This is a genomic window from Vibrio neptunius, from assembly GCF_000967495.1.
GTDB lineage: Bacteria > Pseudomonadota > Gammaproteobacteria > Enterobacterales > Vibrionaceae > Vibrio > Vibrio neptunius.
The window spans coordinates 1-57,671 of sequence record NZ_JXXU01000011.1; the positions used below are offsets into that span (position 1 = coordinate 1).

At 45.4% G+C, this 57,671-nt stretch carries 48 protein-coding genes (1 of these 48 running past the window's edge); 23 read left to right on the plus strand and 25 right to left on the minus strand.

Annotation, left to right across the window (positions count from 1 at the left end; genetic code table 11):
- Positions 1 to 180: 180 nt before the first annotated feature.
- Entirely contained in the window at positions 181 to 477 is a 297-nt protein-coding gene (locus tag TW84_RS04180; protein WP_045974421.1) for a hypothetical protein, read from the minus strand.
- Positions 478 to 678: 201 nt separating this feature from the next.
- Entirely contained in the window at positions 679 to 2,646 is a 1,968-nt protein-coding gene (locus TW84_RS04185) for a methyl-accepting chemotaxis protein (RefSeq protein WP_045974422.1), read from the minus strand.
- A gap of 256 nt (positions 2,647 to 2,902) precedes the next feature.
- Between TW84_RS04185 and TW84_RS04190 the strand changes: the two genes are divergently transcribed.
- Complete coding sequence (locus TW84_RS04190; protein ID WP_045974423.1) at positions 2,903 to 3,322, plus strand: BLUF domain-containing protein; 420 nt, start codon at positions 2,903 to 2,905, stop codon at positions 3,320 to 3,322.
- A 40-nt stretch (positions 3,323 to 3,362) separates the two neighbouring features.
- On the opposite strand, the gene TW84_RS04195 is transcribed toward TW84_RS04190, so the two are convergent.
- The 8 genes from TW84_RS04195 to TW84_RS04230 form a co-directional block, all read right to left on the minus strand.
- On the minus strand, positions 3,363 to 3,836 hold the full coding sequence (locus tag TW84_RS04195) for a DUF2947 domain-containing protein (RefSeq protein ID WP_045974424.1): 474 nt from the start codon (positions 3,834 to 3,836) through the stop codon (positions 3,363 to 3,365).
- Positions 3,837 to 3,861: 25 nt separating this feature from the next.
- Positions 3,862 to 4,449, minus strand: coding sequence for an HD domain-containing protein (locus tag TW84_RS04200; protein WP_045974425.1), 588 nt, complete (start codon positions 4,447 to 4,449; stop codon positions 3,862 to 3,864).
- Between the two features lie 2 nt (positions 4,450 to 4,451).
- The gene (gene rimJ, locus TW84_RS04205; protein WP_045974426.1) at positions 4,452 to 5,030 is read right to left on the minus strand and encodes a ribosomal protein S5-alanine N-acetyltransferase; all 579 of its coding nucleotides are present in this window, start codon (positions 5,028 to 5,030) and stop codon (positions 4,452 to 4,454) included.
- Complete coding sequence (gene tyrR, locus TW84_RS04210; protein ID WP_045974427.1) at positions 5,031 to 6,575, minus strand: transcriptional regulator TyrR; 1,545 nt, start codon at positions 6,573 to 6,575, stop codon at positions 5,031 to 5,033.
- Between the two features lie 102 nt (positions 6,576 to 6,677).
- Positions 6,678 to 7,727 (minus strand): YcjF family protein, encoded by a 1,050-nt coding sequence (locus TW84_RS04215; RefSeq protein WP_045974428.1) that lies wholly within the window; start codon positions 7,725 to 7,727, stop codon positions 6,678 to 6,680.
- A complete protein-coding gene (locus tag TW84_RS04220) occupies positions 7,724 to 9,100 on the minus strand; it encodes a YcjX family GTP-binding protein (RefSeq protein ID WP_045974429.1) in 1,377 nt (458 codons plus the stop codon). Before TW84_RS04220 ends, TW84_RS04215 begins: the two co-directional genes overlap by 4 nt.
- Positions 9,101 to 9,230: 130 nt before the next feature.
- Positions 9,231 to 9,416, minus strand: a complete 186-nt coding sequence (locus tag TW84_RS04225) for a hypothetical protein (protein WP_045974430.1) — start codon at positions 9,414 to 9,416, stop codon at positions 9,231 to 9,233.
- Positions 9,417 to 9,520: 104 nt separating this feature from the next.
- A complete protein-coding gene (locus TW84_RS04230; protein ID WP_045974431.1) occupies positions 9,521 to 11,044 on the minus strand; it encodes a fumarate hydratase in 1,524 nt (507 codons plus the stop codon).
- A gap of 204 nt (positions 11,045 to 11,248) precedes the next feature.
- On the opposite strand from TW84_RS04230, the gene pabB reads away from it, so the two are divergent.
- On the plus strand, positions 11,249 to 12,616 hold the full coding sequence (pabB, locus tag TW84_RS04235; RefSeq protein WP_045974432.1) for an aminodeoxychorismate synthase component I: 1,368 nt from the start codon (positions 11,249 to 11,251) through the stop codon (positions 12,614 to 12,616).
- On the opposite strand, the gene TW84_RS04240 is transcribed toward pabB, so the two are convergent.
- Together TW84_RS04240 and TW84_RS04245 are read right to left on the minus strand one after the other, a co-directional pair.
- The gene (locus TW84_RS04240) at positions 12,613 to 14,304 is read right to left on the minus strand and encodes an ATP-binding protein (protein WP_045974433.1); all 1,692 of its coding nucleotides are present in this window, start codon (positions 14,302 to 14,304) and stop codon (positions 12,613 to 12,615) included. The two genes, pabB and TW84_RS04240, sit on opposite strands and share 4 nt — an antisense overlap.
- Positions 14,305 to 14,308: 4 nt before the next feature.
- Positions 14,309 to 14,851, minus strand: coding sequence for a heme NO-binding domain-containing protein (locus TW84_RS04245; protein WP_045974434.1), 543 nt, complete (start codon positions 14,849 to 14,851; stop codon positions 14,309 to 14,311).
- 83 nt (positions 14,852 to 14,934) lie between these two features.
- Between TW84_RS04245 and TW84_RS04250 the strand changes: the two genes are divergently transcribed.
- The 4 genes from TW84_RS04250 (at position 14,935) to tpdA (ending at position 20,487) form a co-directional block, all read left to right on the plus strand.
- Positions 14,935 to 15,543, plus strand: a complete 609-nt coding sequence (locus tag TW84_RS04250) for a CoA pyrophosphatase (protein ID WP_045974435.1) — start codon at positions 14,935 to 14,937, stop codon at positions 15,541 to 15,543.
- A gap of 290 nt (positions 15,544 to 15,833) precedes the next feature.
- The gene (locus TW84_RS04255; RefSeq protein ID WP_045974436.1) at positions 15,834 to 17,087 is read left to right on the plus strand and encodes an aromatic amino acid transport family protein; all 1,254 of its coding nucleotides are present in this window, start codon (positions 15,834 to 15,836) and stop codon (positions 17,085 to 17,087) included.
- 94 nt (positions 17,088 to 17,181) lie between these two features.
- Entirely contained in the window at positions 17,182 to 18,543 is a 1,362-nt protein-coding gene (locus TW84_RS04260; RefSeq protein ID WP_045974437.1) for an L-serine ammonia-lyase, read from the plus strand.
- Between the two features lie 231 nt (positions 18,544 to 18,774).
- Positions 18,775 to 20,487: a cyclic di-GMP phosphodiesterase TpdA gene (gene tpdA / locus TW84_RS04265; RefSeq protein WP_045974438.1), complete on the plus strand. Its 1,713-nt coding sequence runs from the start codon at positions 18,775 to 18,777 to the stop codon at positions 20,485 to 20,487.
- 25 nt (positions 20,488 to 20,512) lie between these two features.
- Here the strand turns inward: tpdA and TW84_RS04270 are convergent, their stop codons facing one another.
- Both TW84_RS04270 and queD read right to left on the minus strand, forming a co-directional pair.
- Complete coding sequence (locus TW84_RS04270; RefSeq protein WP_045974439.1) at positions 20,513 to 21,667, minus strand: amino acid permease; 1,155 nt, start codon at positions 21,665 to 21,667, stop codon at positions 20,513 to 20,515.
- A gap of 466 nt (positions 21,668 to 22,133) precedes the next feature.
- A complete protein-coding gene (queD, locus tag TW84_RS04275) occupies positions 22,134 to 22,496 on the minus strand; it encodes a 6-carboxytetrahydropterin synthase QueD (RefSeq protein WP_045974440.1) in 363 nt (120 codons plus the stop codon).
- 293 nt (positions 22,497 to 22,789) lie between these two features.
- Here queD and TW84_RS04280 point away from each other — a divergent pair, with 293 nt between their 5' ends.
- Together TW84_RS04280 and asnS are read left to right on the plus strand one after the other, a co-directional pair.
- A complete protein-coding gene (locus TW84_RS04280; protein WP_045974441.1) occupies positions 22,790 to 24,403 on the plus strand; it encodes a methyl-accepting chemotaxis protein in 1,614 nt (537 codons plus the stop codon).
- 183 nt (positions 24,404 to 24,586) lie between these two features.
- Positions 24,587 to 25,987: an asparagine--tRNA ligase gene (gene asnS, locus TW84_RS04285; RefSeq protein WP_045974442.1), complete on the plus strand. Its 1,401-nt coding sequence runs from the start codon at positions 24,587 to 24,589 to the stop codon at positions 25,985 to 25,987.
- Positions 25,988 to 26,310: 323 nt separating this feature from the next.
- Here the strand turns inward: asnS and TW84_RS04290 are convergent, their stop codons facing one another.
- Positions 26,311 to 26,517: a hypothetical protein gene (locus tag TW84_RS04290; protein WP_045974443.1), complete on the minus strand. Its 207-nt coding sequence runs from the start codon at positions 26,515 to 26,517 to the stop codon at positions 26,311 to 26,313.
- A gap of 96 nt (positions 26,518 to 26,613) precedes the next feature.
- Positions 26,614 to 28,005 (minus strand): aminotransferase-like domain-containing protein, encoded by a 1,392-nt coding sequence (locus tag TW84_RS04295; RefSeq protein ID WP_045974444.1) that lies wholly within the window; start codon positions 28,003 to 28,005, stop codon positions 26,614 to 26,616.
- A 195-nt stretch (positions 28,006 to 28,200) separates the two neighbouring features.
- On the opposite strand from TW84_RS04295, the gene TW84_RS04300 reads away from it, so the two are divergent.
- From TW84_RS04300 to TW84_RS04310, 3 genes are all read left to right on the plus strand, one after another.
- Positions 28,201 to 28,446 (plus strand): hypothetical protein, encoded by a 246-nt coding sequence (locus tag TW84_RS04300; protein ID WP_045974445.1) that lies wholly within the window; start codon positions 28,201 to 28,203, stop codon positions 28,444 to 28,446.
- A 245-nt stretch (positions 28,447 to 28,691) separates the two neighbouring features.
- Positions 28,692 to 30,197 (plus strand): HD domain-containing phosphohydrolase, encoded by a 1,506-nt coding sequence (locus TW84_RS04305; RefSeq protein ID WP_045974446.1) that lies wholly within the window; start codon positions 28,692 to 28,694, stop codon positions 30,195 to 30,197.
- 208 nt (positions 30,198 to 30,405) lie between these two features.
- Complete coding sequence (locus TW84_RS04310; protein WP_045974447.1) at positions 30,406 to 31,596, plus strand: amino acid aminotransferase; 1,191 nt, start codon at positions 30,406 to 30,408, stop codon at positions 31,594 to 31,596.
- 59 nt (positions 31,597 to 31,655) lie between these two features.
- Here the strand turns inward: TW84_RS04310 and TW84_RS04315 are convergent, their stop codons facing one another.
- From TW84_RS04315 to TW84_RS04325, 3 genes are all read right to left on the minus strand, one after another.
- On the minus strand, positions 31,656 to 32,285 hold the full coding sequence (locus TW84_RS04315) for a membrane protein (protein ID WP_045974448.1): 630 nt from the start codon (positions 32,283 to 32,285) through the stop codon (positions 31,656 to 31,658).
- Between the two features lie 165 nt (positions 32,286 to 32,450).
- Positions 32,451 to 32,828 carry a hypothetical protein gene (locus tag TW84_RS04320; RefSeq protein WP_045974449.1) on the minus strand — a complete coding sequence of 126 codons (378 nt, stop codon included), beginning with the start codon at positions 32,826 to 32,828 and terminating at the stop codon, positions 32,451 to 32,453.
- A 211-nt stretch (positions 32,829 to 33,039) separates the two neighbouring features.
- Complete coding sequence (locus TW84_RS04325) at positions 33,040 to 35,385, minus strand: DEAD/DEAH box helicase (protein ID WP_045974450.1); 2,346 nt, start codon at positions 35,383 to 35,385, stop codon at positions 33,040 to 33,042.
- 142 nt (positions 35,386 to 35,527) lie between these two features.
- On the opposite strand from TW84_RS04325, the gene TW84_RS04330 reads away from it, so the two are divergent.
- The 4 genes from TW84_RS04330 to TW84_RS04345 all read left to right on the plus strand — a co-directional run bounded on the left by TW84_RS04330 (position 35,528) and on the right by TW84_RS04345 (position 39,570).
- Entirely contained in the window at positions 35,528 to 37,216 is a 1,689-nt protein-coding gene (locus TW84_RS04330) for an NAD-dependent malic enzyme (protein ID WP_045974451.1), read from the plus strand.
- A gap of 42 nt (positions 37,217 to 37,258) precedes the next feature.
- The gene (locus TW84_RS04335; protein WP_045974452.1) at positions 37,259 to 37,588 is read left to right on the plus strand and encodes a DUF3392 domain-containing protein; all 330 of its coding nucleotides are present in this window, start codon (positions 37,259 to 37,261) and stop codon (positions 37,586 to 37,588) included.
- Positions 37,588 to 38,343 carry a SanA/YdcF family protein gene (locus TW84_RS04340; protein WP_045974453.1) on the plus strand — a complete coding sequence of 252 codons (756 nt, stop codon included), beginning with the start codon at positions 37,588 to 37,590 and terminating at the stop codon, positions 38,341 to 38,343. The genes TW84_RS04335 and TW84_RS04340 overlap by 1 nt, the downstream gene beginning before the upstream one ends.
- Before the next feature lie 402 nt (positions 38,344 to 38,745).
- Positions 38,746 to 39,570, plus strand: coding sequence for a DUF2797 domain-containing protein (locus TW84_RS04345; protein ID WP_045974454.1), 825 nt, complete (start codon positions 38,746 to 38,748; stop codon positions 39,568 to 39,570).
- Positions 39,571 to 39,642: 72 nt separating this feature from the next.
- Here the strand turns inward: TW84_RS04345 and TW84_RS04350 are convergent, their stop codons facing one another.
- Positions 39,643 to 42,390, minus strand: a complete 2,748-nt coding sequence (locus TW84_RS04350; protein WP_045974455.1) for a M16 family metallopeptidase — start codon at positions 42,388 to 42,390, stop codon at positions 39,643 to 39,645.
- 279 nt (positions 42,391 to 42,669) lie between these two features.
- On the opposite strand from TW84_RS04350, the gene TW84_RS04355 reads away from it, so the two are divergent.
- Both TW84_RS04355 and TW84_RS04360 read left to right on the plus strand, forming a co-directional pair.
- Complete coding sequence (locus TW84_RS04355; protein WP_052707881.1) at positions 42,670 to 43,413, plus strand: SGNH/GDSL hydrolase family protein; 744 nt, start codon at positions 42,670 to 42,672, stop codon at positions 43,411 to 43,413.
- A gap of 66 nt (positions 43,414 to 43,479) precedes the next feature.
- Positions 43,480 to 44,505 carry a hypothetical protein gene (locus tag TW84_RS04360; RefSeq protein WP_045974456.1) on the plus strand — a complete coding sequence of 342 codons (1,026 nt, stop codon included), beginning with the start codon at positions 43,480 to 43,482 and terminating at the stop codon, positions 44,503 to 44,505.
- A 22-nt stretch (positions 44,506 to 44,527) separates the two neighbouring features.
- On the opposite strand, the gene TW84_RS04365 is transcribed toward TW84_RS04360, so the two are convergent.
- The 3 genes from TW84_RS04365 to TW84_RS04375 all read right to left on the minus strand — a co-directional run bounded on the left by TW84_RS04365 (position 44,528) and on the right by TW84_RS04375 (position 47,373).
- On the minus strand, positions 44,528 to 45,361 hold the full coding sequence (locus TW84_RS04365) for a TauD/TfdA family dioxygenase (protein WP_045974457.1): 834 nt from the start codon (positions 45,359 to 45,361) through the stop codon (positions 44,528 to 44,530).
- Between the two features lie 133 nt (positions 45,362 to 45,494).
- Positions 45,495 to 46,730 (minus strand): cysteine desulfurase-like protein, encoded by a 1,236-nt coding sequence (locus TW84_RS04370; RefSeq protein ID WP_045974458.1) that lies wholly within the window; start codon positions 46,728 to 46,730, stop codon positions 45,495 to 45,497.
- A complete protein-coding gene (locus TW84_RS04375; protein ID WP_205622460.1) occupies positions 46,714 to 47,373 on the minus strand; it encodes a 2OG-Fe dioxygenase family protein in 660 nt (219 codons plus the stop codon). Before TW84_RS04375 ends, TW84_RS04370 begins: the two co-directional genes overlap by 17 nt.
- 397 nt (positions 47,374 to 47,770) lie before the next feature.
- Between TW84_RS04375 and trxB the strand changes: the two genes are divergently transcribed.
- From trxB to TW84_RS04405, 6 genes are all read left to right on the plus strand, one after another.
- On the plus strand, positions 47,771 to 48,733 hold the full coding sequence (gene trxB / locus TW84_RS04380; protein WP_045974460.1) for a thioredoxin-disulfide reductase: 963 nt from the start codon (positions 47,771 to 47,773) through the stop codon (positions 48,731 to 48,733).
- Positions 48,734 to 48,845: 112 nt separating this feature from the next.
- Positions 48,846 to 50,633 (plus strand): heme ABC transporter permease/ATP-binding protein CydD, encoded by a 1,788-nt coding sequence (gene cydD, locus TW84_RS04385; RefSeq protein WP_045974461.1) that lies wholly within the window; start codon positions 48,846 to 48,848, stop codon positions 50,631 to 50,633.
- Positions 50,626 to 52,347: a heme ABC transporter ATP-binding protein/permease CydC gene (gene cydC, locus TW84_RS04390; protein WP_045974462.1), complete on the plus strand. Its 1,722-nt coding sequence runs from the start codon at positions 50,626 to 50,628 to the stop codon at positions 52,345 to 52,347. The genes cydD and cydC overlap by 8 nt, the downstream gene beginning before the upstream one ends.
- Before the next feature lie 159 nt (positions 52,348 to 52,506).
- Positions 52,507 to 53,700, plus strand: coding sequence for an MFS transporter (locus TW84_RS04395; RefSeq protein WP_045974463.1), 1,194 nt, complete (start codon positions 52,507 to 52,509; stop codon positions 53,698 to 53,700).
- Positions 53,675 to 54,637, plus strand: coding sequence for an HTH-type transcriptional regulator YidZ (yidZ, locus tag TW84_RS04400; protein WP_045974464.1), 963 nt, complete (start codon positions 53,675 to 53,677; stop codon positions 54,635 to 54,637). The genes TW84_RS04395 and yidZ overlap by 26 nt, the downstream gene beginning before the upstream one ends.
- Before the next feature lie 19 nt (positions 54,638 to 54,656).
- Positions 54,657 to 55,457, plus strand: a complete 801-nt coding sequence (locus TW84_RS04405; protein ID WP_045974465.1) for a PhzF family phenazine biosynthesis protein — start codon at positions 54,657 to 54,659, stop codon at positions 55,455 to 55,457.
- 49 nt (positions 55,458 to 55,506) lie between these two features.
- Here the strand turns inward: TW84_RS04405 and rluB are convergent, their stop codons facing one another.
- On the minus strand, positions 55,507 to 56,451 hold the full coding sequence (gene rluB, locus TW84_RS04410) for a 23S rRNA pseudouridine(2605) synthase RluB (protein ID WP_045974466.1): 945 nt from the start codon (positions 56,449 to 56,451) through the stop codon (positions 55,507 to 55,509).
- Between the two features lie 188 nt (positions 56,452 to 56,639).
- Positions 56,640 to 57,671, minus strand: the 3' portion of a protein-coding gene (locus TW84_RS04415; RefSeq protein ID WP_045974467.1) for a putative bifunctional diguanylate cyclase/phosphodiesterase. The gene runs 1,335 nt beyond the window's last position; only the last 1,032 of its 2,367 coding nucleotides appear in the window; the start codon falls outside the window, past its right edge; its stop codon occupies positions 56,640 to 56,642.

The window sequence follows — 57,671 nt, forward strand, 5'->3', positions numbered from 1 at the left end:
GCTCAGCAGCAAGCAGTACAAGAGGCCAAGGTGGTCTATCAATTTGAGCTCGTAAGACAGCGTCCCAACGATTACGTAACAATCTTGTTGTGGCTAAGCTGGTGTTTGGAATCAATAAACGCAAACTCAATACTTCACGGCCTCAGTGTTCCATGGCACCAGAGCCGAAGCGAAAAGCGCTTAAACACGTGGTGAGTTTTGGACGACTTCGGAGATAACATAAACATACAGTGTAAGTATCAGCGGACCTACCAAGAGATTCCAAATTTCGGTACCGACAAAAATACTCGGCTCAGGGAACTCAGAAGCGATGACACCAATCACTATAAGCCAGCCCACTGATAGCTCCAAAATAAGCACGATAAAAGACGTCACTAAAACCACCAGCGCGAAGGTAGACGAAATCACTTTTTCATCCCCAGCAAAATAAACCGTGATGGGGACCACAATTAAAACTAACTCCAAAAATGTTATCATCTTCTTACCTCGATCACCGAAAACGAGTCATGCCTGAGAGATTTCATGGATAGAAAGGCTGTAGACTCTGGTCTCTAGATTTAAGAAAAGAGGACATACCCACAACAAGCTCTTGGCACTAATGCTCAATGCATTTTTCTCCCAACAGAGCCGACTCTCGTCGGTACTCCCCTTTTCTCTTTTAATTGGCTCAGTGCGGCGTCACCGCGACATTTTCTGATTAATCGCTCGCTCAAGATCGGAAATTTTACGCACAACCTCCTTAGATATTGGCTCTATTTGTTCAAACGCTCTATTGGCGTCTTCGTGTTGACCTTGGTCTATCAATTCGAGTACATCCTTAATCACACCATGGAGTTTCGCGTGAGGTGGCTCTAGAGCTTTGAATGTGGCCTCAGTACCATAAAGGCTTTTTCCTTCTCCGTAGTACCATTTGCCCAATGCACAGAAATGATGGTCACAGGCGACTTTTTTGTCTAATGCTTGATGATCACCATTCAAATAAGAACGAACCTTGGTTTTCCAAGCTAAATGGGCGTTTTTAATATCAGTGAAATCAATCCGTTTAACACCACTCAGTTTGAAGTCTGCTAACTGCTCTCTTAGTTCTAAGGCTTGCTGGCTCAAAGCTTTGGCTTTGTTCTGCAGATGGAGGGCACTCTCTTCAGTGTCGACACTTTTTTCGCTGATGACTTCTACCGACTTGTTCATATCTTGAACGACTGTAGATTGCTCTTCCGAGGCCGCCGCTATTTGCGTGCTCATATCATTGACATGGCTGACTTGATGAATAATCTCGGAGAAGGTTTCTCTGGCTTTAGAAACACCTTCGTAGGCATTCTGAGCAAGAGTGTTGTTTTCGGAAATTCTTGTCGATGAGGCCTGAACGCCTTTCTGTAGGCTCTCTAGCATCGAATTAATGTCCTCTGTCGCGGTTTGTGTTCTCTGTGCCAAACTGCGCACCTCATCCGCCACGACAGCAAAACCACGACCTTGCTCACCCGCACGAGCTGCCTCTATTGCAGCATTCAATGCCAGTAGGTTGGTTTGCTCTGCAATCTCACTTATCGTTTTGGTTACTTGCCCTATACTTTGGCTCTGTTCTGACACGTGTGCTATCTGAGTAATGGTTGCATCTAGCTCAACCAAGAAGTTGGAAAGCTTCTCTAAACCTTGCTCTATAAGTTCGTCACCAGCCTGAACATTTTTTTGCGTTTCGAGTGCAGTGTGCGAGGTTTGGATCGTATTTTCCGTTACTTGTTGCACGGTGGCCGCCATTTGTGTCATTGCACTGGCGATTTGAGAAGTGTGGGATGACTGTGAGGCCATCATCTGCTGCATGTGGAAACTGTCCGACGACACCTTATCTGAGTCTTCGACAACTTTTTGTGACGCCCCAACGACTTGGCTAAGAATCGCTTTATAGCGTGCTTGCAGCATTTTGACTGATTGGTTTAGACTGCCGATCTCGTCTTGTCTGGACAGGTTGATTTTCGTAGACAGATCGCCTTGAGACATCTTTTTGATCAGCGCTTCGGTCTCTTTCACTGACGTTAAGATGCGTTGTCGTACAACAAACCAATTGAGGCCAGCAATAACCGTTAAAATCACCGCGGCCAAAGCGTTGGTCAGCTGGTCAGAGAAGAAAGATTGGCCCGCAAAAATTGCCCCACCGAGCATCAAAATCAGATGAGTAAGTGAGAAAAACTGGTTGAATGTCACTCGCTCTAGCAGTGTTGGCCCAGGAAGTTCAAGAGAGGCGTTACTGCGCATTTTTTTGTATAAGGCTTCCGCATCAGCCACCTGTTGTTTGGATGGTTGTGAACGGACCGACTGTATGCCGACCAACTGACCATTTTTCATTATCGGGGAAACGAAAGCATCGACCCAGTAATGATCCCCATTTTTACAACGATTTTTGACGGTGCCCCGCCAAATTTTACCCGCTCGGATTGTGCTCCATAAGCTTTTAAACGCGGCTGGCGGCATATCTGGATGCCTGACAATATTATGGTCTTTCCCTGTCAGCTCTTCTCGTGAAAAACCACTAATGGACACAAAGTCATCATTGACAAACTTTATTTTTCCCTGAATATCGGTGACCGAAACCAAATCGTTTTTGTCATCAAAGAACACTTCCCTCTGAGTAACGGGTCCATTGTCTTTCATAGTGCTTTCTCCAACGCCTCTACTGTTGAAAGCCAACGACAATATTTTTAATAATTTTTTATCAGAATAGCTCAAATACTATGCATGGGGTAGATGGACTTTAGTATAAGAAAAACCCATTATTTGCAGCGTCAGGCTGGTTGTCACACAGCATAAACCCGTCGGCTTAGTCAAGTACAAGTTAACATCACAAGGTGTGTTTTATTGCATATACTGTTAGTGGGAACGAAAGCACGAGGCGAGCAAGGAGAACACTATGTACTTAGTCAGGTTGGTTTACGCAAGCACAATAACAAAAGGGATTACCGAATCGGATATTCAAAATATTCTAGATGTAGCGAGAAAAAACAACGCGCTAGTCGATGTGACGGGTTTACTGTTATTTAATCGCAATTACTTTTTGCAGTGCCTCGAGGGTTCAAGAGCTCAGGTAAACAAGATTTATCATCAAATTCTTAATGATCAGCGACATGAAGATATTTTGTTGCTCGATTACAGCGAGATCTTCGAGCGAGAATTCGGTGACTGGAGTATGGGCTATATTCCCGAAATGAACCTGACCACACCGATCAACCTTAAATACTCGGTTCAAGCGAAATTTGACCCTTACGGTATGTCTGGTGGTAGTGCGCATAAGTTACTACTCAGCCTGCGCAATGTAGTGACCCTTGTTTAGCCAATAAACAGCAAAAAGCAGCCTTAAATGGCTGCTTTTTTTAGCCTCGATAACCGAGTTTAACCTTGCCATCGGAATCAAACCATAAAGATTCTTTGCGTCGACGACCGATTAAAATCGGGCCATCATCGTAGAACAAGAAATTTTTCCAATGTTTCTTAAAAATACTCCATTTAGTCTCGATGACGTTGTATTTTTCGTAGCAAAAATAGACCGTGACGTCGTCCTGCCAATCAATAAACTCGGCAACGCCTTCTGGCAACACGTCTTCGTCGGCTTCCCAAGCCGCCATCCAATCAAGACTTTCTTTCCAGTTGGATTCTTTCATTGGCCAGTCACTTGAACTCAGGCGTTCTGCATCTGGGCTTTGAGTACTGATGTTCTCTTTCCATAACTGAGCAGCACGCGCCTGTGTCATCGGCTTGATCTGCTCAAGATCTTGCTCTGGTACGGGCATAGATTGGTGAGTGAAAATCCATTTTCTTTGGTATTCATCCAAAGTGAGATACGACATTCATTTTCCTCGTAGTATGGCCTGTTCAGGCTTTAAGCCATCCTTTTTGAGTGGCTTCTTCAATGACTTGCTGAGCCTTCCCCCATAAAGCTTGCGAGCCATATTCTATTTTCTGGTTTACCGTCAGCGCTTGCTCACGAGTCACGCCATGCTCTAGCCAACTCTGACCGTTATTGTGATAATTAAGTAACATTGGGATTATCCTGTCCAGAGCTTTACCAAACTTAGCATCAGCTGACTCAGCTCGCTCAAACTCAAGCCATAGTTCAAGAAGCTCCTGCCCTTGATCATTAGGAAGCAAAGCAAACAATCGCTGTGCAGCGACAAGCTCTTTCTCCGCCTGTACTTTTGAGGCCGCTGTGTCGTACACGAATGTATCGCCAGCATCAATTTCAACAATATCGTGCAGCAGTAGCATCTTCACAACACGAGCAATATTAACAGGCTCGTTAGCGTGTTCTTCCATTAATATCGCCATTAGAGCAACATGCCAGCTGTGTTCTGCGCTATTTTCAAGACGACCTTGAGCACTTTTGACACGGGTTCTTCGCAAAACGGATTTCAGTTGGTCTAGCTCCATCACCAAAGCCAGTTGTTTCTCTAATCTATCCATGGTCAGTTTTTTATCCAGTTGGGGTTAAGCAATGACGTCAGGTTGTGGTCTTCCCACTTCCCATCAATCAGCAGATAATCTTTGGCGAATCCTTCCCTTTGGAATCCAAGACGCTCAAGCACGGCTTCACTGCGATGATTTCGTGGCATGTAGCCCGCCATAATTCGATGGATGTTTTGGATAGTAAACATATAGCGAACGGCCATCTTCAAAGCTCGCGTCATCACACCCCGCCCCTGTGCAGTTTTACCAAGTGAATAGCCAAGGTTACAGGCGTGAAAAGGGAATCGAGAAATATTGCTAAACGAAACCGTACCCAACATTTCGTTCGTTTCACTATCAATGATGAGCAAGTAGTAACCTAAACCCATACGGTGAAGCTCGTTCAACTTAATCAAACGCTGTGTCCAGCCAAACTCTGAGAAGAAAGCCTCTTCCCGTCTGGGTTCCCACTGCTTGAGGTGTTCTCGATTAGCAATAAAGTAATCAGAGATCAACTGACCGTCGGTAGGTTCCGCGGTGCGCAGAATAATACCTTCATCCTGCTCAAACACCTGTTGAGGAGTACTGATTCGTTCCATCTAGTTTTTTCTTATTCCGTATTCACGTAGTTTGTTAGCCACTGAGGTGTGGGAAACGTTGAGGCGTTTGGCCAATTTTCGGCTTGACGGGAACGACTGATAAAGGCGTTCCAGAACCTGAGACTCATAATCTTTCATGATTTCATCTAGTGAACCATCTAGATTAATGGTCGCCCCACTTGTGGAAGGAGTGTCGAGTTGCGGCAAATGAAATAGATCGACAGTCAACGTCTCTGTATCTAGCTCAGTTAACGCTCTCAACACCATATTCTCTAACTGTCGCATGTTCCCTGGCCACTGATAGTTAACCAACTGAGCAACTAAGGTTTCATCAATATTGGGCTTCTTGATACCGAGTTGTTTAACATATTTGACGACAAACAGTTCGAGAAGCGGGCCAATATCATTTGAGCGCTCTCGTAGTGCAGGAATATTAAGTGTTAAAACATTCAAGCGGTAAAAAAGATCTTCACGGAACGATTTAGACTCCGCGAGATCAGCAAGGTTATGACGAGTAGAAGCGATCACTCGAACATCGACATGAATTTCTTGCTCAGCCCCTACGCGACGGAAAGTGCCATCTTGGAGTAAGCGTAATAACTTAATCTGTAGATGAGGGCTCATTTCGCCAATTTCATCTAAGAAAACCGTGCCGCCATCCGCTTGTTCAAAAATGCCCTTATGACCCTGTTCATGGTTGAACGAGCCCGGGGCATGACCAAACAGCTCAGTTTCGGCCACATCATCGGGCATTGAAGCACAACTCAGAACAAGGAATGGTGAAGCCGCTCGATGGGAACGATTATGACACGCTCTGGCCAGCATCTCTTTCCCTGTGCCCGTCTCTCCTTGAATCAGCAATGGCTGCTCAAGCATCGACAGTTTTTTCGCTTGGCTCATTAGTGCCTTGTGCCGATTGGATATGCCGACAAAATGTTCAAAGCCGAGATTGTTGTGCAGGGGTAATGAATCTTCTAAGACCGACTTTTCTTGCGTAGAGCGGATGATCATCACTGTACTGGCCAAGATCGATTCGTTGGATTCATCAGTGATGTAAACTGGCATGATCTCCATGCTGTAGTCGAGACCGCCAATAACAATGTTTTCTCGCTGACGGGTGATCTTCCCCTCAGCCCACTTAGAAAAATTAAAGCTGGGTAGCAGAGTGCTGATTTGGTGACCAATCATCTCCTGTTCTTCACACCTGAACAAGCCTAAAGCCGCGTGGTTCGCCATATCAACATTGCCTTTCAAATCAATCGCCAATACTGGCTCAGGCAAGTTATTAAGCAGAGAGATAAGTTCTGTATTGTGCCTTTCCATCGGCATGAACTGAATTTTACGAACGTCTCTCACACCTGAAATTCGACGTATCTCGGCCATAAGTTCACTGAAAGTATCGAAATCGATATCAGGACAGTTGAGGTAGATAATACCTATGGTGTCGATTTCGATCCCTCGCAAATCAATATTTTTAGAAGCCAGAATATCGAGTAGCTCACGGGTGAGCCCTAATCTGTCTTCACATATCACTTCTAAACGCACTGATTAAATCCCTAGTCTTAGGTGTCAGGAAAAGTTGACAGTAGTTTCCCTTAAGCCTAGATCCTCGTCAAGCAAACCAGCATTACTTGCTTCACATTCACACTATTTGATTGTTATAGAGGCGATTTTTTCTACAATCTGCTTTCTTATCGCACCTAAACTAACTTTTCTTTCCTGATGCCAAGGTATAGGCCTAAGTAATGTCATCGCTTTGATTCCTAGCCTTGCGGTCAGTATACCAACCCCAAGCCCTTGCCCTGCTCTCGCGGATACTTTCCCCGCAAGATCCATCGACATTAAATCCATACTGGCATCTATCGCCAGTTCACTTGCCCCTGCCGCGGCCATGTTGATCAATGTTGCTTTGAAAAGCTTCAATCTAGACCAGTATCCGAGCTCTACACCGTAAACATCGGCGAGACTGTCGATCATTTTGAAATTGCGCCATGCGACCAGCAACATATCAACAATGGCCAGTGGGCTAATTGCCACCAAAGCGGCAGATTCCGTCGCGTACTGAGTGACGATTTTGCTCGCTTTCTTGTCTTGTTCACTCACGACCATCGCGTCATACATGTCGAGTACTTCGGAGTCGCTGTGAGAAGCATTAACACTGTGTGCCCAGCGGTCATAGCTTGGTGATTCTGGCTTAATGCCGCTTTGCTTAGCGATAGCTTCACAAAAAGCTTTTCCGCGACCGACACTATTACCAGCAATTAGCGCTTCACTCTGTTCTTGAACCGAAAAGTGATGACGTAACGTCTTAAGCTTCCATAGTTCCTTACCCATTGCTCCTATGCCTAGCGCCGCCAGTGTCGACATAAAACCAGCCCAGCCAAGCGCTAACCAATCTGCATTTTGAACAGACACCATAATACTGTCGATGGCTTGCCAGCCGACTAAGCCAGAAAAACCCGTAAGTAGACCACTCGCTAGCCATCGACGCCCGGTTTTAGGTCGAATTACCTGTGCTAGGTTTTCCTCAGCCCCACTCAACGTTTCTTCAGAGCTGATTGCCGCTGGTATGAACGTTTCTCGTTCTTCGAACTGCATTTGCGAGGTCAGGTCTGGCTCGCTACCCAAAGGTTCTTGATCCAATGTTTGGTTGAAGACTTGTTTTTGCTTCAGCTTTGGGTCTTGATAATCGGTCATTTCAGCTTGTCTCCAATCAGGTATTCCAGCGCTTTATCGAGACGAATATGAGGAATAGGATCATCTTCCGAGCTAGAAAGTGGCCGAAAGCCAATAAATTCGAATCCCTCGTTTTGCCAAAAACGCTTGTGAGGTAGTTTTTGCGGAACCTCTCCCGGAAATATTGTCATGGGTTGTCCCTCAAGGTTTATTCCTTGTATAGCAGGAACGGATTCAGTACCACGGTTGATGAAACCTGTTTTGGTTGCCTGAATAGACGCCATAGAGATACAGCTCATCTCGATGTTTTCATAGGACGCCGTTTGCCAAGAGGGATGAACCATCTGTTGCAGCAGAGAAACAAGGTTGGGATGCTGCTCTGGAGTAACATGGTCGGCCTTAGTCGCCGCAAACAATATCTTGTCGATTCTCGGCGCAAATAATCTCTTTAGTATATTGCTTCGGCCATAGCGGAAGCTATGCATGATCTGTTCAATGGCATGGCGCATGTCGTGGAACGATTCGTAACCAGCGTTTAAAGGTTGTAGGCAGTCGACCAAAACGATTTGACGGTCAAACGTCGAGAAGTGATGCTTGTAAAACGCTTTCACGACTTTTTGTTGATATTCCTGATAGCGCGCTTCGAGCATGGCTAAATTGGAGTCCTTACTCACTTTACTCTCTGTATCAAAGCGGCACGGGAAAAACTGCAACACTGGCGCACCTTCCAGCTCACCTGGTAAAACAAACCTACCAGGCTGAACCCAGTGCAACCCCGTCGCCTTGCAATTGTGTAAATACTGAGTGTAACTCTGTGCGATCGCTTCAAGCTCTCTTTCATTGACGTCACCAGTCAGGTCTAGTTGTTCGAGTTTAGCTAACCAGTCTTGTGCCAGCTCCCCACGTTGACCTTTAAGTGCGTTGAATTGTGTCTGTGACCATTGGTGAAAGCTCATGTCCAGTAACGGTAGATCGAGCAACCATTCACCAGGATAGTCAATAATATCGATGTGTAACCTTGATGTGCTGCTAAACAGCTTTTTAGATTTTCTCGTCGATTTGTATTTCACAGCAAGACGAATTTCGCTGACATCGCGCGTCGGCTCGGGCCATGTTGGCGGCTCAGAGAATACGTCTTCCATCGCTTCATCATACGCAAAGCGCGGTACCATCATATTGGCTTGAGGTTCTCGCTTTGCACCCACGATACGTTTATCGCGAGCCGATGCCAATAGAGGTAGGTTGTCATGAGTGGAAGTGTGTAATAGTTGATTGACGAGTGAACTAATAAACGCTGTTTTACCAGCGCGTGATAACCCCGTCACGGCTACCCGCACATGGGAATCAACACTTCGATTTATAAAATCATTCACTTCCTGAGTTATGTTCTTCATTGACCGTCTCTTTGCTTGGAACACACATTCATCCTAATCATTGTAATCTTAATGAAAGATGAATAAAAAAGCCTCTGATAAAAATCAGAGGCTTAGATGCTTTAAACGTGGGCAAACGCACCAGATAGCGTTAGTCATCTTCTATCAGCTTGTAGATCACAAACAAAGCGATTTCCAATAGAACCAATAAAGCACAAGTCATGATGACGTACTTTTGATCAAAAATGCTAATCCCATTAAGGAATAAATCGTAGCCGAGCAACGTACCGACCACTACGGCAATAATCAGTTGTAGGATTTGAACAAATCGTGGCATGAATGCTCCTTGAGTTCTTTAACGCGAAAAATCTGATAAAAAGGTGCGGCATACCGCACCTTTATCCACTGTTTACCCTTTCATTCAGTGGTTTCTCACCCGTTCTATGATTGAGACTCCATTTCCTGAATTTTTACTTTCCAAGTATCTGGGCCGATCTGGTGAGCATTAGCCCCCGTTGAATCCACAGCAACCGTGACTGGCATATCTTCCACTTCGAATTCGTAAATCGCTTCCATGCCCAAGTCTTCAAACGCCACAACACGCGCTTTCTTGATGGCTTTTGCCACCAAGTAGGCAGCACCACCGACAGCCATTAGATAAACCGCTTTATGCTTTTTGATGGATTCCACGGTCGCTGGGCCACGCTCTGCTTTACCAATCATGCCCATAATGCCTGTTTCTTCGAGCATCATGTCGGTGAATTTATCCATACGAGTTGAGGTCGTCGGGCCTGCTGGACCCACAGCCTCATCGCCCACAGCATCAACTGGGCCAACGTAGTAAATGAACTTGCCTTTAAGGTCAACGCCCGGTGGCAAACCTTCACCATTTTGCAGCATTGTCTGGATACGTTTATGCGCCGCATCACGCCCCGTCAAGATCTTTCCTGATAACAGTACCGTTTCGCCAGTCTTCCACTCTTCAACGTCTTTTTGCGTGACGTCATCAAGGTTGACACGACGGGTATTGGCTCCTGCTTCCCAAGTGATATCTGGCCACTCTTCAAGCTTAGGTGGCGTCAAGTCCGCTGGACCTGAACCATCTAAGGTAAAATGCACGTGGCGCGTTGCAGCACAGTTGGGAATCAAACACACTGGCTTGGATGCCGCATGCGTCGGCGCTGTCTTGATTTTCACATCCACGACGGTGGTTAAACCACCTAGACCTTGAGCACCAATGCCCAGTTTGTTAACACGGTTGAAAATGTCGAGACGTAGCTCTTCTTCTGCGTTTTCAGGACCACGCTCAATCAACTCTTGAATGTCGATGTGCTCCATCAGAGATTCTTTTGCCAGTACTGCTGCTTTTTCAGCTGTACCGCCAATACCTATGCCTAGCATTCCCGGAGGGCACCAACCCGCCCCCATTGTCGGCAGTGTTTTTTCAACCCATTCAGCCACATCATCAGACGGATTAAGCATGACCATCTTGGTCTTATTTTCAGAACCGCCGCCTTTGGCAGCGATTTGTATCTCAACCGTATTGCCCGGCACCATGTTGATGTGAACAACCGCAGGCGTGTTGTCCTTGGTATTGATTCGCTTACCTGCTGGGTCGAGCAAAACAGACGCTCGTAGAGGGTTATCAGGGTTTGTGTATGCCTGACGAACACCTTCATCGACCATTTGCTGAACCGTCATATCGGTAGAGTCCCACTGGACTTCCATACCGATATTGACAAAGCAGGTAACGATGCCTGTGTCCTGACAGATTGGCCGGTGACCTTCTGCAGACATACGCGAGTTGATAAGAATCTGAGCAATCGCGTCTTTCGCCGCTTGGCTCTCTTCTTTGTGATAGGCTTCTTCAAGGGCTTGAACAAAGTCTAGAGGGTGATAGTAAGAAATATACTGAAGTGCATCAGCGACACTGCTGATCACATCTTGCTTGCGAATTACCGTCATTGCATGCCTCGTTATAGTTATGCTTCCTTTAACACCGCCGTATAGACGCCAGTTTATATTCTTGCTTTTAACCACAAGTTTAGAAGACTGACACCACCTTTTTATTATAAAACGTCACTGTAGCGGCGATAGTTGGCAATATGATACTCTTGGTTTCCCTCTCTTGCTATGCAGTGAACGATCTCTTTGTCACAAATTAAACAAATGAATAACAGCACACTAAATTGCTTAGAAATCAAACCGATTAACTACCATCCAGAGCTTTCAAAACGTCTTTTTAGCCGAATTGAAGACAAACCGTGGTCGATGTTGTTACGTTCTGCATCCGATAACCACATAGATAGCCGATTTGATATTTTAGTTGCTGATCCCATCGTTAAACTCACCACCTGTGGCGAATTAACGAAGATCGTTAACCCCGCTGGGCAATTTGAATCCGGTCAAGACCCTTTTACACTCTTAGAGCAACAACAGAACCAATGGCTGCCCAACCAAGAATACAAAGGTGATTTGCCATTTATTGGTGGAGCACTAGGCTACTTTGCCTACGATTTAGGTCGCAGAGTAGAAAAACTTCCCAAAATGGCTGAGCGAGATCTCTCATCGCCAGATATGGCGGTAGGTATCTATGAGTGGGCAGTGGTGGTTGATCATAAAGAGAAACAAGCGTTCGTCGTCGGCGAGAACGTTGAACGTCATTATCATTGGCTCGAGTCGCAAACCAATCAAGGCTCGCAGGGCTTTTCTCTATGCAGTCCTTGGCAATCCAACATGTCAAAGCAAGCGTATCGCGATCGCTTTCATCAAGTCCAAGAGTATTTGCGCTCGGGAGACTGCTATCAGATTAACCTGGCTCAGAGGTTTAGTGCTCAATACTCAGGTAGTGAGTGGCATGCGTATCAGAAGCTCGAATCAGTCAATAAAGGGCCTTTTTCCGCCTTTGTCCGTACTGAATGCAGCGCAATCCTGAGTGTTTCACCTGAACGCTTTTTGCAAGTACACGACCGTCTAATTGAAACAAAGCCCATCAAAGGCACTCGGCCTAGGTATCAAGACGCTGAATTAGATTCCGCTTCTGCAAAGGCACTGGCGATGGCAGAGAAAGATCAAGCGGAAAATCTGATGATCGTCGACTTGCTGAGAAATGATGTGGGACGGGTTGCAAAACCTGGTTCAGTACATGTTCCCAAACTGTTCGATATTGAGAGTTTTCCAGCCGTGCATCACCTAGTGAGTACAATAAGAGCTGAGTTAGATATTCAATACTCACCTGCAGATCTGCTGCGTGCTAGCTTTCCTGGGGGGTCAATCACAGGCGCTCCTAAAATTCGAGCCATGGAGATCATCGAAGAACTGGAGCCACATTGCCGCAGCGCCTACTGTGGTAGCATCGGCTACATAAGCCGCCATGGTTCGATGGATACGAGTATTACTATCCGAACACTGATCGCTGAGGGCCATCAAATTCATGTCTGGGCAGGTGGCGGCTTGGTCGCCGACAGTGACAGTGAAGCAGAATATCAAGAAACATTAGACAAGCTGTGCAGAATTCTGCCCGTGCTCGAGAATTAAGCCCACTTTTCGAGCATGAGTTTTAGGTCTTTTGCCGTGTACGGTTTGGTTAAAATGTCATTCATGCCGCTTTGAATACATCTTTCACGCTCTTCCAGCGTTGTCCCAGCCGTTAAAGCTATGATAGGCAGTTCGAATTCTTGTTCACGTAAGTAACTGGTGGCTTCAAAACCGTCCATCTCTGGCATTCGACAATCCATAAAAATGAGATCATATCGGCTTCCAGATGCGGCTTTGATGGCTTCCACACCATTGTTAGCGATATCAGGCGTGATCGACAGCTTTTTCAACATTTGATTGATAATAACTTGATTCATGCGGATATCGTCCACCACCAAGATAGACAAATTTTCCAGCGGCTTTGTCGCCTTATTCTCCGTACTTTCACTCTGCAACGCTTGAGTGGCGACTTTAAGCGGAATAGATAGCTTAAACTCCGTGCCTACACCTTTTTGGCTGGTAAAACCGATTTCTCCTTTCATCAGATCGATGAGGTTTTTGCAGATTGCCAAACCCAAACCTGTTCCCTCAAAATGACGTTTAGCGGTTCTGTCGGCCTGCACAAAAGGATCAAAAAGAATCGCTTTTGCTTCTTCTGCTATACCTATGCCCGTATCTTTCACCATGACCTTAAGGTTATCTTCTAGCCAGAACACTTTGACTTGCACTGAGCCTGCTGAAGTAAACTTGATGGCATTGCCGACGAGGTTGATCAGAATCTGGCAAATCCGGTCAAAATCCCCTATCAAAAACTCTGGTACTTCTGGCGCCGAGTCAATTGAAAAATGAATCCCTTTGTCCTGTGCTCTATTCGCAAACACCCCATCGAGCATATTGGTCAGTTCTAGCCAAGCAAAAGTCGATGGAATTAGCTCCATCATACCTGCGCTCATTTTACTAAAATCAAGAATGTCATTGATGATATGCCTCAAGAAATCACCAGTATGAGAAAGGTTGGTTAGCAAGGTACGTTGCTCTTCATCCAACGAGGTATCCGACAATAATTCAGCGCTTCCTAGCAACCCATTTAGTGGTGTTCTTAACTCATGATTTATCATGGCGACAAACTCTTTGGTCGCCCTCTCTGATTCTTCTGCTCTGGCTCTCGCCTCTTGAGTATTGGTCAGCATAATTTGTCGGCTAATGGCGCTGCAAAGCAAATCCGCAACCAAACGCATTTGGCTAACGATAAATTCAGGTTCAATATCATGATCTTCGGTGAACACTGACAACTCACCCACCACCTGATGATCGACCTCTAATGGAAGAGAGAGCCTTTCTTCTTGCCAATATGCATAAGGCTTAATTCCATCTATTGTGTCTCGCTGTTGGTAACCAAAGTGGCTATCGTGAATCGTCGAGGCAATGCCAGGGTCGAGAAAAAGCCCAGACGCTGTCAACGCGGAAGAGGAATCAAGGCGTTCAAGCAGGTTGGACAGCAAGCCATCATCTAACGTGCGACTAAGGAAAGCTCGGCCGAAGTGGATCAGAATCTCGTTTATTTGCTCTTCAAAAGCCAGTTTGTGTAAATCTTTGTGCGTTTGCCTTTTCAGTTGGGTAAGCACCAACTTTAAGTGTTCATTCGCCTCATAAAGTTCGAGACTTTTCTGCTCTAGCAACAACTCCGCTTGCTTGCGTGCAGCAATTTCTCTGGCAATTTTCCGTTCCAGCGCAGACTGATTACTCATTCATTTACCCTACGACTGCTACCTTGAACCTAACATCATTGCCGCTTTTATGATTGTTTTCCATCTCAATGTTAAGCGATTCATTAAAATGCTGAGCACACCCTTCAATCAAACCCAAGCAGACATGGGACATACAGCGGGCGCTTTTGTAATCAAAGACCATTTCTGTTTCGGTTTCAGAGATAAATTCAAAGCGTGGAGGATTGGCTTGTTGATACAGTTTTTTCACTTCGATGTGGATATAATCTTCAACCAAACGAATAAACTGAAGTGAGTTTTTACACCCTTGTAAGCTACTTCGTTCAGGCAAAGACTGATAGAGGTTTTCAAACACAGATTGGCCAAAAACACGCTGCAATTCTTCGGCAGAAATACCCGTTTGTTTGCTTAACTGAACGATAAGCTTTACCAAGTCTCTGTGATCATAGCTGCCGACTGAGGTGTAGACACCTTCATCGCCTGCATCAGAAAGAAGTTTATCAAGAGCATCGAGGCCAAACTTCTCTTCAACTAAGTCCATAAATTCTGTAAAGATAAGTCCTTTCATATATTGAGCTATCCTTAGTATATGGTGGTCTCTCAAGCATGAGTCATAAAGTATAGTTTTTCAAATAAGCATTCGGAGCTAACGTGTTGTCAGAACTCAATAAAAACCTATTAATTCAAAAGTTCCAGTTACAGCAAACCGTCGATTATCACCATGAAGCTTTGAAACGAGTTGCACACATTCATCATGAATCATTACGTAAAGCCTCAGTACTTATAGGGTTTGTAGAAAGGGGGAACGGGCTAAATATCATTTTCACCAAACGCGCAAAGCACCTAAAACATCACCCCGGGCAAGTCAGTTTTCCCGGTGGTAAATATGAAGATTGGGACCACTCATTGGCGGATACTGCATTAAGAGAGACTTACGAAGAAATTGGTATCAAACACCGACAAATTGCCATTTTTGGCCAGATGCCAGAACTCATCACCATCAGTAAGTTTACGGTGACCCCCTTTCTCGCCTTCGTATCCCCTGATTACCAAGCAAACATTGACGCCAATGAAGTGGACGAAGTGTTCGAAGTACCCGCTGAAATCGTGCTCGACAAACGTCACTTGCATAGCGAACGCTTCCAGTTTCGTAACCATTCACACCGTGTGTTTGGCCTGTCCTACGAAAAGCACTTTATTTGGGGGATGACAGCACAAATTATCCACGCCATGCAAAACCATATCATGCCGCAACATTAACATTTATTGGTATTGTTCGACGTTTAATCACATTAGTTAAACTATTCATCAATAAGGCAAACGTTTTCTCGCGACATACATAAAACAAATTTGCAACAAGATTAGTTTTTCTAATGCATTGGATTAGCATAAATCACTAGTAGCACATCATTTTCGTGAGCAAAAACCTGTTTTTGACATATCATATTATGACTCGCATCAATTCATGATTTAGATCTATTTTTCGTGCAAGATTTTTATGCAAAATTGCACCCGACTTATTTCCTGTTCCCAAAAATGAGTATCACAAAATGAATGCTACAAAATCAGCGGTTTCGACCGCACAATCGTCTAGTAAGTTTTCTTACAAAGACTTCACCTGGTGCCTGTCACTTTTCGGTACTGCGGTAGGTGCTGGCGTACTATTTCTACCAATTAAAGCGGGAGCTGGTGGTTTCTGGCCATTAGTAATCCTTGCTCTCATCGCAGCACCAATGACTTGGTTCGCTCACAAATCCCTTGCTCGCTTCGTTCTCTCTGCGAAAAACCCTCAAGCTGATATCACTGATACAGTGGAAGAACACTTCGGTAAAAATGGCGCAAACCTTATCACTTTCGCTTACTTCTTCGCTATTTACCCTATTGTTCTTATCTATGGTGTTGGCATTACAAACACAGTAGATTCTTTCCTAGTAAACCAAATGGGCATGGAATCCATACCTCGCTGGTTGCTGTCTGGGGCACTTATTGCTGCTATGACCGCTGGCGTAGTATTTGGTAAAGAGCTCATGCTGAAAGCGACCTCTGCCATGGTTTACCCATTGGTATTGGTTCTACTGGCACTCTCTGTCTATCTGATTCCAGATTGGAATAGCTCTATGGTGGAAGTCGCACCTGACTGGTCTGCCCTTCCTTCTGTCGTATGGCTAGCAATTCCGATCATCGTATTCTCTTTCAACCACAGCCCAATTATTTCTCAGTTCACTAAAGAACAACGCCGTGTATACGGAGAAGGTGCAGTAAAGAAAACCGATACGATTACTGGCGGCGCGGCAATGATGCTGATGGGCTTCGTGATGTTCTTTGTATTTTCTGTTGTGCTGTCTCTTTCACCAGAAGAGCTTGCCATGGCGCAAGAGCAAAACATCTCGGTATTGTCTTACCTAGCGAACGTTCACGAGTCACCTCTGATCTCTTACATGGGCCCTCTAGTCGCGTTTGCGGCGATTACATCGAGCTACTTTGGTCACTTCCTAGGTGCTCATGAAGGTATGGTTGGTCTGATCAAATCTCGCTCTTCAGTACCCGTGGATCAGATTGAAAAATTCTCTTTAGTATTTATCGTTATCACCACTTGGATTGTGGCTATTGCTAACCCTAGCATCCTAGGCATGATTGAAACCATGGGCGCGCCTATGATTGCAGCAATCTTATTCCTAATGCCTGTTATTGCCATGCAACTCGTGCCAGCAATGGCGAAGTACAAAACTTCTGCGCCTGTTCAGATTTTCACAACAATCTGTGGTCTTGCGGCAATTAGTTCTGTAATCTACGGAGCACTTTAATCACGCTAGTGAATTAAGTGGTTAAATAAAAAATATAACGATAATAATAAGCCTCCCGCTCCCCGTTGGGAGGCTTTGTTTTGAGGAAATCGATATGATTAGTGTTTTTGACATCTATAAAATCGGTGTTGGTCCTTCAAGTTCACACACTGTAGGCCCAATGAAAGCGGGTAAAGAATTTATTGATGATTTACGTTCAATGGGAAAATTGCGCGACATCACTAAAATCACCGTTGACGTTTATGGATCGCTATCACTGACAGGGAAAGGTCACCACACCGATATCGCCATCATCATGGGTCTTGCAGGCAATACCCCTGAGAAAGTAGATATTGACTCTATTCCGGGTTTTATCGCTCGCGTAGAGGAAACGGAACGACTTCCTGTTGGCATGCACTGTCATACAGTATCCTTCCCGAAAGAAGGTGGAATGAACTTCCATAAAACTAACCTTGAGTTGCACGAAAATGGTATGCAGATCCATGCATGGATCGAGAACGAGAAGGTCTACTCAAAAACCTATTACTCGATCGGAGGGGGATTCATCGTCGATGAAGAGAACTTCGGCAAGGAGCAAGCAAACCCGGTTAAAGCACCTTATGAGTTCACCACGGCAGAAGAGCTGGTCAACCAATGTAAAGAAAGTGGTCTTTCCATCAGCACGCTTGTGATGAAAAACCAAGCTGCTCTTCACTCTGAGGAAGAATCTCGCACTTACTTCGCTAAGATCTGGAAAACCATGCGTGAGTGTATGGATCGCGGTATGAATACAGAAGGTATATTACCAGGTCCACTGCGTGTACCTCGTCGTGCTGCGGCTCTTCGCCAACAATTGATGACTTCGGAAAAAACGACTAACGATCCAATGGCTGTCGTCGATTGGGTCAACATGTTTGCTTTTGCAGTCAATGAAGAAAATGCTGCTGGTGGCCGAGTTGTAACGGCACCAACCAATGGTGCGTGTGGCATTATCCCTGCGGTATTAGCATACTACGACAAGTTTATTCAGACTGTTACTGAGAAAGATTACATCCGCTACTTTGCGGCTTCTGGCGCAATAGGTGGCCTATATAAACGTAACGCCTCAATTTCTGGTGCGGAAGTCGGTTGTCAGGGCGAAGTCGGTGTAGCATGCTCAATGGCAGCGGCTGGTCTTGCGGAACTAATGGGTGGAAGCCCAGAGCAAGTTTGTATGGCTGCGGAAATCGCTATGGAACACAACTTAGGTCTCACCTGTGATCCTGTCGCTGGTCAGGTGCAGGTTCCATGTATCGAGCGTAACGGTATTGCCGCCGTAAAATCGATCAACTCATCTCGTATGGCTCTGCGTCGTTCATCAGCCCCTACGGTGTCTCTGGACAAGGTTATTGAAACCATGCTAGAAACCGGTAAAGACATGAACGCCAAGTACCGCGAAACATCTCAAGGTGGTCTTGCAGTAAAAGTTATCTGCTAATGCCACACTCTACCTCTCTTCAAAGCCCGTTTTAACGGGCTTTTTTATTGCCAGTCCACTTTTTCTTACTGTTAGCTTCAATCTACTCGCATTTCTATCATCTAAGTTATAAAAAAAACTAAATCGGACACTATATCCTCACACTTAGGATATGCTCGCAATGTATCACATCTAACTTGTCTCATTATTGATAGTTTCCCGCTACATTTAATCCCAGGAGCGCCTTCACAAATGATTAGGTTTGAATTAGGAAACCAAATCTGCGTTTGTTTGTCAGACAGCAACATTTCATTAGAATTAAACCACACACGACACTCTTCTCTTTCGATCAGTCAGAATGAATACCTGATTTTAAGTATCATCTCTTGCTACGGAACGCTAAACGCGCCAATAAGTCAGCGTTGTATTGAGCGCAAGATCTCTCAATATCACAACATCACACTGCCTGAAAATGGATTTAAAAACATCGTTGCTTCTCTTCGAAAAAAATTCAAACAACTGACCAAGTCACATCTGAACTCTCGTAAAAACATCATTGAAAACATCCACAGAGTCGGTTATTTCGTCCCGTTTAAAAGCCATGACAATCAACAAAATGGGGCTCAACAACAAGCCAAGCTCAATAAAACATCCAAGTCCGCTATGCGTCACGCTATCGCGTTTTGTCTGACAGATAAGAAGCTCTATGTCGATTTGGGGCTGACCTTGGCCATAGCCAGTTTTATATTCTTTGCCACATGCTATTACGCAATCAATAGCATTTTACATCAGGGATACTTTGGTAATGTTGAAGACTTTACCGATTCCCTCTCCGAACAATCTTGTTTCTCGGACCCGAATACACTGCAGTCGCTTTTTGATAATGTTGAACTGATTGAATCAAGTATGATGATAGATAAGTTCAATACCTACTGCCTTGTCACTGCCGAATCCGTGATGCCCATCAATCATGACCAATATGATGACTGGTTCAAAAATGGCAATTACACCACTCAAACTCTGGAGAAAAATAACACCAAGATAACGGTGCGAGTTAAGAATATTAACTTATACCGTTCCATTGAGAACTACATTTCTAGTACTTTCCTAAAAGGTATGAAGGTTTGCACCAATACGGGTAATTCTTTTGATATAGGCAGTACGGAAGGAAAGGTGTTTGTTTCCAAAGAGCAAAGCGATGGATTCAAAGAGTTTTTCTACGTTTCAAATCCATTTAAAAATATCTTGCTCTTCACAGCGTTGCTTGCTGTAACGATGCGATACAAACGCTTACTCGCAGTCATTCAATATTTTTGGGCAATTCGCCGTTTAAATCTCAAACTTGAGCCTATTTATGACACCACCTGTCATCAGAATATTCACTACGAAGCTTTATCACGCTTTAGTGTTAAAAACACTCAACAGTTCATTGAAACCCTCATCGCCAACAAGCTGCTATTACTGCATACCTTGTTAGTTATCCGCATTATATATAGCGATAGTAAGTCTCTTATTGCACCATTAAGTATCAACGTATGTCCTTCTCTGTTAAGCGGTAAACACTTCTCCGTGCTTTATTGGGAGCTCAAGCAATATGATTGCAATCATCTGACAATTGAAATCACTGAAAATGCCTCTATGTACTATACACAAGAGATCTATCGGAATATCACTAGACTAAAAACACTCGGGTGCTCCATCAGCATTGATGATTTCGGTACCGGTAACAACAACGTTGAACTTATTGGTAAGATAAAGCCCGACTACCTTAAGATTGATCGCGAGTTTGTTCTCGGCCTAAAAAAGGACATCAAGCGTATCGAAACATTGAGACAGCTAATTGCGATTGGTAGAGCCAATCAGTGCAAGGTTATTGTTGAAGGGGTTGAAACTGCCGACTGTGCGCATTTACTGACCACCTTGGGTGCCCACATCCATCAAGGTTTCTACTATTCATTAAGTTAAAAAAGGCGGGAGACCCGCCTTTTATTTAGATAACTTGGGAAACAAGCAAGAAGCCACCAAAAAACAAAGAAAACATCAACATTATACTTCCACCTTCTGCGGTGTATCGCGTCGTCTCTGCATTGGCAAGCCTTATCTTGTATACCATAGCAAGTGGTACAAACACTGCCAAAAACACCAGAATGATCCCAGCGTAGCTCAACACTGCCAAAAACTTGTCTGCAGCCAACAAGGCTCCTGCAAGTGGCAAAATGAACGTAATCACGTAGGTGACAAGATGGTTCTGCCGGAACATATCACGGTTTTGATTGAATAAAGACATGGCCACACCAAAGAACGACGTCAATAGCGCCAACCCTGTAAACACCGATAGAATAGTACCAATCCAAGGCGAGTGATGTTCAAAGGCTTGGATAAGCTCTGACACATTGGAGAACTCGCCTAGCTGTTCGGGTTGTAAGTTACCGACAACAGCAAACAACCAGCATAAGTAGCAGAGCAAGGGAATCACTGAACCAACAATCACCATGTTTCGTAATTGGTGATCGGTCGCTTCATGGTTGTAAGAGACGAGAGAAGGTATAACAACCATAAACCCGAAGCTAGTAAACAGTACAGCACTGGTTTTGAACAGGGCTAAATGATCATGATTCATCACCTGAGTGATGTTAGCGAAACGAAAGTCTGGCAGTAGCAGAGCCAAACTCAAACTTAGACTAGCAATCATGATGAAAAACAGTGAGCGGTTGAGTTTGTCAATAACACCTGTACCACAGGCGATAACCGCACCAGCAATAAGCGTGAAGAGAATTTGAGTCTGGCTAGCAGAGAGTTCAATACCTATTTCTCTGGTAAACTGACCTAAGAGGTCTGCCGCACCAAGAATGTAAGCCATTAGCAAACAAATCAATAAAGCGTATAGCAGCAGGTTCGTTACTAACTGCCCCACTTTTCCTAGTGTCTGACGAGCCACAGAGTTAAGGCCCAAACCACCGCCTGCCTTTAACGTCGCTTCGAGTAACAACAAAGCCGCGTAAGTTGTCCCAAAGCAGATAAAAATCATTAATAATGATCCATACCACAAACCAAATTGTGCTAGAACCATTGGAATGGCTAGCATGCCAGCACCGAGTGCAGTACCGGAAATAATCAGGGAGCTACCCAGAAGTTTAGTATTCATAATTGTCGTATCTGTTTTAATAAATAAAAGATTGAGATGTGCGCGTGCCTAGCGCGGGGCCAAGAATCAAAAACGATACGAATAGCGGGCTTTATAGAAAAAAAGGCTTAGGAAAGAGTGGCGCAGAGAAAAAACGCAGTTGAACATGGAGAGGGGAACGAGTGACGTCGATAAAACGTGTGGCGAACCTTCTGTCGGTTCGATGATCGGGGTTGTAATTTTGAAGATCATTGAGGTGTCCGATTAAGTGAGACAGTCCTTTAAAACAAAGCAGCAATTCCTCTGCTACCTACTCTTCAGCATGAAGAGAATAAACATCTTAAACATTGACGATAGGATTGCAATCTCCCCAAGAGAGAAAATGCGCTATTCACTGACAAAAACACAGAATACGCTTTAAAGCTGGCGGATGAGTATCAAAAAAGCGAAGCTCTGTGCTTCGCTTCTTTTCAAACATATAGGTATGTTATTCGCCTGCGTAAATGCAACCTGCGGTACACGTCTCTTTAATTTCAACTTTGCTCAGTAGTGGCAAGGTTGGCTTCACTTTCTGCCAAATCCATTTCGCCAGTACTTCGCTGGTCGGATTCTCTAAACCTTCAATATCATTGAGGTAGTAGTGGTCAAGTTGATCATAAATAGGTTTAAACGCGGCTTTGATTTCCGCAAAGTCGACAACCCACCCGGTATGAGGATCAACTTCGCCTTCTACATATAGACGAACTAAGAAAGAGTGGCCATGCAGTCGACCGCACTTATGCCCTTCCGGTACATGTGGAAGGTGATGTGCCGCTTCAAACATAAACTCTTTGTATAATTCAGTTTTCATTTTGGATCTCAGGCATTACAAAAAGACAGGCAATACTAAGGAAATAGTGTAGTAGTGACAAGGTGCACTCAGCGATTAATAAAATTATTTATAAGATGGTGAATTCTCAATTTTTGTAGCACGCCGAAAAAATGTCGCTACGTCAAAGTTTTGATTACATAAGCCCCACATCACATTTACATAATCCACACATTGTGTAGGGTCACAATAACCATGTACATCCATTGAGTGAATGTGCATATAAGTCATTATATTTGACGTCTATTCCAATTCTAACAATTAAGCAGTTGTAAATGAGCTCAACCATTACTACCAAGTTGCTGGCAACCCTAGTCACCGTGTTCTCTCTGGTACTGGCTTCCTCCACCGCCTATCAGTATTGGCAACAAAAAGAGCTGATGAATTCCGTTCTCAGCGAACAGTTACACGACAAAGCCAGTAACTACTTCGACAGCCTCAATATGATGATGCTAACCGGAACCATGGCGCAAAAAGAAACACTTCGCCAAAAAGCCTTAGCTCAGGATGGTATCGAGCAGGTCAAAGTCCTTCGTGCTGACGCAGTCAGTAAGCTGTATGGCCCAGGCCAACCAAACCAAGCACCTGAAGACGAGATTGATCAACGTGCTCTCAGTGGCGAACTAGTTATCGAGCCCATTTCTGCCGCATGGGGTAATGGTTTAGTTGTCGCTTTACCTATGAAGGCCAGTGAAAACTATCGTGGTACCAATTGTGTCTCTTGTCACATGGCCCCAGAAGGCGAGGTACTCGGTGCTATTCGCCTAGAGTACAACTTATCTCACGTCAATAGTATGATCAGCCAGCGCACAATGATCGCCGTAACCATTATGGCAACATTTGGCTTCATCGGCTTTTTGTTGACTCTGTTCCTGATCCGTAAATTCATTGTTCGTCCTATCCAGAAAACATCACGTTACATGCAGAGTGTGAGTGAAAGTAAAGATCTCTCGAAACGGATTGAGCATAATAACAAGGATGAAATTGGCCAGCTGTCTATGGCGATCAACTCGTTTATGGATACTGTGAGTCACAGTTTAGAGAGAGTACAAGAAACCTCCCACCATCTGACCCATTCAGCAACGGGACTCACAGATGTTGCTCGAGTCACAGACCAAGCTGCGCATAATCAGCAAAATGAAACCTCGGATGTCCAAACCAGCATCGAGCAAATGCAGTCCCAGCAGGTACAAGTTGAGCGAGCCACTGATGATGCCTCTAGCTTGATCAAACACACCACCAGCATCGCTGAACAAAGCGCGACTCAGGCGCATAACGCCAGTACTGAAATTAAGAGCCTAGTCACCGATATTGAACAAGTGAAAGTCAACATTGTTGAACTCAACGATCAAACGGCAGAAGTATCGACTATTTTGGAGGTCATCAAAGGTATTGCGGAGCAAACTAATCTGCTAGCGCTGAACGCTGCTATCGAAGCGGCACGAGCAGGTGATCAAGGTCGTGGTTTTGCTGTGGTCGCGGATGAAGTACGTCAGCTAGCAAGTCGAACGTCGCAGGCTACCGGCAGTATCGAAAACATCATTTCTCAGTTCCAAAAAGATAGTGAAAGCTCACTGTCCTCGGTTGATACCGTGTGCGAAACCGCTCATCAACGCTCCAATGAGATTGAAGCGCTGTCTGTGGCAATGTCTGAAGTAGTGACGGAAATGCAACAAGCACTCTCTCATGCACAAAGTATTCAGCAGCAAACAAGCAATACCACTCATATTAGTCAGCAGGTACAGCACAAAGTCGAAATCATCACCCTGCATGCCGATGACACCTCTCAATCTGCCGCAAAAACGCGCGACATCAGCATGAATCTAGAGCAACTTTCAGAACATTTGGAGTCTTTGATCAACCAATTTACCCTTTCGCGGAAGAATTGAGTCGATTTGGACATTTTTTGCGCCACTATTAGCGAATAAAGGTTGAAGCCTAAGAATTGAAAGGTAATATGTTCCATTGAATAGATGAAATTCAATCCAACCCAATGTTTGCTCGCTTTTTATTCAGTGAGTCCACAATAAAACATTGGGTTGATTTTTTACTCAATGGAGAATATTTACAACATGACTTACGCGCCTGTATCAGACGTATTAAGCGGTAAGCTAGCAGTTGACAGTGAGGTAACTGTCCGCGGCTGGATCCGCTCGCGTCGTGATTCCAAAGCTGGAATCTCTTTCCTTGCCATCTACGACGGCTCTTGTTTCGACCCGATTCAGGCCGTGGTCCCTAATAATCTAAATAATTACAACGAAGAAGTTCTAAAACTGACAACAGGTTGTTCTGTTGAAGTGACAGGTACTATCGTTGAATCTCCAGCAAAAGGTCAGGACTTTGAGCTTGCAGCGACAGATGTAAAAGTCGTTGGCTGGGTTGAAGATGCTGATACTTATCCGATGGCGAAAACTCGTCACTCGATTGAATACCTACGTGAAGTAGCACACCTTCGTCCACGTACGAACGTTATTGGCGCTGTCGCGCGTGTACGTAACTGTTTGTCTCAGGCAATTCACCGTTTCTACCACGAGCAAGGTTACTTCTGGGTGTCTGCACCGCTTATTACCGCTTCTGATGCAGAAGGTGCAGGTGAAATGTTCCGCGTATCTACGCTAGACATGGAAAACCTACCGCGCACAGAACAAGGTAAAGTGGACTACAACGAAGACTTCTTTGGTAAAGAGACGTTCCTAACCGTATCTGGCCAGCTTAATGGCGAAGCTTACGCTTGTGCGCTAAGCAAAGTGTACACATTTGGCCCTACCTTCCGTGCAGAAAACTCAAACACCAGCCGCCACCTAGCGGAATTCTGGATGGTTGAGCCTGAAGTTGCTTTCGCTGATCTTGAAGATATCGCGAAACTGTCTGAAGACATGCTGAAGTACGTATTTAAAGCAGTACTGGAAGAGCGTCGTGATGACCTTGAGTTCTTTGCACAACGTATCGACAAAGAAGCGATTACTCGCCTAGAGAAATTTGTTGAGTCTGATTTCGCTCAGGTTGATTACACTGATGCCATCCAGATTCTTCTCGACTCTGGCCGTGACTTCGAATTCCCAGTTGAATGGGGTATCGATATGTCTTCAGAGCACGAGCGTTATCTCGCTGAAGAACACTTCAAAGCACCAGTAATCGTTAAGAACTACCCGAAAGACATCAAAGCCTTCTACATGCGCCTCAACGAAGATGGAAAAACAGTAGCAGCAATGGATGTACTTGCACCAGGCATTGGTGAAATCATCGGTGGTTCTCAGCGTGAAGAGCGTCTGGACGTTCTTGATGCCCGCATGCGCGATATCGGCATCGATCCAGAGCACATGGATTGGTACCGTGACCTTCGTCGCTACGGCACAGTTCCTCACTCAGGTTTCGGTCTGGGCTTTGAGCGTCTGGTTTCTTACGTAACAGGTATGGGTAACGTACGTGACGTCATTCCATTCCCACGTACACCGCGCTCAGCTAATTTCTAAGCAAAAAGCACACTGATAACATTAAAAAGCCTCCTCATGGAGGCTTTTTTAATGTCTGCCACTATTCAAATTTGGCCGTAGTGAAAACGTCACATTATTATCAAGCGCGCAACACCAAGGTGTTTGGGTTGGATGATTTGTATTAAGCATGGAAACCACGAACATGGATTAGGAGCATACAAGCCCTATGTCGAGGTAGCAGCGCGTTGCAGAATGCGGAAGATTTGATGGCCTTCTATCCCGATAATAGTCGCCCAACCTCCGCAAATCCTGAGAAATAGAGTATCGGAGCCTCCCTCATTTAGGGAGGCTTTCGTTCGCTGTTAAGAATCTTGTGCTTTTGAGGCGTATTTGATACCAAACAGGCAAAGCCCAAACATGACAAATGGAATCGCGGCAGCCGTGTATTCTGTCCAAACCATATCAGCAAAAGACTTAGCAAGAATCAGGTGACCAAAAATCAATAAGAATGCACAGAAAATCGCGACAATAATCAAACGAAATTCCTGCTTATGGCGTTGTTTTTCCATACTTTCCTCGCTAACTGTATAAATTTCCCGATTATTTCATCACAGAGTTGATCGGTAAGCGCAGTACAGTTGAAGCGAAAAATGACCAAACAGTGATTAATCAGTGATCGCCTTAGCAATTTCCATCATGATCTGCTCCAGCTTGCTGGTCATAGGATATGAAGCGTTCAAACGGATACAATTCTGGAACTGCTCACGGGAGCTAAACAGCCGCCCATAAGCAATAGTAATTCCACGCTGTTGTAATCTTTGGTAAAGCAAGTAAGTGTCTACCCCCTTGCTCAATTCTATCCAGACAAAGTACCCCCCCTGAGGCTGACTAACTATAGTCCCTTGAGGGAAACAACGTTTCACGACCTCAATAAAAACCTGTTGTCTGACCGCTAATTCCTTACGCAGTTTTCTGAGGTGATTATCAAGGCTTTCATATTGAAGGAAGTGCGCGACGCCTTCCTGAACGGGCACACTGCCTGATAACGTCGATACCAGCTGCAGCTTCTGTAGTCGCTCATTAAACTGACCATTAACCACCCAACCAACCCGATACCCTGGGCATAAGGATTTAGACAATGAGCCGCACAGAAGAACCCTATCTTCTTGGTCCCAGTACTTAAGCGGCATAGGTTTATCATCACCAAAATACAATTCAGAATAAACGTCATCTTCGACGACCGCGATCTGGTATCGGTTCGCTAGCTCGACCACCTTTTTCCTACCACTGGGCGCCAAGCTCGCGCCAGTCGGGTTATGAAAATTTGGCATTAACCAGCACGCTGATACTTTGTGCCTCTTAATCGCTCGTTCAAACTTCTTTATACACAACCCGGTTTCAGGGTGGACCGGAACTTCAATCGCTTTGAGGTTTAATCGCTCAATCGCCTGAATAGCGCCATAGAATGCCGGTGCTTCAACAATCACTGTATCACCCGGCTGAGTGACCACCTGCAGCCCTAGGTTCAACGCTTCCATTGCGCCTGAGGTAATAACGATATCAGTATGAGCGACCGTTATACCTTGCTTAAGATAACGTTGGGCGATTTGACGGCGCAGCGCTTCGTTACCTGGTGGCATGTTGTCAAACACACTATTGAGTGGCATTTTTCTGCCAGCGCTGGCTAGATGACGATTCAATGCTTGTAGAGGGAATAAATTAGGATCAGGAAAAGCCGAACCGAGCGCAATATCGGCTTTACTATTGCTTTGTAGGAACTCGTATAGCTTGTCGTTAAACTCAGGTGCAACCACTTTGCTTTCTGGCTCAGGCGTTGAAACCCGTTCCATGATCGAAGTGACGAAATAGCCTGACTGCGGTTTGGCGAGTAACCAACCTTGAGATTCAAGAAGTTGATAAGCTTGAAGGACAGTTGAAGCGCTGACTGAGCGGTTACGGCTGGTCATTCGAATCGACGGCACTTTTTCCCCTGCTCGCCAAATGCCATTCTCAATTTGTAACTTAAGCTGTTCGGCCAATTGTTGATAGCGATTCATACTTCCCTCACCTTGTCATTCAGGAAACAAAAGATATCACACATTTGATTGACACTGGCTTAAGCTCACTAAACAATTTTATTAATTTTTAACGCACCCCGTTTGTTGACACTTATCACATTAAATATTTACTTCTCTGTTACATTTAATCACGTATCAGTGATCCGAATAACTCAACGTAAGGACCGGGTAAGAATGAAAAAATACGATGAATCACATATCGAATATAAAGGTGAAAGCAATGGTGTCCACAGTTGGATTGCTCCACACGGTCAACCCTATTACTGGCACCCTGACTGGCTGCATATCGCCGAAGACGCTACTGGCTCACACCCTAAGAAAGACATAGAAGTAGACCAGAATGAGAAAGCGACTGAAAAGCATGCGATAAGAGCAATTCTTTCACACCTAAATGACTGGGCAGCGAAAAAGCTAAAGTAATTGTTTTCGGTCTTATTCAACCACCTACCTTCCACAAGTCACACGCTGCTCTAACACCGTGTGGCTTGTTAATCACCTTCAGTTCGATGCACTCCTCTCAATTGGTACTACCACTACTACTAAAGTGGCAAAAATGTATCTAAACTCGAAATTAAACGATAGTATCGCGGGTCATTTTATAAGTGAAGACTATGAAACTTGGCTTTGCGTAAGCTGAGTTGGGCTTTAAGAATAAGGGCTAGAAAATGGCTAACTCCAACTATAACGCGCCTCTAACGCTAAAACTGTACGCGATTGCGGCTGTGGTTTTCGGTACTTATGGCGGGCGGGTTTGCCCATTTTTAGAAACCCTGACAACCCAGGAAATTTTATTCCACGTCGGGGTAACCTTTGGCGCGCTGTTTGTCGTTCGACATTTTTTGCTCAATGACCACTCTTTACTTGAAGAGCAACGCCAAGCCCGACTCGATGCCACCCTGTTTTTTATGGGCAGCGTCCCACTCGCAATATTCTATAACCTTCATTACGACTTTGGACTCGACAGTAATCTCAAGGTTTTGTTTGGGATGACCTTGTTCGGCTTTTTCTCTGGTTTGATTTTACAGCTCGCTTCCAAGCTCGAGAAATTTGATCAATTAACACAAACAGAACACTATCATTTTGAACTCAGTGGTGAGCGTCAATCTATGGTCAAACAAATGATCATGATGATTGCTATGCTCCTCATCACCTTAACGACCATGCTCACCATGGTTGCAGTAAAAGATATATTCTGGTTACAACATAATCCTGAGCGCATTCTCGATGGCAGTGCTACCGTTAGTGTGATTAAAGAGTTCATCTATTTGTCATTGGTGCTCGGTGCTTACGTCGCGACGATTCTCATACTGTGGACCAAACTAATGCGTAAAGTTTTGTTGTCTCAGGAGTGTTCTTTACAACAAGTCGCACAGGGCAATATTGCCAAGCGTTTACCTATTTTTGAGCATAATGAGCTCGGTTCGATGGCCTCTCTGACCAACAAGATGCTCGATAGCCTGCAATCGACTCAAGACGAAGTCAAAACCACTCGTGATGTTGCCATTGTCTCTCTTTCAGCACTGGCAGAATCTAGAGATAACGAAACTGGCGCGCATATTTTGCGTACCCAAGAGTACATTCGCGCCTTAGCCAACTACCTTTGCCAATTTGACAAACATAGGGCGCTGCTTACTCCTAATTACATAGAACTGTTATACAAATCGGCGCCATTGCACGACGTAGGTAAAGTGGGTATTCCTGACAGTATTTTGCTCAAACCCGGTAAACTCACCGACGACGAGTTTAAGACGATGAAACGCCATCCAGAAATTGGGGCGAAGGCCCTCTCGATTGCAGAGAAACATCTGGGCAGTAACTCTTTCCTTCAATTGGCGAAAGAGATCGCTCTAAATCACCACGAAAAATGGGACGGTAGTGGCTATCCGAAGGGATTAAAAGGCGATGAAATCCCACTTTCTGGTCGTTTGATGGCGCTTGCTGATGTGTATGACGCGCTAATCTCCGAGCGTGTTTACAAAAAAGCCTTCAGCCATGAGAAAGCGAAATCCATTATCCTTGAGGGTAAAGGCAGTCATTTTGACCCTGAGCTGGTTGACGCCTTCCTTACAATAGAACAGGAATTTGTCGATATCGCCGATAAATACCGTAGCTTAGAAGCCGAAGAGAATGCGATGGCTTTGGAAGAACTTCAAGCCAATGAGCCGACTTAAACTTCTTGCATCGAATTAACACCTACTTCCAAAGTTAATGCGCTTTGCGCTGTTTTTAATGGGTAAAAAGTAGGTTAGGCGCCGAGTGCATTTTAAATGTGCCTATTTTGTCATTTTCTTACTGGTTGATGTTGTCTCGACAAGCGCAGATAAGGTATAAATAACCGAAATATTTATATCCTCCCTTCGACTCACATGGATGACAATTATGTTTGAAAAAGTAGTTGCTGCGCCGGCAGATCCTATCCTTGGACTGACAGAAGAGTTCAAAAAAGACTCGCGAGCAGACAAAATTAACCTTGGCGTTGGTATTTATAAAAATGAACAAGGTGAAACCCCTGTTCTAGCCACCGTTAAAAAAGCGGAAGCCGCCCTAATTGAAAGCGAAAAAACCAAGTCATACCTTACTATCGAAGGGACCGCTGAGTATGGCCTAGCGGTACAGAAACTCCTATTTGGTGGAGATTCTGATATTGTTAATAACAAATTAGCAAAAACCGCTCAGGCTCCTGGTGGTACAGGCGCATTGCGCGTGGCGGGTGAGTTCATCAAACGTCAGTTAGGTGATGTGAAGATCTGGATCAGCAACCCAACTTGGGCTAACCACAACGGTGTATTCACTGCAGCAGGTATCGAAACCGCTCAGTACAGCTACTACAACGCTGAGACAAAAGATAAAGATTTCGCGGCAATGGTAGCCGATCTTGAGCAAGCGTCTGAAGGCGATATTGTCCTTCTTCATGGCTGCTGCCATAACCCAACAGGCATTGACCCAACACTTGAAGAATGGGAAACACTTGCCAAGCTGGTTGCGGACAAAAAACTGCTACCTCTGTTCGACTTCGCTTACCAAGGATTCGCCAAAGGCGTTGAAGAAGATGCGGCAGGTTTACGTATTTTTGCTAAATACAACAAAGAGATCTTAGTCGCGAGCTCCTTCTCTAAGAACTTTGGCCTCTACAACGAGCGTGTAGGTGCATTCACCTTGGTTGCGGAATCAGAGCAGACAGCGGACACAGCATTCTCTCAAGTGAAAGCCATCATCCGTTCTATCTACTCAAACCCACCAGCACACGGTAGCGCAGTTGTGACGCACATTCTTAACAATGTTGAACTGCGCAATGAGTGGGAAGCGGAAGTAAAAGAAATGCGTGACCGTATTCAAGACATGCGCGAACTGTTTGTTGCCACCCTCAAAGAACAAGGCGTTGACGCTGACTTTAGCTTCATTGAACGTCAAAACGGTATGTTCTCATTCTCTGGCCTTTCAAAACAACAGGTGACTCGCCTTAAAGATGAGTTCGCCATCTACATCGTAGGTTCAGGCCGCATCAGCGTAGCAGGTATGACTCGTTCGAACATGCTACCACTTTGTAAAGCACTGGCCGCTGTTCTATAAGCGACCAGAATCCAATAAAAAAGAGCCAGCTGATGCTGGCTCTTTTTGTGTGATAGCGCCTAGAAAAGATAACGTATGCTAACGCCACCTTCATTGGTCGTCGTTGAACCATTGTTTCGATGCGTATAGAAACCACCGAAGACCAACTTCGTCGACACCTGATAATCCCCCCGCATATTAAAGATATCTTCATCAAGAATGTCGCTCCGTCGTAACCCACCGGTCACTGACAGCTCCCAGGACTTATTTAACTCATATTTAAGCGTCAAATCTCCGCCCCACATGAACTTATTGTCGCTCGAAATCTTTGCATCTGTAATATCGTTGGTTTGTGTTGACCAAACAAAGCCGGCTTTCGCGCCTGCGACCAAATCCCACTTATCCTCTAATGGGTACCTAAATGCAGCACCAGGCAGTAAAGTGTAAATCTCGGTGGTTGTGTTTTGCGGATGGATAAACCTGGCTTCGTAATCCAATGTAGCGAGAAACTGATTGTCGATAAGCATGTTGCCCCCCACCGCTAGAGAAGTCACATTGCTATTTACCCCTAAATTCTCATCAAGCGAGCCCGCACTTAAGTCGGCGTACAGAAAGTTGTAATTGAGGTTGTTTGTCGCACTTTGCCCGTGAGCAGTAAATGATGCCGCCACGAGAATTGGAATAAGGAGATGAGGCCGTTTTACTTCCATGAATACCTCTTTAGACGAACGAATAAAGCCAGTGTATGGGAGAGAACGCACTTTTAATAATCACAAATGACTGCCGTTCTGGATTTGAAAGTATAGCTCAGCTTGGCGCAAGTTATTGAGAGATCAACAGGATTGTCACAATAGAGAAAGGCCCAAACTTGGGCCTTAGAAAGTAATGATCAATTCATCTTGCTGATGGCTTTCAATATGAGTATTGGAGCGGTTCCTCAGTTTTTCGATTTGTTCTCGCTCGAGCTCATAAGGCATCACCAGTTTCAGCTCTTCAATGCCTTCACTCCGTGCTAATTGCATCAGTGTCAGAATATTGGACTCATCGCTCCGACTTACCGACAGTGATTTCATTGCCTGATCCCACAGGCGGTCTTCCGCAGATACCGCCTCTTTGATCGTACTTTTCCAAGCCAAACTGAAAATAGGTGCGAAGGTACTCATTGCTTCTAAGAAAGTCCATTTCTTACTGCACGACGCGCCAAGAAAAGAGGTATAGTCGAATACCACACTTGCCTTGCCCTGATGTTCCATATCAATCTCCTCTGGTAGGCAACACAGTATCCTCAATATCGTCTATCACTATCCATATAGCAATAGGATATAGAACAATCATCTTTTATAGCTATTTTTTCGGTCAAAAAGCTATATCAAAACCAACCCGATAACAAAAGATGCACAAGATAGAGACATGGGTAATCAGTTGCGTAATATTTCAGGGCAGGAATTTATCCCAAGCCACTTGCTAGCGGATATCTATAATTCGACTCGCTCTTTTGTATTGCACACGCCATCCTGCCCATCGCGGTAGCTCCCAACGCTTTGGGTCGCCTTTACGTAAGCCCGACTTATACACCACGTAGACCCGCTTTTTCATCGGTTGATATTCGACGCTTAATTGCAAGTCACCAATATAGAGTTCAAATGGGTACATGGCAGCAAAGTCTTCATACTCCCAGTAAGGAATGCCTTCAAAAGGAAAATCTTCTGCGCTGAACATCGCAAGCTCCGACGCATCTGCCAGCTCCAATGTTACGAGCTGTTCAGTAAACCAAGAGTCAAATGTCAACGATTCCTGAATCGGTGTTGCAGAGGGGTTATCCAGTGAGTGGTATAATTTCCAGTGCTCGATTTGTTGATGTCGCTGTTTAGCAAATCCCGGTAACAACTCTTCACGTTTAACGGCTTCAACGAGTGATTTAATCGCAAACTCACCTTTTGCTAGCGCTTTCTTGTAGGCCACTTCTCGTCCGGCATACATCATATGGAGTTGAATGTAGGGGACATCTCCCACACTGATCACCTCGCCTTCTACCCAGTGCCCAATGTCCAGTTGTTCAAAAAGCGATAGTTTAACTGGCATCGTCACCGTCGCGAGTGTCAATGTTTGTTTAACTCCTCGCCCCGGTAAACTGTGAGTATCTAGCACCAGTGCAGCCTCAATATCATCGGGTAAACGACTTGCCCGGCCCAGTGAGACTTCCATTTGACCATTGCCCAACGCCTCACGACGACGTTCTCTTCTGACAAACAATAACTCAGGGTGAAGAGAGGCAATAGCTTCAACTAGCTCATTATGAGAGTAACGGGAAGCCACACTAAGTTCGGGCAACTCGAACACTGTCCGCATTTGTTGAGAAAGTGCCTGCGCTTCTGTGAGTACATCATCATCTATGGTAACACCGGGGAGCTTTTCTCCACGTACGACTCTAATCGCGATTTCAGCATCACATCCCAAAGGCTCTTCTTTGCCAAGCTCTTCTAGTGCTTCTTCATTTGACGATAAACGGTACATAGATGCAGGTGTCGCGAGCACTGCGGTTAAATCCACCATGGCTTCTTGTAGCTTTCGCTGTGGCATTCGCGTCACCAAATCAGCATACAGAGCATCAATAGGCAGAGGGTAAATACGTTGTCCATGTGAAGTGACTAGGCCAGATTCATCTATCGCACCCATGGCGTGCAAAATATCAGTCGCCTGAACAAGCGACTTTTCAGGTAGTGGTTCTAAAAAGCTCAGTGCAGAAAGAGAATACCCACAACTGGCGCAGGCCAACATGGCTTCTGTGAGTGTTTCTCGATGAAGCTCTGGAGGAGTAACTTCAGCCAACGCAGCATGTTCACCATACAAGCGAATACAAATGCCATCCATCACTCTTCCCGCTCGACCGCTGCGCTGTCTCGCGCTTGCTTTAGAAATATGTTTTAGGCTCAATGTGGTTTTTCCGTTTCTCTGCTCAGTACGTCGCTCCAAGCCAGAATCAACAACGGCAACCACATTCAGTATGGTTAGTGAGGTTTCAGCAACGTTAGTCGCAAGCACGACTTTTTGCAGCTCTTGCTGGTTAAGCGCAACTTCCCTCTGTTTGTTAGTCACAGAAGCATGCAATGGCACGACTACCACTTTGTCAAGATGAGCGAGCGCACTCTGGCATTGGGTAATTTCTTTACGCCCTGGCAAGAAAACCAGAATATCCCCCTCTAAGTCGAGTAAACTCTCCACCTCTGCTCGGACTCTTTGTTCTAGGTTACGGCTATCTGGAAGCTGCCTTGAATCACCGGCCCGATGAGCGATGGCTACGTCAAAATTGCGCCCCTTAGCTTGTAGGCGTTGCGCTCCAACGTATCGTGCAAGCTTCTCACCCTCAATCGTGGCTGACGTAATAACTAAACGATGCTGATTGTGCTGATTCAACAACGCCACCAGCAAGTCAGTATCCCAGCGGCGCTCATGAAACTCATCGACAATAATGGTTTTAAAATCGCTGAGCCGATTTTCAGAGTACCAACGCAATGCAACACCCGGCGTAACGAAAACAATGTTTGTTTTCTCATCACAACGGTTTTCCAGCTTAATCGAATAGCCCACTGAGCAACCTAGTGGCTCATTTTTTTGCTCTGCGAGAAACTGCGCTAATGACGTACAGGCAATACGCCGAGGTTCAATCACCAGTACTTTTCCCTGCTCCGCTGCCCATAATGGTAATCGAGTTGATTTGCCCGAGCCGGTTTCCGCTTCTACTATCATATGGTGAGTAGAAAGAAGTTTCAGAAATTCGGTTTTGAGAGTGTCTATAGGTAAGCTGAACATCGTTTGCATTGAGATCGTGGAAAAGGCGGAAAGTATATAACTAATCTGTGCCAGAATGCAGGAATATTCGGTTTACAATATGGTCACTAATCCCTATCATTTTCTGGTTCCCGTTCCTTAATACCCTACAACAAGGCAAGTAATGAATAACGACAAACGCCCTTTATATATTCCTTTCGCTGGTCCAGCGCTTCTTAGTACGCCTCTTCTCAATAAGGGAAGTGCATTCTCAGCAGAAGAAAGAGCTTCTTTCAACCTCGAAGGTTTGTTACCAGAAACAACTGAAACCATTCAGGAACAAGTGGAACGTGCTTACCAACAATATCGCAACTTCGAAAGCGATATGGATAAACACATCTACCTACGTAACATTCAGGATACCAACGAAACCTTGTTCTATCGCCTAGTGCAGAACCATGTTTCAGAAATGATGCCAATCATCTACACACCTACAGTGGGTGCGGCATGTGAGAACTTCTCAAACATCTATCGCCGTGGTCGCGGCCTTTTCGTTTCTTATGCAAACCGGGATCGCATTGATGATCTTCTTAACAATGCATCCAACCACAATGTTAAAGTGATTGTTGTTACCGATGGCGAACGTATTCTGGGCCTAGGTGACCAAGGCATCGGTGGCATGGGCATTCCTATCGGTAAGCTTGCGCTGTACACCGCCTGTGGTGGTATCAGCCCAGCATATACGCTGCCTATCGTACTAGATGTCGGTACTAATAATCCTCAGCGACTTGCGGACCCAATGTACATGGGGTGGCGTCATCCGCGTATTACAAGCGCTGAATATGATGCGTTTGTTGAAGAGTTCATCCAAGCAGTTCAGCGTCGTTGGCCTGATGCGTTAATTCAATTTGAAGATTTCGCACAGAAAAACGCAATGCCTTTGCTTGAGCGCTATAAAGACCGAATCTGCTGTTTCAATGATGACATTCAAGGCACGGCGGCTATCACTGTCGGTTCTCTACTGGCAGCATGTCGAGCAGCAGGCACACAATTGTCAGAACAACGCGTAACCTTCCTTGGTGCAGGTTCTGCAGGCTGCGGTATTGCAGAAGCTATCATTGCCCAAATGGTTTCGGAAGGAATCTCTGACGAGCAAGCACGCTCTCAGGTTTACATGGTCGACCGCTGGGGTCTGCTACAGGAAGGCATGCCAAATCTACTTGATTTTCAGCAACGCTTAGTACAGAAACACATCAACACTGACGACTGGGAAGCAGAAGGCAGTGGCTATTCACTACTTGATGTTATGCGTAACGCAAAACCTACTGTTCTTATTGGTGTTTCTGGCGCCCCGGGCCTGTTCAGTGAAGAGGTCATTAAAGAGATGCACAAACACTGCGCTAGGCCAATCGTGTTCCCACTATCGAATCCAACTAGCCGAGTTGAAGCGACGCCAAATGACATTATTCGCTGGACTAACGGTGAAGCATTAGTGGCGACTGGTAGCCCATTTGATCCTGTCGTTCATGATGGCAAAACCTACCCGATCGCACAATGTAACAACAGCTACATTTTCCCAGGGATTGGCTTAGGCGTGCTTGCAGTACAGGCTAAGCGCGTGACTGACGAAATGCTGATGGAATCAAGTCGAGCTCTGGCCACTTGCTCTCCATTGGCAATCAATGGTCAAGGACCACTATTGCCTCCTCTGGAAGCGATCCACTCAGTCTCGAAGAAGATTGCGTTTGCTGTAGCGAAGAAGGCAATTAAACAAGGCGTGGCGCTAGAGATTACTGACGAGGCACTGGAAGAAGCGATTGAAAACCACTTCTGGCAGCCAGTTTACCGTCGTTACAAGCGTACTTCATTCTAACTTTTTATTGATTCAGCCCCTGGTAGCAGGGGCTTTTTATATATGATGATTTTTGAATTTTTTTCCCCAGCGGGGGAATATCTATTTCCATATTTAACTGAAATATCCACAGCGCTGATTGCCTGCTTTTTGGTGATGGCGGGCGGTGAGATAAACACATTATTGAGAAGAACACTGAGAAACCACAACTTTGTACTCAGAACCGTCGTATTTATCTTGATTAACGCTTTTGGTTACGGCTTAATCATTGTCAAAGTAACCCCTTACCTCGCTCGGACATTACGCGATATGGACGCTGGCATCATGTTCACTATTATTATTGTCAGCTTTGTATTGATTGGCTCATGGGCACAACGGAATCGACAAATTTAGTGCGAAGACTCTTTCACAGACCTAAACCCTCTGACCATTATTTGGCCTACGCGCTAAAGGGGCTTCGCTTGATCCCATTTTTGCTTATCTGTGCGACTATTGCTCTGTTCTTGATTGATCGTTGGGTCTCCCATCAAACCAAAGATCAGCTCTATACAAGTCCAGAGCAAATCGGTAATTTCGACGTTGCCGTTGTACTGGGAACCAGTAAATATTTAGGAAAAATCCTTAATGATTACTACGCCAATCGTATCAGTGCGGCAATAGCTTTGTATCAGAGTGAAAAAGTCGATAATTTCTTGTTAAGCGGTGACAATGCCCATCGCTCTTACAATGAGCCTTGGACTATGAAACGAGACTTGCTCAAAGCAGACGTTCCTGAGAATCATATATACCTCGACTATGCAGGCTTTCGAACTCTTGACTCAGTAGTTCGAGCAAAGGAAATTTTTGATACCGACAACTTCTTGATCATTACTCAGAAATTTCACTGCGAACGAGCCTTGTTTATCGCTAACTTTCATAATATCAATGCCAAGTGTTTTGCGGTTCCAGGCCCATCAGCACACTCTGGTTATAAGATCAGGCTAAGGGAAGTGTTTGCAAGAGCTAAAGCTGTATTGGATCTTTATATCACACGCGCAAAACCTAAATTCCTTGGCCCCAAAGAGCCCATCCAAACCGACAATGGTGAATCAACTACGATAGAAGACGCTAATCCCCAACGTAGCCTAGAATCACTGACAACAAATTGAATTTGAGTATCTGGCGCTCGTTTATATTCGTTCACAATTAAGAGTGTGTCCCAACCCAAAGCACCAGGTGGTGTTCTGAGCTTAAATCAGCCTGTAAGCTTCGAACAAGCCACCATAAAGTGGCATCAATAGTTACCTATTACTACTTACCTTGAATTGCGTTATCGTGTTTTCACGGCAGGCGAATTGTATTGGCGATAAAGACAACATACGCGCCTGTACATTGCGACTACTCCCACAATAGTCGTCGATAAATCCATCATAAAATCCAACGATCGCTGGGCAACCAAGGTATTCATATTGCCAGTCGAAATTCTCTGCTACACTGAATGCCGAGTGAATCAGCTTAAATAAAACATTTATCGATACAAGAGCTGAAGAATATTAAAAAAGAGCAATGTCATGTCTTTAATCGCAAAAGGTACGCTAAACAAAATGCGTGCTTCCTTAGATGGTGAGGTCCACTATCGTCTTCCTGTGGGCGAAGAACTCGTCGATCTTAAACCCTTCATCGGTCAGAGCATTACCCTAACCCACACGGGCAACATTTTTTGTAGCGCTTGCGGCAAGAAAACCAAGAAGAGCTATTCCCAAGGTCACTGCTTTGTATGCATGAAAAAACTCGCCAGCTGCGATATGTGCATTATGAAACCAGAGAGCTGCCACTACGACCAAGGTACGTGTCGCGAACCGCAGTGGGGTGAAGAGAACTGTATGGTTGACCACTTCGTCTATTTATCAAATACATCCAGCCTCAAAGTAGGGATTACTCGCCATACCCAAATCCCGACTCGTTGGATCGATCAAGGGGCAACCCAAGGTCTCCCCATATTCAAAGTCAAAACTCGTCATATTTCTGGCCTGATTGAAGTTGAACTGGCTAAGCACATTGCAGATAAAACCAACTGGCGTACCTTGCTGAAAGAAGATGGCGAGCCAATGCCGCTTGAAGAGAAGTTTGCAGAGCTATTGCCGTTGGTTGAAGACAAAATCGCTGAGATAAAACATCAGTTCGGTGATGATGCGATTGAGATACTCAACGCTGATATCACGTCCATCAGCTACCCAGTTTTACAGCACCCAACAAAAATCACATCGCATAACTTTGATAAGAACCCTGAAGTCACTGGGCTCTTACAGGGGATAAAAGGCCAGTATATGATTTTTGATACTGGTGTTATCAACATCCGTAAATTCACTTCCTACGAAGTCGAAGTCAGCGTTTGATCCAAGGATACCCTGATGTAATCAAAAAGCCCTTTCATTAAACAATGAAAGGGCTTTTTCAAGTGCGAAGGCTTATTGATCGAGGGGACTAAGTATGTATTTGTATTTCTCTGCACCTTGACCAAATGATTCAACGATACGGACTCTCACGTCTTCTAGCATGATGGTTTTTGCCATCTCTCTTGCCTGAGTAAAGGCTTCCTCACCAAAACCGTTCACCAAAGTTAAAGCACGGAACCAAGCGACATCAGAGGGGTAGTTGATCGTGTCTTTGAGATACGCATCCAGTTGTTCCCTAGCGATAGTAAATTCTTCTTGGGTAACTTCAGCAATGAGTTCTTGAATAACCTTGTCGATAGCTTGCTCTACCTTGGGCAGATCCTCTGCGGCTACTTGCGCTTCGAGCGTCCAATCTGTTGCAGGTTCATTGTAGTCCGTAGAATAGTAACTATCTGGAGCGTAGTCTAAACTGAGCTCTTCACGCACATACGCATCCAATCGTCTTGCTAGAATACGCTGAATAACTTTATCAACTAATACCAGTTTTGCATCCTGAACCCGAGCCGATTTGTTGATGGCACGTAACCTATAACGGCTATTTTGTTCATTGTTGATCGCCAGATTAACTTTGCTGTCAGGGCGATCATTATAATTCACCCGATAAGATGGCATTGGCGCCTCTTCCTGTGAGATGGTCGCAACAAAATTCTTCACACCCTCTGCAACCTGCGCTGAATCTAAACCAGCCACAATGACCAGTTTACTATTTCGTGATTTCCTGAATAGCTCATCATAGACTTGTTGAACTTGATCGACCGTTACGCTTTCAAAGTCATGAGCTGTGGTAGGAAAATAGACACTTTGCTGCGCGTAGGTATTACTCTCAATGGCGTCATACCACTGGCCAAGTGGAGATTTGACGTAAGACATAAGTTCATCAGAGTATTCCTTCTTCAACACGTCAAGCTGCTGTTCACTGAACTTGGGGTATGTCATTACGTTGTATAGAAGTTTTAGGGCATCATTGACCTGATCTGTAGGTACACTAATTTCGAAACCATGTTCCGTGCCATTAATGTAACTTTGCACATCAATGTCATTTTTGCGGACATACGTTTTTAGCTGTACCCCATTAAATTGACCAACACCGCTCTTGATGATCGTTGCAAGCAGAAGTTGAGATGCAGGTAGCAGTTCCCTATCCAATACGGCTTTACCGCCGGCTGACATGTAAACAATGTGGGCAAAATCGCTGTCATTTTCAGGATCGAACAACACATCGATGCCGTTCTCCAAGGACCAGGTTAGTTCACCATTTTTCCCATCGATAGCGGCAGGTAATGGGTCAACAGACTCCACTTCAATTAGCCCATCTACGTCTGTAGTGATACGATTACTGGTAACACCAGGCATTCCATACATGCTTTTCCACTCTGGTAGAGTTTGCTTCGCTTGCTCAATTGATTCTGTTTGATCAGTGCCAACGAACATATCATATGAATAAGATAGCATATTTCTCGCATGTTGATTAATATCATCAAGACTGGTTGTTGCTAGCAGCTGATCGAGGCTGCGCTTATAGTCAGCTAAAGATTGAGAAGGTTCGCCTTCCGCCAGTTGGTACGTTCTGTCTTCAGCAAAAGCTTCTGCTCCACGCTTAAACCAATCATCATCAGCATGTTTACGACTACTGCGATACCCCGCCATCACAACATCGAATTCCCCCGAACTCACACCATGGTCCCTTAGTGACGCCAAAGTACTAAAAAACAAAGGCTGGACGGTATCTCTGTCTTGTGGAGCGAATGCAATAGATACGTCGTATATCCGTTCATCCACGCTAGTGTATATGCTGGAATCGAAGTCGCGTAACGGTAGTGCATGCTCTGAGTAAACGGCATCCAAGCGATTTGATACAAGTCGCGCAACGATACTGTCTTTCCAATACTCAATAAGATCTTCTCTCGTTAGCAGCACATCATCACCAAGGTAGAATGTTAGTCCGGCCACAGACGGTTCACCAATGTTAACTTGCGCGACAAAATCACCTTTATTGATCTTCGCTTTTGGTCGAACAGGAGGTTGAGAGTCACTGGTCGATTGCCAATCAGAGAACATTTTTTTAATCAGCTCTCTGGCATCTTCGCGCTTAATGTCACCTACAATAATTAGCTCACTCAATTGGGGCTGATACCAAGTATCATAAAACGCTTTGAGCGATTGAGATGTCGCGTTTTGAATGCTATCTGGCGTACCGATCGCCGCCTTTCCCTCATAAGGCGTTCCTTTAATACTGTTTTCATAAGCTTTATCGTAGAAAGACCGGTTTTCTGGGGCCCTGCGGCGATATTCTGCAAGTACAACGCCTTTTTCGCGTTCAACTTCATCAGGCGAGAATGTAACGCGATTGGCAACATCTCTTAACCAAAGCATCGCCTTATCGAGCTCATCTTGATTGGGTAAACTCAGTGTGTAAACCGTTTCCTCATATGAAGTGTAAGCATTGACATCGTGCCCACTCGCACCCGTTTTTTCCATCAGTTCAATGACTTCGTTAGGGGTAAAGTTTTTACTGCCATTAAATGCCATATGCTCGACAAAATGAGCGTATCCAAGTTGGTCTGGGGTTTCTTCGAGAGATCCTGCATGAATAAACAAGCGAAGAGACAAGGCTTCGGTATCAATCGGATAAATGTGATACTTTAACCCGTTGTTTAACTGACCAGACGTCCAGTTGGTATTCTTCTCAATGGGAATGCTAGTCGTTTGCTGAGCACAAGCTGTCAGCAGTAAGACGACCAAAATCAGGATATTCTTCATAATAGAAATACTTTTTGTTTTTTTATTTATGCGGAATATAACTGGTAAACTGTTCTGTCGATAGTCAATTTCACATGAATGGACTCATCTACGCCCCTTTTCTTCCTTCGATGTTGCCTTTTTAATCAACTACACGCAATGCATCGCTCCCAACAAATAAATGAGACTATTGTCATTAAATGTGTTTTATTTCAATACTTTGAAAGTTTTCAATATGCCGACTAGATTAAATCTGAGCGCAATTAAGTGCGTGACGTCAATCTATTAGTGAGAAGAAAAATGAAAACCATTTATAAGAACAGTAAAGTTGGCTCTTCACCTCTATTTAAAACTGTGACCACCGCGGCTCTAGTCGCTGCCCTTGCAGGCTGTGCAGGTAATCCGTACGTAACCGAGGCTGAACGCAACGATGTCATTACTTTAGGAGATTCCATTTTTGACCTTTCAGGAGAACTGCAACAATTTCTTGAGGGACCTGAAATGGCTAATACCACGTTCCGTGATTACACCTTAAGTGGCGCTAAGCTGAGCGGAGGAATTGTTGCCAAGCCAGTTGTTGAGCAATATCAGGATGCCAAAAGCGATGACTCCAATATCAATGTTATTGTGATGGATGGAGGCGGTAACGACATCCTACTGCCCGCCGCCATCTTTGACCCTCACAAATGTAAAACCACTTGGTACCGCCCAGAGCTAAGCAGCAAATGTAAAAGCTTGGTTGATGATGTCTATGTGGAAACCGTTAATCTACTCAACGAAATGGACCAAGATGGTGTACAACAGGTCATCTATCTGGGTTACTACTACACCACGGGCGATAAGGAAAATCTTCATCAGGCTATCGATTTTGGCGATACCCGACTTGCTGACGCTTGTACCAACACCACAGTATCCTGTCAGTTTGTCGACCCTAGACCTCACATCACACCAGACGATGTCCTATCGGACAATATTCATCCCACAACTTCGGGCTCTCAAAAACTGGCGCAGCTAATCTGGCCTTACCTTCAAGCCGTAATCTAGTCGCTTCAATACACTCACCGGTGGTCAACCATCGGTGAGCTATGGATATCTGATAAGGAGAAAACAATGAGTAAGTGGGTGTGGGCTTCCGCAGTATGTGCCATTGCAGGGGTAGGAGCTTGGTTTGCGCCTATCGGTATCAACACTGTTCCTGTTGTCATATCAGCGTACAACAATAAGGATAATACTGAAGCACAATTATCCGGCCAAACCAAAATCAAAGAAGAACAGGAAGCTGCAAACATTACCGATCGCCTCGCGATTCAATTGCAAAAGGAGTTAGGTGATCGAGTTAATCGGATCGAAATTCAAGTTGGCTTGCGTGATTTCAGAGACTATCTAACAGAAACATATCCGGACCAATCCCCCTTCCTTTTTAATGAGGTGATCAAACAAGCTTTTCCGGAATACGCAGACATGATCTTTGAGAAAATCGCTTTGATGGAGGATTATGAACAATGGCTACTCTCGGAAATGAAGCCTCTACTCACAATGACATTTGAAGAGAAGCAAATAGCAGTATGGGCAAAACGGCGTGAGCTGTTTGGCGATGACGCCGATATCATATGGTCTGCAGAGCTTGCTGAACGAGAGCAAAGAATTGCCGATACGCAAAAATCGATTGAACTACTCAACAGCGCTTATGATATGGAAATCAACCAGCGGCTTTTTTCACTTAAAGCCACGATTGAAACCAATTTTGTTGAACATGCTGGAGGCAAAATCCTTAGCCCTGCGATGATGGCAAGCACTTTCTTCAGTTTAGATTCTGTTCAACGTGATTTGAGCAACATGTCTTCCTACCAACGAGCAGAGCAGCTAGCCAGTATCCGCAGAGATTTGGGCTATAGCGAATCACAAATCGAAAAAGCGGCAAAGCAAGATCGAGACAATGAGCTTCGCTGGCAAATTGGTTATCAATATATGGGAGAAAGGCAAGCACTATTGGCTAGTCTATCCGGTGAAGAGCTGGACAGTCAGCTGACCCAACTTCGAATCGACTATTTTGGCGAGCAGGCCTCCACACTCGAAAAAGAAGAGCAACAAGGTTTCTATCGCTTTGAGCGTCCGCGCGTATACGGAAGAAACTAGGCGGCGCTCAGTGGGGTCTGGTTTAAGCTGGCAGCAAGTCTAAGCCACGAACCGTTACACGGTGAAGTCGACGCGGTTGATCGCCATAATCAGTCACAGCAAAATGTTGAGTACAGATATTATCCCAGATGGCAACAGAGCCCGGCTGCCATGAAAACCGTACCTGATGTTCAGGTTGTCGCGCTAAAGCAAATAGTTGGTCGAGCCATTTTCGACTTTCTCTTTCTTCTAGCTCGTTAATACGCAGGGTAAACTGCTCATTGACGAATGCGGTCAGATTACCTGTTTCCGGATGACGGACAATAAGAGGATGTTTAACCGGCGGGTAGCCTTTAGATACTGTTGCAACGCGGCTCTCCCCTTGTTCATTAACGGAGTCATAACGGCTGCCTTCAAACGCATGCAGCCCGTGTGTCGCCGTGAGTCCTTGTAAAGCTTGTTGCTCATCACGCGTTAGACGTGACCATACCGCTTCCATCGATGTCCAGATGGTGTCTCCTCCATGTGGAGGACAGTGCTGTGCTTGCAGGATAGAACAACGGCACGGCGTAGCCTGCCAGGTTAAATCTGTGTGCCAATAGCTTTCACCGGGGGGATTACCGGGAGAAGTCTCAATCACAACCACCTGTTCTTCATCATCTAGGTGAGGAAAAAACGGGTGTACTGGCTCCAAATCACCAAAACGCTTTGCTAGCCCGATCTGCTGCTGCGGTGTCATTCCTTGGGCTTGAAAGAACAATACCTTATGTTTCAGGTAAGCTTGGTAAAGAGCAGAAAATTCTTGCTCACTCAAATTAGAAAGATCAACGCCTTCAACTAAAGCGCCAATGTGCTCTGATAACGGAGTTAGATTCACGGTTTATCCTTATACATTCTGCTTAGAGAAATCAGACCGTTAGATAGAGTAATTCCTTTCGCACGATCAAAAAAGACCCTACATGAGGGTCTTTATCGCTACTCAGAAGCCAGATGAAAAATCTCAGACGACTCTATTGCCCTAAGATTAGTTTCAATTCATCAAACAAGATATCTACTTCTTCTAATGTGTTGTAGTGCATGAAGCCAATTCGGACAACACCACCTGATTCTTCGAGACCGAGTTGACGAACCAAACCGAGCGCATAGAAGTGTCCGTTCCAGACACAGATGTTGCGCTTACCAAGTTTCTTAGCGATCTCTTCAGGCGAATGGTGGTCAAACGTTAGAGCAAAAGTTGGTGTTCTGATTTCACTGTTGGCTTCATTACGGCCCAACAATGCCACGCCTTTCAATTCTGCGAAACGAGCCAAAAAACGTTCGCTGATCGCCGATTCATGCTGATTGAACTGCTGGAAAGAGTCGATCAGTCGAGTACGGAGATCATCACCATCGTTGCCCCATTGAGCCAGATACTTCACTGCCGCAATTACACCGGCTAATCCTTCAAAACTCTGAGTCCCAGTTTCAAACCGACCAGGTCCCGTATTGGTTGCAGGCTCAACTTTGTAGGGCTGCAAAGCATGCAGCCACTTAGGTGCCACATACGCTACCCCAACGTGAGGGCCAAAGAACTTATAGGCAGAGCAAGCAAGGAAATCACAACCCAATTGTTGAACATCGACTAAATGGTGCGGAGCGTAGTGCACCGCATCAACGTAAACCATCGCTCCGAACTTGTGTGCTGCTTCAACGACACGTTTCACATCTACAATCGAGCCTGTGGTATTCGATGCGTAAGTCAGTGCGATAAGCTTAGTCTTAGGACTGATCAGCGATAGCAAATGCTCTATGTCTAGTGAACAGTCTTGCTCGTTAACTCGAGCCTGAAGGACTTTAGCTTGCTTATCATCGGCCGCTTGCTGCCAGCTAGAGACATTCGAATAATGATCGAGAGATGTAACAATGATTTCGTCACCCGCTTGCCAATTCCGACTGATAGCTCGGCTGAGCTGAAAAGTGAGAGACGTCATGTTGGCGCCAAAGACAATATTATCACTCGACTCTGCATTTAACAGTGCTTGTGCGGACTCTCTCGCTAGTTTCATTAAATCTGTAGTGTGGGCACTGGAAAAATAGTGACCACCCAGATTCGAATTAAAAAAGCCCAGATATGCGGTCATCGCTTCCAGAACACCATTTGGTACCTGTGAACCGCCTGGTCCATCTAGAAACATCACCGGCAAATCATTGTGGCTTTGCTGCAGCGCACGAAACTGTGCGCGTACCAAATTAGGAGTGAAGTTCATTCACGGCTTCCTTCGCGGTTAGTACAAATACGTCCATATACCCTTCTTCACCTTCAATTACAGAGCGAATAGGCGTCGCGTTATGCCAAAGCTTATTATCGGCCAACATAGCGACTTCACCGTTTTGCAATACTTTACGGAAGAAAGGTGCCTCGTTGAAGCTGCTGTAAAGCATCACGTCACCACCTTCGATGTTGTGTCGCCCCATACCAATCAGAGCAATATGCTCAAACCCATCTTGATGCACGCCTTCAGGGGCTACCTGAGTTTCATCGAAAATAGCAGAGATGCGCATTTGGTGAATTTCAATTTCCTGACCGTCAATCAGCTTGTTTGCCTCTACAAATAACTGGCAAATTTCACGCATTCCTTCACTTTGAAGAGTCGGTATTTCAATCGGCTCGAATTGTCGTACGACATTACCCTGAAAACGATTAATATCATCGGTTTGCATAAACTCATTTTTCTGAAGATCAATAACCTGACCATCTTTAAACTGAATCACAGAGTAACGTCGCAAACGATATTGACCATCTGCATGCTCGGTATTGGGTAGCTTGGTAAAAGACGGCGCCAACTGTGCAAAAGCATTGTCACTTAGCTTAGTGAGCTGCAGAGTTGTTTCGCGGTTAGGTAACATCATCATCTCCTTAATGAATGTTCACACTGAAATATGGGGTTAACATCTTGTTCACAATTATTATTTGCGCATTTATATCGCCAGATCAACAAATATCAGCACTTACATCCATCAAAAACAATAAATAAGAACTTAAAACCAATATTCAGTTAATATTTAGCGTAATACGCCAGAATAAAACTTTTGTCACTCCAAAATTCAGATGACTTATCTATTAACAGCGATATATGCCTTCAAGCTCAAGCAGTTAAGAGGAAAATTCAGCGTCAAAAGCGTCATCGTTTGCGTTCTAATCTATAACCATTAATTACATTTCCGTGACTTGCTAACGCTTTCAATAGCTGCAACTATTCCATACAATCGAGAGAAATTGATAAGCGTCATCGCTAATGGAGCACAAATGAGCGACGTAAAACACAGTAAGCTACTTATTCTTGGTTCTGGTCCTGCAGGCTACACAGCCGCGGTTTACGCTGCGCGCGCTAATCTTAATCCAGTACTCGTCACAGGCATGCAGCAAGGCGGTCAGTTAACAACAACAACCGAAGTTGAGAACTGGCCTGGTGATCCTGAGGGTCTAACAGGGCCAGCATTGATGGAGCGCATGAAAGAACATGCCGAGCGCTTTGAGACCGAGATCGTGTTTGATCACATCAACGAGGTTGATTTCAGCCAGCGCCCATTCCAACTAAAAGGCGATAGTAGCGAATACACGTGTGATGCGTTGATCATCTCTACCGGTGCATCTGCCAAATACCTTGGCCTTGAATCCGAAGAAGCATTTAAAGGTCGTGGTGTCTCAGCATGTGCAACCTGTGATGGTTTCTTCTACCGCAACCAAAAAGTGGCGGTTGTAGGCGGCGGCAACACCGCTGTTGAAGAAGCGCTTTACCTCTCTAACATTGCTTCAGAAGTGCACCTAATTCATCGTCGTGACAGCTTCAGAGCCGAAAAGATTCTGGTTAAACGCTTGATGGACAAAGTCGAAAACGGCAATATCATTCTTCATACCGATCGTACTCTAGAAGAAGTTACCGGGGACGATATGGGTGTGACTGGCGTTCGCATTAAAGACACCCAGTCAGATTCTATCGAAGAATTGGAGGTGATGGGCGCGTTCATCGCAATTGGTCACCAACCTAATACTGGCATTTTCGAAGGCCAGCTAGAGATGAAAGATGGCTATATCATCGTTCAATCGGGTCTTGAAGGTAATGCAACTGAGACTAGTGTTCCCGGTGTTTTCGCCGCTGGTGACGTCATGGATCACAACTATCGTCAGGCCATCACGTCAGCCGGAACAGGCTGTATGGCTGCACTAGATGCAGAGCGTTATTTAGATGCTCTAGCAGACAGTAAATAATATTTTTCATTTTTGACTCAAATCCTTAAAGCCTCGTGGTATTCCCACGAGGCTTTCTTTTGTATAATCGCGAGCCTCGATTAGTCATAATAATTATCATTAAGCCTTCACGATGGACAAAAAGAAACAGCGCAGCTTGAATAAATGGCTCAAGCAGCAAAGTAAGTTAGCGAAACGCTGGCTAATGATTGCTGTTGGCCTCGGCGTACTTTCAAGCGTGTTCTTATTAGCTCAAGCAGCCTTGCTCGCCACCATTCTTCATCAATTGATCATTGAACAGGTCGACAAATATGAACTGATTCCATATTTCCTAGGTTTAGCTGCCGTTATTGGCGTTCGAGCACTGTGTTCCTGGGGTCGGGAGATCGCAGGTTATCGCTGCGGTGAGCAAATTCGTCTCTATATACGTCAGCTTATTCTCGATAAACTTCGAGAGTTAGGGCCCGCTTACATCAAAGGTAAACCTGCTGGTTCTTGGGCCACACTGCTGCTTGAACAAGTAGAAGATATGCATGATTTCTTTGCTCGCTATCTACCTCAGATGTCCTTATCTGTGCTGGTTCCTTTCGTGATTCTTATTGTTGTCTTCCCAGTGAACTGGGCAGCTGGACTTATCTTCTTGCTAACTGCCCCCTTGGTGCCGATGTTTATGGCCCTAGTTGGTATGAAAGCAGCCGACGCAAACCGCAAAAATTTCAAAGCGTTGCAACGTTTGTCCGGTCACTTTTATGACCGTTTACAGTCGATGACCACCATTCGTCTGTTTGACCGAACCAAAGCGGAAACTGAAGTGATGCGCGGCGCTTCCGAAGTGTTCCGAACTCGCACAATGGATGTTCTTAAGATTGCGTTTCTTTCATCTGCCGTTCTAGAATTCTTTACCTCTATTTCCATTGCACTGACAGCCGTTTATTTCGGTTTTGCCTTTATCGGCGAGCTTAACTTTGGCGACTATGGTGCGGGTGTAACTTTAATGGCTGGTCTGTTCATTCTGGTGCTGGCTCCTGAGTTTTATCAGCCGCTGCGTGATTTAGGCACTTTCTATCATGCTAAGCAACAAGCGGTTGGGGCTGCTGAAAGCATTGTTGAGTTCCTTGATACTGATGTCGGTGCCGTTCGTTCAGGTGACAAAACGCTCAGCGCGAGTGACGCAATTTCTATCCAAGCAAAAGATTTAGAGGTGTTCTCACCTGAAGGCACTAAATTGCTTGGCCCGGTGAGTTTTGAGCTCTCGACGGCTCAAACGACAGCTTTAGTTGGCCCAAGTGGCGCCGGTAAAACCAGCTTAATCAATGCGATACTCGGATTCCTACCATATCAAGGGTCACTCATCATCAATGGTATTGAAAGAACAGAACTGAACCTCGAGAACTGGCGAGAAAAAATCAGCTGGGTTGGCCAGAATCCGTTGCTGTTACATGGTTCTATTCGTGACAACATCACGTTAGGCAAAGACAACGTATCGGATGATACCATTCAAACCGCATTACAAGAGTCTTTCTCCGCAGAATTCGTTGAGCAACACGGGTTCGATTACGCCGTATCTGACCGCTCTGGTGGCCTTTCCGTCGGTCAGGCGCAACGACTTGCTTTGGCACGAGCAATGGTTCAAAACGGTCAGTTCTGGTTACTTGATGAACCAACCGCAAGTCTGGATGCACGTAGTGAGCGCTTGGTTATGCAGGGGTTAGCGGATCAGGTCGTAGGTAAAACAACACTGATGGTCACCCACCAGCTCAGCCATCTACAAAGGGTTGAACAGATTCTGGTCATGGAAAACGGCGAGATTGTTCAAAGTGGTCCCTACAATAAACTCTCCAATCAAGAGGGGTTATTCCAAAATATGCTTCAGGCGAGTAATGCTCTCAACCAAGCCAATAAGGGGAATCTCGATGCGTGATTTAATTCCCTATCTAAAACTGTATAAAAAGCACTGGTTCGGCCTATCGCTGGGCATGCTGTTGGCTTTCCTGACTCTCTTCGCTTCTATAGGCTTGTTGACTTTGTCAGGCTGGTTCCTATCTGCTGCTGCAGTAGCCGGATTAACTATCGCCCGAGAAACCTTCAACTACATGCTGCCAGGGGCTTTTGTTCGTGGCTTTGCTATGGGACGTACCGCCGGTCGATGGGGAGAGCGCGTAGTCAGTCACAACGCCACCTTCAAGCTACTGACCGATCTGCGTATTTTCTTCTTCGCTAAGCTCGCACCATTAATTCCGGGTCGAGTATCAAACCTGCGTGATGCAGACTTGCTTAACCGCCTAGTTGCCGACATCGACGCAATGGACCACGTCTACCTTCGCCTTGTCAGTCCTATGGTCGTAGGCACACTTGGCATCCTAGGTATAACAACGCTAATTTGCTGGTTTGACATGGAGCTCGGCTTAACACTTGGCGCCATTCTTATGGCTTTACTGCTTATCTGGCCAGTGTTGTTCTACAAATTAGGTAAAACTAATGGCGCAGAGCTGACACAAAACAAAGCCGACCTGCGTATCGCGACATTAGATTGGTTACAAGGCTATAGCGAGCTCACTCTGTTTGGAGCCGAAGAACGTTACCGCAATGCAATTCTAAATGTGCAAGAACGCTTACTGAAGAATCAGTATTTTAACGCTCACTTTGCTGGTTTAGCCCAAGCATTGCTGATGCTTGCTAACGGTTGGACAATTGTTCTGATGCTATGGCTAGCGGCAGATGGTGTCGGCGGTAATATGCCAGACCCTATGATTGCCTTGGTGGTATTCGCCACTATGGCCAGTGTCGAGCTTCTGATGCCAATTGCCGGCGCCTTCCAGCATTTGGGTCAAACACTGACTTCAGCACGTCGATTAAACGACATCATCTTGTCCGAGCCTGATGTTCAGTTCCCAGAAGAGAACACGCAGCACAACAACGCGTATTCAATTGAGTATGAGAATGTCACTTTCCGCTATCCGGATGGCGACTCAAATACACTGAAAGACATTAGCCTACAAATCCCTGCCAAGCACCGCATCGCAGTGGTGGGTCAAACCGGCTCGGGCAAATCGACATTAATGCAGTTGCTGAATCGCTATTGGGACACCCAACAAGGCGACATTAAGATTGCAGGCCAATCCATTCGTCATTGGAGTGAAAGCCAACTTCGTCAGGCAATCAGTGTAGTCAGCCAAAGGGTTGATATCTTGAATGGTACTTTGCGTGACAACGTGTTGATGGCCTCCCCTGATGCTAGTGATGAAGCGCTAAGCGAATCTCTGACTAGAGTAGGACTTGAGAAACTACTTGACGATCAGGGCTTGGATACTTGGTTAGGTGACGGTGGTCGACAGTTGTCCGGAGGTGAGAAACGCCGTATCGGTATAGCGAGAGCGCTGCTTCATAATGGCCCTATTCTGTTGCTAGACGAGCCGACAGAAGGCTTGGATAAACAGACTGAGCAACAAATCATGCAGCTGTTTGAACAGCATTTTGAAGATAAAACCGTCGTTTTCATCACTCACCGCTTGGTCAACCTTGATAAGATGGATTCGATTTGTCTGATTGAACAAGGCCAAATCGTTGAGCATGGCAGCCATCAGGCGCTGCTTGAGAAACAAGGGCGGTATTTCGCGCTTAACCAAACGCTATAAACACAAGGGGCAATGTTGATTGCCCCTTTTTGTTCACCTCCCAATCATTCTCACTCATAAAGGGTTTGTCGTCATTGGAAATACCCGTTGTCGCATTTGCCACTCGCGGTTCCCTCAAGCGCAATTTAGTATCAGGACTTCTCAGTTCGCGAGGTTTCCATGATTCGATTTTTGCTTTGTAGCTTTACTCTTGTTTTACTTTATCCCACGGCCATAGACCTGTATCTGGTTGGTTTACCGCAAATTGCTCAAGACTTGAACGCAACAGAAGCCGAGCTACACATCGCCTTTTCGGTCTATCTGGCTGGCATGGCGACCACGATGTTAGTTGCTGGTCGAATTGCGGATTCATCGGGAAGAAAACCCGTAGCGATTGCCGGTGCTGCTATATTTGTCGCGGCGTCAATTATGGGCGGAACATCGACCCAAAGTACGGAGTTTCTCATTGCGAGATTTGCCCAGGGTATCGGCGCTGGTTCATGTTACGTCGTTGCGTTCGCGATTTTGCGCGATGTGTTGGACGACCAGCGAAGAGCCAAGGTTCTATCAATGATCAACGGCATCACTTGCATCGTGCCAGTCATTGCTCCCGTCATCGGCCATTTGATTATGCTTCACTCCCCTTGGCCTGCGCTTTTCACCACCATGTCCGGCATGGGAGTGATCGTCTGTCTTCTATCGCTATTTGCTCTAAAAGAGAGCCGACCTAAGGCCACCAAGCAACCTTTGAATGAGCCGACTAATTTAGAGAGTGAATCTTTTAAAGACCGTTACTTCTTGAGTCGCCTGATGGTGACTTCATTTAGTGTCACCATGATCCTGACATACGTTAATGTTTCACCAATGCTGATTATGAGTGATATGGGTTTCGATCGCGGCGGCTATTCGACCGTTATGGCGCTCACTGCGTTAATCAGTATGCTAACGTCTTTTTCTGCGCCTCTCCTGCTGGCCAGATTTGAGCAGCGAAGTCTGAGCCTGTTATCCCAAGCGTTTTTTTCGGCGTCTGCTGCTACGTTAATCATCACTCACTTTATTCAATTGAGTCATATCGGGTACTTCGTAGGCTTTGGGCTGTTGTGCGCTGGCTTTTCTCTCGGCTTTGGCGTGGCCATGAGTCAGGCACTCAGCCCTTTTTCAAAACGTGCCGGCCTTGCCAGCTCTTTGTTGGGCATTTCACAAGTATGCAGCTCAGCCTTCTACATATGGTTTGCGGGTATTTTGGGCATCAGTGCTCTAAACATGCTGATAATAATACTGGCGGCAGGTAGCCTAATCAGCTTTGCTCTAATACTATGGATACCAAAACCGACACCACTACAGCGTTATGAAGAAATCTCTGGCACGGCTTGATCTCAATTTACTGTTTACATTGCAGCTTCTGCTTCAGGAGCTGAGTGTTTCCAGAGCAGCGAAAAAGCTCAATGTTACGCCTTCGACCGTGAGTAAATCACTGGGAAAGCTGCGCGATTGGTTTGATGATCCTTTGTTTGTCAAAACTCCAACCGGACTGGCACCCACACCGCTGACCCTCAGTATGGAACAAGACCTCAATGACTGGCTGCAAATCGGTGCTCAAATTGCAGAAAGGCGCACTCAAGAGTCCACGAAAGGGATTCAGTTTCATCTCGCGATAGAGTCGCCTTTGTTACTGACTTTGCTGGGGGAGTTGATTCAGCAAATACACGGACGCTACCCGCAGGCCAAAATAAAAACCAGCAACTGGGATTACGATTCACTTGAGGCCATCATCCGTGGCGATGCTGACATCGGTTTTACTGGTCGGGAGAGTCATCCTCGCTCTAAAGAGTCACTTGACCTTCTCCCCTACTTTGTGGACTACGAAGTCCTGTTTACCGATCTACCCAAAGTCTATTTACGTGATGACCACCCAGCGCTTAAGCAAGAGTGGAATCTGGATACCTTTCTTCGTTACACCCACATTAATATCCTTTGGGAGAAGAGTGAAACTTGGGCCCTTGATGACGTCCTTGCAGAGCAAGGCCTGAGCCGAGCCAGTACATTAACCATGGCAAGCTTTGAGCAATCTCTGTTTATGGCAGCCCAAACAGGTCATGAGTACATCACTACTGCCCCCAATTACTGCGAGCATTATGTCAAACAGTTGCACCCGAATCTCACCAGCTTACCTATCCCTGTTGAAGAAGAGTTTAAGCAAAAGTTGTTGATTCCATTTACATTGATTTGGCATAAGCGCAATGCATACAATCCGAAAATCAATTGGTTGCGAGAAAACATTAAGCAACTTAGTATGCGCAATCACACTTAATCAGAGCGGAATACAAGACATGGAATTAGACATCTATCAAGTCGACTCATTTACCACAGAAACTTTCAAAGGCAATCCAGCGGGTGTCTGCATTACGGACCAGCCACTTGATGAGTCATTGATGTTTGCTATTGCCGCAGAAATGGCGGTGTCTGAAACGGCATTTTTGTCCTTAAGCGATATGCGCTTGCGCTGGTTCACACCCGAAGTAGAAGTCAAACTGTGCGGGCACGGCACGCTTGCTGTTGCCCATGTCCTAAAGCAACAAGGAAAGATGGCAACTGGCGACAGCATTACTTTTAATACCCTTTCTGGCTTGCTTAGTGTTAGAGTGCTGAGTTCGACTTATACGTTGGACTTCCCCGCACCTAAATTGGAGTACCAACAACAGTGTTCTGAAGAGAGACTTCGTGCACTTGGGTTATCTGAACAACAGGTAGTGTCCTACTGTGAGTTTGACTCTAAAGAGCTGTTCGAGCTTAGCAACGAACAAGCGGTGCATGAGCTAAACCCAGATTTTTCCTCATTGGTTAGACAAACGGGGCGAGGGATCATCGTTACCGCTCAATCCACCCAATCCAATAGCGATATCGTCTCTCGCTACTTTGCGCCTTGGGTCGGCGTGAATGAAGATCCGGTGACAGGTTCAGCGCACTGTGCATTGGCTGAGTTCTGGGCAGGAAAAATCGATAAGCCTGTCCTCACCGCCTACCAAGCATCTTCAAGGGGCGGCTATCTGGATATCGAACGAGTGGAAAGTGGGCGAGTCAAGCTTTCTGGTAGCGCAGTGATTGCGCTTAAAGGCACGCTATTTATCTGATTTTAAATACAAAAAAGCAGCCTATGTGGCTGCTTTTTTATTCATATTTCTAACGCTGGCGCTGTTTATTACGAGCACCTTGCTCGCCTGCACCTTTACGCGGTTTACGACGCGCTGGATTGTTGCTGCGTCCACCACCGTTGTTCATTCGCTCTTCATGACGCTTAACTGCGCGACGAATTTTCTGACTACGTGAGCGTTCACGCTTGCGTGATGTATTCGCTTTGTTTTCATCAAGCATCGTCTCTTTTTCAGGACGCAGTTCTACCAATTCACGTAGGTAGTTCACTTCTTTGAGGTCTAGCTCCATCCATCCGCCACGAGGCAGTTTCTTATCAAGGAAGATATCACCGTAACGGACACGCTTTAGGCGGCTAACTGTACAGTCTTGAGATTCCCACAAACGACGTACTTCGCGGTTACGACCTTCGTTGATCACAACGTAGAAAGTGTGGTTCATACCATCACCGCCTGCGTAAACAACGTCTTCAAATCGCGCTAGACCATCTTCAAGCTCTACACCACTAACTAGATTACGTATTTTCTTCTCGTCAACATCGCCAAATACGCGCACAAGGTATTCACGCTCAACCTGACGACTTGGGTGCATCAAACGGTTAGCAAGCTCACCATCGGTTGTGAATAGTAGTAGGCCAGATGTGTTCGCATCCAGACGACCAACAGAGATCCAACGAGAACCACGGATTTTTGGCAGACGGTCAAATACAGTTCGACGACCTTCTGGATCATGACGAGTACACAGCTCACCCTCAGGTTTGTAGTACGCAAGTACACGACACACCACTTCTTCCTGCGCCTTCGCAGAAACAGTGTGGCCGTCAATACGAACTACCGCATTCTCGTCTTCTAGTCGTTCACCAAGCTTAGCCACAACGCCGTTCACACTCACACGACCCGCTTTAATCAAAGCTTCAAGTTCGCGTCGTGAGCCATGGCCTGCTCGCGCTAACACTTTCTGTAATTTTTCGTTCATCAATCTACCTTTGTGTCGTCTTCTCAGACGTCGATTCTATTTTGCGACCCTAAATCGCGGTCGCGTATTATCGCAAATTCTCTAAAAAAACGCATGCATTATTTTCATTTCCAACAGCAATCACCAGAGCCATAAAACGAGTGAGGGTAAGATTTTACAACCTCAAATACGCTGTTAATTAGACGGCACTATTGTCCTGAGTGCACCGAGCCTATCTCAGTGGCTTTTAGCTCTGTTTTGCTCCAACGTTGTTCATCTAACAACTCTAACCAACTGGTTAACTTTTCAACCGCTTGTGGACGACTGATAAAATACCCCTGCGCATGATCACAGCCATGGGCAACCAACCAATCCAGTGAAGCTTGATCTTCAACACCTTCCGCGACTATTTTAAGCCCAAAGCGTTTGGCGAGTTTAATCGTCGACTGTGCGATCGTCTGATCTTGCTGATCACTGGCAACGTTAAGAATGAAGGATTTGTCTATTTTCAGTTCTGTTGCCGGTAAGTGCTTGAGTTGCGACAGCGACGAATAACCCGTGCCGTAATCATCAATTGAAATAGATAGCCCCCTCTCAGACAATCGGCTGAGTATACACAAGGCGTACTCAGGGTCTTCAGCCAATGCACTTTCTGTAACTTCAATTGTGACCTCGTTTTCACGGCATTCAAACTGGGAGAGTAGGGTCAGTATTTTGTCGTCAAAGTTCTTCTGCTTTAGATTAACCGCGGAGATATTGATTGCCACACCTAATTCGAATCCGCTCTCTCGCCAGACTTGTAGTTGCTGCAAGGCACTGCGCATGACCCAATCCGTCAAGGCATCTATCTGCCCAGTGGTTTCTGCAATTTCAATAAATTCATCCGGTGGAATCATACCCAGTTGTGGATGAATCCATCTTACTAAAGCTTCGACTTTATCCACCTGCGAGGTCTTAAGGTTGAGTTTTGGCTGGTAGTAAAGTACCAGCTGTTCGCCTTGAATGGCTTCCGTCAGTTCATGCGTCAAACGAACACGATGGATTGCGCTTTCTGCCATACTGGAGGCAAACTCAAGCGTTGGTACTTTAATCTTCATCGCTCGTTGTAAGGCAATACCGGCATTGTGTAACAACTGACGGGCAGTTTCACCATGTTTAGGATAGCGGCAGTACCCTGACACAGTATGCACGCTTACCGAAATGCGCTGTAAGTTGAACGCTCCGGACAAACATGCAAGAAC

Bases quoted from the DNA above. Each gene is read 5' to 3' on its own strand.
- TW84_RS04180 (WP_045974421.1), bottom strand. From the start codon at position 477: ATGATAACATTTTTGGAGTTAGTTTTAATTGTGGTCCCCATCACGGTT.
- TW84_RS04185 (WP_045974422.1), bottom strand. From the start codon at position 2,646: ATGAAAGACAATGGACCCGTTACTCAGAGGGAAGTGTTCTTTGATGAC.
- TW84_RS04190 (WP_045974423.1), top strand. From the start codon at position 2,903: ATGTACTTAGTCAGGTTGGTTTACGCAAGCACAATAACAAAAGGGATT.
- TW84_RS04195 (WP_045974424.1), bottom strand. From the start codon at position 3,836: ATGTCGTATCTCACTTTGGATGAATACCAAAGAAAATGGATTTTCACT.
- TW84_RS04200 (WP_045974425.1), bottom strand. From the start codon at position 4,449: ATGGATAGATTAGAGAAACAACTGGCTTTGGTGATGGAGCTAGACCAA.
- rimJ (WP_045974426.1), bottom strand. From the start codon at position 5,030: ATGGAACGAATCAGTACTCCTCAACAGGTGTTTGAGCAGGATGAAGGT.
- TW84_RS04215 (WP_045974428.1), bottom strand. From the start codon at position 7,727: ATGACCGATTATCAAGACCCAAAGCTGAAGCAAAAACAAGTCTTCAAC.
- TW84_RS04220 (WP_045974429.1), bottom strand. From the start codon at position 9,100: ATGAAGAACATAACTCAGGAAGTGAATGATTTTATAAATCGAAGTGTT.
- TW84_RS04225 (WP_045974430.1), bottom strand. From the start codon at position 9,416: ATGCCACGATTTGTTCAAATCCTACAACTGATTATTGCCGTAGTGGTC.
- TW84_RS04230 (WP_045974431.1), bottom strand. From the start codon at position 11,044: ATGACGGTAATTCGCAAGCAAGATGTGATCAGCAGTGTCGCTGATGCA.
- pabB (WP_045974432.1), top strand. From the start codon at position 11,249: ATGAATAACAGCACACTAAATTGCTTAGAAATCAAACCGATTAACTAC.
- TW84_RS04240 (WP_045974433.1), bottom strand. From the start codon at position 14,304: ATGAGTAATCAGTCTGCGCTGGAACGGAAAATTGCCAGAGAAATTGCT.
- TW84_RS04245 (WP_045974434.1), bottom strand. From the start codon at position 14,851: ATGAAAGGACTTATCTTTACAGAATTTATGGACTTAGTTGAAGAGAAG.
- TW84_RS04255 (WP_045974436.1), top strand. From the start codon at position 15,834: ATGAATGCTACAAAATCAGCGGTTTCGACCGCACAATCGTCTAGTAAG.
- TW84_RS04260 (WP_045974437.1), top strand. From the start codon at position 17,182: ATGATTAGTGTTTTTGACATCTATAAAATCGGTGTTGGTCCTTCAAGT.
- tpdA (WP_045974438.1), top strand. From the start codon at position 18,775: ATGATTAGGTTTGAATTAGGAAACCAAATCTGCGTTTGTTTGTCAGAC.
- TW84_RS04270 (WP_045974439.1), bottom strand. From the start codon at position 21,667: ATGAATACTAAACTTCTGGGTAGCTCCCTGATTATTTCCGGTACTGCA.
- queD (WP_045974440.1), bottom strand. From the start codon at position 22,496: ATGAAAACTGAATTATACAAAGAGTTTATGTTTGAAGCGGCACATCAC.
- TW84_RS04280 (WP_045974441.1), top strand. From the start codon at position 22,790: ATGAGCTCAACCATTACTACCAAGTTGCTGGCAACCCTAGTCACCGTG.
- asnS (WP_045974442.1), top strand. From the start codon at position 24,587: ATGACTTACGCGCCTGTATCAGACGTATTAAGCGGTAAGCTAGCAGTT.
- TW84_RS04290 (WP_045974443.1), bottom strand. From the start codon at position 26,517: ATGGAAAAACAACGCCATAAGCAGGAATTTCGTTTGATTATTGTCGCG.
- TW84_RS04295 (WP_045974444.1), bottom strand. From the start codon at position 28,005: ATGAATCGCTATCAACAATTGGCCGAACAGCTTAAGTTACAAATTGAG.
- TW84_RS04300 (WP_045974445.1), top strand. From the start codon at position 28,201: ATGAAAAAATACGATGAATCACATATCGAATATAAAGGTGAAAGCAAT.
- TW84_RS04305 (WP_045974446.1), top strand. From the start codon at position 28,692: ATGGCTAACTCCAACTATAACGCGCCTCTAACGCTAAAACTGTACGCG.
- TW84_RS04310 (WP_045974447.1), top strand. From the start codon at position 30,406: ATGTTTGAAAAAGTAGTTGCTGCGCCGGCAGATCCTATCCTTGGACTG.
- TW84_RS04315 (WP_045974448.1), bottom strand. From the start codon at position 32,285: ATGGAAGTAAAACGGCCTCATCTCCTTATTCCAATTCTCGTGGCGGCA.
- TW84_RS04320 (WP_045974449.1), bottom strand. From the start codon at position 32,828: ATGGAACATCAGGGCAAGGCAAGTGTGGTATTCGACTATACCTCTTTT.
- TW84_RS04325 (WP_045974450.1), bottom strand. From the start codon at position 35,385: ATGTTCAGCTTACCTATAGACACTCTCAAAACCGAATTTCTGAAACTT.
- TW84_RS04330 (WP_045974451.1), top strand. From the start codon at position 35,528: ATGAATAACGACAAACGCCCTTTATATATTCCTTTCGCTGGTCCAGCG.
- TW84_RS04335 (WP_045974452.1), top strand. From the start codon at position 37,259: ATGATGATTTTTGAATTTTTTTCCCCAGCGGGGGAATATCTATTTCCA.
- TW84_RS04345 (WP_045974454.1), top strand. From the start codon at position 38,746: ATGTCTTTAATCGCAAAAGGTACGCTAAACAAAATGCGTGCTTCCTTA.
- TW84_RS04350 (WP_045974455.1), bottom strand. From the start codon at position 42,390: ATGAAGAATATCCTGATTTTGGTCGTCTTACTGCTGACAGCTTGTGCT.
- TW84_RS04355 (WP_052707881.1), top strand. From the start codon at position 42,670: ATGAAAACCATTTATAAGAACAGTAAAGTTGGCTCTTCACCTCTATTT.
- TW84_RS04360 (WP_045974456.1), top strand. From the start codon at position 43,480: ATGAGTAAGTGGGTGTGGGCTTCCGCAGTATGTGCCATTGCAGGGGTA.
- TW84_RS04370 (WP_045974458.1), bottom strand. From the start codon at position 46,730: ATGAACTTCACTCCTAATTTGGTACGCGCACAGTTTCGTGCGCTGCAG.
- TW84_RS04375 (WP_205622460.1), bottom strand. From the start codon at position 47,373: ATGATGTTACCTAACCGCGAAACAACTCTGCAGCTCACTAAGCTAAGT.
- trxB (WP_045974460.1), top strand. From the start codon at position 47,771: ATGAGCGACGTAAAACACAGTAAGCTACTTATTCTTGGTTCTGGTCCT.
- cydD (WP_045974461.1), top strand. From the start codon at position 48,846: ATGGACAAAAAGAAACAGCGCAGCTTGAATAAATGGCTCAAGCAGCAA.
- cydC (WP_045974462.1), top strand. From the start codon at position 50,626: ATGCGTGATTTAATTCCCTATCTAAAACTGTATAAAAAGCACTGGTTC.
- TW84_RS04395 (WP_045974463.1), top strand. From the start codon at position 52,507: ATGATTCGATTTTTGCTTTGTAGCTTTACTCTTGTTTTACTTTATCCC.
- yidZ (WP_045974464.1), top strand. From the start codon at position 53,675: ATGAAGAAATCTCTGGCACGGCTTGATCTCAATTTACTGTTTACATTG.
- TW84_RS04405 (WP_045974465.1), top strand. From the start codon at position 54,657: ATGGAATTAGACATCTATCAAGTCGACTCATTTACCACAGAAACTTTC.
- rluB (WP_045974466.1), bottom strand. From the start codon at position 56,451: ATGAACGAAAAATTACAGAAAGTGTTAGCGCGAGCAGGCCATGGCTCA.